Genomic DNA, 56352 nt, shown 5'->3' with positions numbered 1-56352 from the left:
ATCTTGAACTGGGCTGCGTTATCGATGTGCTCCTTCATTTCATCCACTGTGTAGAAGGAACGGGCCACATCAATGCCCACACCGCGGTGTTCGTAGCGAGGGTAGTCACTGATGACCACGCTGTCCACGGTCCAGGGGGTGTTGACCGCGGTGCCGGATTCAATCCATTGCGGGAAGAGCTGGCGCAGTGTTTGCACACCATTCAACGCACCGGCTGAAGTGTTCGCAGCGATCTTCACCCCGTTGCTGTCAGCCTGCAGCGTGTAGCTTTCCGGTTTAGCATCGGAGAGGTCGGCTCCCACCGTGAACTGAACATCACTGGCCGAAGCAATACCACTGACCACGGGCAAGGCGAAGCCGGTGCTCTTGCGTGCCTTTTCTGCGAAGTAGTTGGCAGCATCTACGGCGTCACCTGAGGCCACAATACGGCTTCCTGGCAGCAGCTGGAACGTGCCATCAGCGGTAGCAGCAGAGGCCACCGGCATCGGCACAAGAGCCAAGCTGTCCGGGAGAACCGGCTGGGGTTTGGCATAGATCTCGAACTCCGAGATCGAGTATCCGTACGTGGACCAGCGTTTAACGCCCTGCATGCGCAGGAACTTCGTGTTCGGCACGCCCAGGGTGACCTCGTCGGTGCGGGTCGGCCCGGTAGTGGAGGTCATGGTCTTCACATCTGCCCAAGACGTGCCATCAAGAGAAGTTTGCAGCTTGTAGTCACGGGCTGCGGCATTGGGCCAGACGATCTTCACATGATCAACGGGACCGGCCTGTTCCAACTCCACCTGGATCCAGGAGTTATCTTCGTAGGCTGAGGACCATCGGGTGCCTGTGTTCCCGTCGTTGATGAGGTTAGCTGTGAACCCCGCCCCAGCCCCCGGCTCCACACTTGAGGCCGTAACCGTTCCGGTTAGTGCCAGGTTGGACGGGTACTCCACCGGGACGCTGGGAGGCACCACAATCGGAGCCGCTTGGGCCGGGGGAGCGGTAAAAGCTGTGGGTAGCACCGCAGCAAACAAACCGAGGGCGGCAGCGCAGGCGAGCCCGGCCGTCGTCGTTCTTTTCAATGCTTTCAATCCATATACTCGCTTTACTTCTCTTGGACCGCAAGAGGCATCCGTTAGTGGGTGAGACTACACAGTGATGAATCGTTCGACGGCGGTGGCCGGGCGCACACGTTCATGGGCCGGGATATCGCCTGCAAAAGCTAGCCACTGGGCAAATTTGTCGCCGCGCTCAACGAGTTGGCGGTACATTGCCCGGCGCATGGTGCTAACCCGATCTTTGTAGATCGGGACGTTGATGACATTGGTGAGCTCGTCAGGGTCGGCGATCATGTCGTAAAACTCGTCGATGCCTTCAGGGTTAGCAATATATTTCACTTCCTTGTTGCGGATCATGCGCTGGGCGTAGGGGAAGTGGTGGCCGTGGAATTCGCACAGGATATTCTCGCGCCAGCCCTCCACATCTTCTCCGTGAGCCAGTGGCAGCAGGCTCCGTCCACGGACACCGGAGGCATCCGCCCCGGCAATGTCATGGAAGGTGGCAGTGAAGTCCAGCAAACTGATGAAGCGGTCTTCCCGCCGCTCCTGCTCGCCAGGAAGGGACAGGATGGCCGGTATGCGGTAAATGTCCTCATACATGGCAGGGCCCTTGTCATTGAGCCTGTGAGCACCTGTGAATTCACCGTGGTCAGCGGTGAACATGACGGCCGTGTTGTCCGTCAAGCCCAGCTCGTCAAGGACGTCCAGGATCCGCCCAATTTCATGGTCGATCATGGCAACGTAGCCCCAGTACACAGCGGTGAGCTTCTTCCACTCATCCACGGTGAAGCAGTCCGTGGACCAGTATTCGGCGTAGGCCTGCTGCACCATCGGTTTGCCGTGGAACGTTTCGGCAAAGGAACCGGGCAGCTCAATGGTGGAGGGGTCAACCATGTCATACCACTGTTGCGGAATCAGGTAGGGCAGGTGCGGTCCAAAGATATGGCAGGACAAGAAGAACGGTGTGCCGTCCTCTGCACCTGACTCTTCCTGCAAGGCACCTGCAGCAAATTCACGCAGCTTAGCGATGGTCTGATCCGCCAGGAACGCCTCAAAGGTGGCTTCCGTGGGCTGATCCGTCACGCCGGCGATCAAGTGACCTTGGCTGCCGTCCGCCCGGGTGGTGTAGACAGGGTTGGAGATGTGGAAATCCGGATATCCGTTGGCTTTAAGCCAGCCTTCGTATCCCGGATCGTCAAAGACGTTCAGAGCACCCGGCAGGTGAATTCCTTCAAAACCGTAGTAATCGGGTCCACGATCCTTGCCAACATGCCATTTGCCCACGTGACCGAGCCGGTATCCCTGCTCAGTCAACGCCGCAGAGAAAGTAGGCAGCCCGTCAGGGAGCTCCTCCCTGTGGCCTGAATTCCACTCGTAGTTGGCCAACAATCCGTGTTCGAACGGTTGCAGGCCTGTGAGCAGGCTGGCACGCGCAGGGGTGCAAATGGCCGTAGGCGTGTAGGCCCGGTCAAAAGTTGTTCCGCGCGCAGCTAGCCTGTCCAGGTTGGGAGTGTGCTGTGAGGTGTTGCCGTAGCATCCCAGGGTGTCGATGCGTTGCTGATCCGTCATGAGGAACAGCATGTTTTGGCGCTTAGTGGTGTTCACAGAAGTCACTGAGGCTTAGACCGCTGGGGTGCTGACGAACAGTTCAGAGTTGTAGAAGGACTTGGGATCGGAGATTTCGGTGATCTTCTCATCCTTCTTGAACTGCTGCTGGAGACCATCCAACCAGGTGTAGATGGTGCCGTCCGAGGACAACTTGTCCAGTTCCTGGGAGGTGAACAGCTTGGCCACACTGGCCTGGGCTGCCATGTCTTCCTCCTTAAGCTTGAGGAACTTAGCTGTCAGGGCAATGGTGTTTTCCTGGTTGCTGTGCCGGTAGTCGTTGGCGCTCTTGACAACGGAGATGAACCCGGTGGCAAGGTCCTTATCCTTTGCTGCGCGGCCCGGAGCGGCTACGAACGTGGAGGGGAACGTGAGCGTGTCGATGAAGTCCTCGTTAGAGAACAGCTCAACCATGTCCGGCTGACCCTTCTTGGCACTGTCAATGAGCGGGTACCACAAGGCGGCACCGTCAACCTGGCCGGCAGCGAATGCTGCAACAATGGCCGGCGGTTCCATGGCCGTGACCTTGAAGTCTTCGCGGCTCAGGCCTTCCTTGGCCAAGGCCAGGCTGAACAGCTGGTCACCGGAAGTACCGGTAGGCACTGCAACCTTCTTGCCCTTGAGCTCAGCCAGAGTCTTGATCCCGGGCTGTGCAATGATGCGGTCCGCGTTGGAGACAGAGTTAACGGACCAGATTTCAGCCTTTCCTGATGCGGGCAGCCACAGTGCGCCGGAGCCAATGTAGACCACGTCCACGTTGTTGGTGCCCAGTGCCTGGATGGCCAGCGGGCCGTTGGTGAACGGCAAGTACTTGGGCTTCAGGCCAGCCTTGGCCCAGTAACCTTCCTGATCGGCAACTGCCATCAGTGCTGCACCGTTGTAGTCGGCAATGTAGCCAACCTTGATCTCCACGGGCTCCTTGGCTGCATTCGAAGAACTGGCATCATCGGCCTTAGCGCCGCAGGCTGCTAGTAGGGAGATTGCTGCGGCACCCAGAGAGAGTTGCAGGACATTGCGGCGTGTGACGTGGTTGTTCATGGTTTCTCCTGAAGAGTTTTGCCCAAGTCTGGGCAGGGGGTATGAGGGGATCTAGGCGGGAAGCGAGTTTTTATTGGTGGGCTTCTGCCACACCGGGCTGGTGGTAGACAGCTTCCCAAACCTGGGTGCGTAGGCGAGCGAACTCGTCTGAGAGGCGCATTTCCTCGGTCCGCGGGTAGGGAAGGTCAATCTTGATTTCCTTGAAGATGCGACCCGGCCGGGCAGCCATGACGATCACTCGCGATGCTAGGAAAACTGATTCGTCAACATCATGCGTAACGAACATGACTGTGCGGCGTTCTTGGGTCCAGGTCTTGAGTAGCTGTTCTTGCATGTGCACACGGGTCAAGGCATCCAACGCACCGAAGGGCTCATCCATCAAGAGGATCTCTGGGTTCACGGCATAGGCGCGTGCAATGGCGCACCGCTGTTTCATACCACCGGAGAGCTCCTTCGGCAGTGCTTCAGCGAAGCGGGTCAAACCCACGAGTTCAAGGTAGTGATCCACTATGACGCGGCGTTCCTTGGCGGGAACCTTCTTGAGCTCCAGCCCGAACTCAACGTTTTTGCGTACGGTTAGCCACGGGAAAAGCGCGTATTGCTGGAAGATGACACCGGTTCGGGTGCTCGGTCCGTCAACTTCTCTGTCATCAACCATGACCCGGCCACTGGTGGGGTCAAGGAGTCCTGCTGCGGCATTGAGCATGGTGGATTTTCCGCAACCGGACGGGCCCACTACGGTGACAAATTCGCCGTCGGCGATGTCTAGGCTCACGCCGTCAAGAGCGGTGAAGGTGTTGCCGGTGAGTGTGAATTCCTGGCGTAGATCCTCGAAGCGGATCATGGCTTTTGATGTGGTGGTTGTCATGGTTATTCCTTAGCGACGTTCTTGCCAGCGGGTCAGGTGGGCCTCGATCATCAAGAGCAAGCGGTCCATGAGTAGACCGAGAATGCCGATGACAATTACGTTCACGAGAATTGTGGGCATGTCGTAAAACTGCTGGGCCTGCTGCATGCGCATACCCAAACCGTTGGGGGCGGCGATCAGTTCAGCGGCCACAACGGTGGCCCAGCCTGCTCCGAGGCCAATACGCATACCTACCAGGATGAACGGTGAGGATGCGGGAACTACCACTCGGCGGAAGATGATCATTGAGTCAGCGCCCAGAACCCGGGCGGCATTGATGAGTGTCTTATCTACGCTGACCACGCCTTGGTAGGTGGAGATCACGCAGGAGAGGAATGCGGCCAAGAAGATGACGAAGATCTTCGGTGTTTCACCGATACCCATGGTGACCATAACAAGGGGAAGTAGGGCCAGTGGAGGAATGGTTCTAAAGAACTGTACCCAGGGTTCAATGATGGCTCGGCCTACCTGGTACCAACCCATCAAGAAGCCAACAGGAACGGCAAGCAGACTGCCAAGGAGGAAGCCGCTGAGAACGCGGGCAAGGGATGCTCCGGTATCTTCAGCGAGAGTACCGTCAGCGAATACCTCTCCGGCCCGGATCAGCACTTCTACGGGGCCAGGCAGGCCAACAACTCCTGCGGCTGACAGAGCAGTCCATGCTCCGAGCCCGGCTGCTACAGAGCCAAAGTTGATAGCCAGCAATGCCTTGCGGCCAAGTTTGCGCCCGCTTGTTGCAGGGCTCTTCCTGGATGCTGGTTTGGGTTTTTGCTGCGAGTTTTCAGGTGCTGGACTGCCGCTAGCGAGGGGTGGTGTTTCAACCGCGATGTAGGTATCTTTTGCTGCCATGGATCAAACTTATGGCATGGATCACATGATGTCAACACTCCTTACATAACTATCAGTTATGCGGTGGTGTGCGGCTGAACGGGTTCGAAACTTAGCTTTTGGTATTCAGTGAAACGGCGCTACTAAGCGCCCTGCGCATCGCTAATTGAGGATGGCCTGGGTCCAGTGCAAAAGGGCCATTTGAGCTGCACCGTCGCTTCCTGCGCTGGGCGCAAACGGTGCTGTGCTGATCTCTGTGCTCTGCGGTCCGAGGTCAAGGTTTTGCTCACTGAAGGCGCGCCGTGCGGGCTCAAGAAGGAGTTCACCAAATTGCGAAAGCTCACCTGCAATGACAACGCGGCTGGGATCGAGCAAAACACACGCGCTCATCAGGGCGCGAGCCAGAAGCTCACCAGCCCACGAGGCCACATTGATGGCGATTCCATTGCCTTGTGCAGCGGCCAATGCCATAGCTTCGATGGTTGAAAAGGCTTGCCCCCGGTGTGCGGCCTCCAGCAGAACGTTTGCTTCGTTAATATAGCTCTCCAGGCAGCCATGACGGCCACACCAACAGGGAGGTCCAGCGAAGTCAACGCTGATATGGCCTAGCTCTCCGGCGATGCCGTTGCCTCCACGCATCAGCGATCCATTGGAGATGACGGCGGAGCTAAGGCCCGCTGAGAGGACCACATAGAGCAGGTCCTGACTGTTATTGCGGTAAGCCATGGCCGCCAGCCTAATATTGTTGTCCCACAGGAGGGGGGCGGGGAGTAGCTCTCGCAGAGGGGCCAGCGAAGCGCCTTGCGGGTCGCTTTGCAATTCAAGATCGTCAGAAAGTGACGCGGGATTTGGGTGGCGGCTAGCAATGCCAACGGCTGTGCCAATATTGGTTTCGGCGTTGATGCGGCCTGCGCTAATGAGTTCTTGCAACATATCCGCAGCCGCTAAGACTTTGCCTTCGAGCGGCAGGAGCGAGGAAATGTCCTTACGGACGCGTGCGGTGGTGGACCCGTCAAACCCCATGACCGAGATACTGATGCGCCGCCGGCCCAGCTCGATGCCAACGGCAGCGCCCGCATTAGGGTTCAGAGTGAGGGCTTTGGTGGGCCGCCCGCTGCGGCCAGGCCCATGGAACTCCTGATCACTTTCGGTGATGACTCCTCTGGCGCGCAACTCGCCCACAATGGCCGAAAGCGTTGTTCGGGAGAGCTTTGTGTCAGTCTCAAGTTCGCGCCGTGTGCGGTTGCCGTGTGTGGCAAGCGATTCCAAGACGCGCAACTCATGGCGGCGCCGGACTGCCTGCAGGGCGCTGTCGTCAGGTGTAAGCACGTCCCCTCTTTCCCATTCATCTCAACGGGGCAAGATGCAATCCGTGCCCCTTAATCATCATTATGCACCAGGGCGAGCTATTTATGTAAAGTCTATTGTCTTTATTCCTCAGGTAATCCTTGGGTCACCCCTGAGGCAGCTGCTGTTGTAATTTCTAAGCGTGCCGCAGTGATGAAGTCACGGATTAGTTGGATGCTCTTAACGCCCCGGCTCGATTCCACCCCGCTAGAGACATCCACTCCAGAGGGCTGCATGGCCTTGGCAGCCGCAGCAACATTGTGTGGATTGAGACCGCCAGCCAATAGCCAGAACCCTTGTGGCGTTCCTGCTGACAACACGGCTGCATCAAAAGTGACGCCGGCACCCGGTTCAACTGCGTCCAGCAAGAGACGTTCACCATCCCACGCGATCTTTTCATCAGGGCTAAGGCTGTTGTACAAAGGCGCGGAGAATGCCCGCAGGGATTGGAATCCGGCGTTGTGGATCCTGTCCATGTCTTGGAGCGTCTCTTCGCCATGTAACTGGATGGTGCCTACTTGGGCCGTAGTCGCAATTTTTATAACCTGGTCAATGGGCTGGTTCCGGAACACGCCAACGATCTCAATGCCCGCCGGTACTTCGCGGCCCAGCTTTGCTGCCAATTCTGCGTTCACGGTCCGTGGACTACCCGGAGCAAAGACAACACCAATGGCGTCGGCACCGGCATCTACAGCCGCAGCAATGGTTTCAGCCGTTTGCAGACCACAAATCTTGACATACATCCGTGCACGCTTCCTTCTTCGTTGATGCTGACTTCGTTGATGGTGCCCGGACCTATTCATAGCGACGCTGGCTCAGCTGCCATGTTAACAGTGTTAAGTTCCACCGACTATCTTGAAGGTGCATATTCTCGGTGTGCTGAGGTTGCGGATGTGGCCGTAGCGTAGCCTATGCCTTCACGCTTAGGAGAATACTTAGGAGAATACGGTGGCGGCGATACTCCAAAGAACATAGGCGCTGATGGGGATCAGGAGCAGCCATTCCCGAACGGAACCGGCGTTACCTAAAAGCGGGATCGCAATATTGCCGTTGGGCCGCCAAATGTTCTTCACTAACGGGACCTTGCGCAGGAATCGCGGCGGCTTGATCCGCAGCGGCCAAATAAGATTGCACCCTCCTGTGGTCAGCATGTCGCCCAGGATGTGGATGATGACGCCCAAGCCCATAGCCAGCGGAAACCAATAGGCGTGTTGCGGCGCAAAGAGGGTAGCGAAGATTCCGACGCCGATCCCCACCACCCAGGGAAACTTGCGCATGGTGTCGGGAATGAATTTCAGGGCCTTCGCGGCAAAGGAGGCTAGTAGAACAGCCAGCAGACCGGCCCCCGGATAGATGATGCCGTGGCCCGGCAGCTCCATGGTCCACATGCCAGCCAGTGCAGCAATGGCAACGAAGACGGCCAGGCCCAGGAGGGAGTGTGTGCCGTGCCGGTGGCCACCGGAGAACTTTCCCACCTGGATACACAAGATGTTAGACAGCGGTGGAAGGGAGTGGGCTATGGTTGCGTGCCGGTGGTCAGCATCTGGCACCAGGGCCGCACCGGCGGTCACCAGGGCCCCGGCAATGACAGAGGCTGGAGTCAAATCCATCATGCCCATGCCAATGGTGACTGTCTCCGGTAATGCCGGAACCACCTGTCCCAGGCGCCCTAGTCCTACCTCGAACGAGGTGGTCAGGGCCAGCCAGGCGGCAGCTCCACTGGCGGCGTGGTGGGCTCCCATCATGAGGGCACGTCCTTGCATTTTCGGGTCTTCGTTCTGAACCCGCATTACGTGGACAAAACCTGCTGCACCAAGGGTATGTGTAGGGGCTGACATTCACACTCAGTGCGCCTGCAGAAAACATGCGGTGCCGCTCACATGCGTTTCTCAAGGCTTTATCCCAGTCTCATCGCAGTAGTATTCCCCCATGAGAAGCGCACTGTTTGAATCGATCACCCTGCGCGGTGTGTCCGTCCGCAACCGGCTCTGGGTTACCCCCATGTGCCAGTACTCGGCGGAACAACAGGACGGGATGGCTGGGGATTGGCATCTGGTGCATTTGGGATCCTTCGCAAAAGGCGGTGCCGGTGCCGTGTTTACCGAGGCCACGGCCGTGCTTCCTGAAGGACGCATCTCTCCGCAAGACTTGGGCCTGTGGAATGACGCCCAACGTGACGCCTTCGCCAGGATCGTGGCCTTCATCCGCAGCCAGGGCGCGGTGGCGGGCATCCAGTTGGCACATGCCGGACGCAAAGCGTCCACCTTCCGCACGTGGGATGAGCGTCAAGGGACCGTCCACGAAGACGACGGCGGATGGGTCACCCTAGCGCCCAGTGCACTCGCCTTTCCCGGCTATGACACACCAACCGCCCTCACCGCGGAAGGTATTGCCCAGATAGTCGCAGCCTTTGGTGCCGCTGCCGCACGGGCTGTTGAGGCCGGGTTTGAACTGATCGAAATTCATGCCGCCCACGGCTACCTTCTGCACCAATTCCTCTCACCTTTGACCAACATGCGCAGCGATGACTATGGTGGCTCGCTGCGTAACCGAGCCCGTGCCTTACTGGAAACCATCGACGCCGTCCGGGCCGCCGTCGGCCCCTCCATACCCGTGTTGGTGCGCTTCTCGGCGACTGACTGGGTGGACGGTGGTTGGAGGCTTCAGGACACCTCGAGAGTTGCGCGCTGGGCTGCCGAGCACGGTGCGGACCTCGCGGACATTTCCTCAGGCGGAAACGTTCCCGCACGCATCCCTGTGGGCCCCGGCTACCAGGTGCCCTTGGCCACGGCTATCCGAACAGCAGCGCAAATACCGGTGGCCGCCGTGGGGCTCATTACAAGTGCCCAGCAGGCAGAGCAGATCGTGGCCACAGAGCTGGCCGATGTAGTCATGGTGGGGCGTGAATTGTTGCGTGATCCCAACTTTCCGCTGCGGGCGGCTGCCGCGCTGGGCGTGGAGGTTCACTATCAGCCGGCACCGTATCACCGCGCACCCATCAAATGAGGGCCGCGCACTCATCAAGAGAGGGGCGCGAACACCTCACACAGCGTCATTCCCTGAATCCGCCCGGCGCTCCCCAGCCCGGCACCGTACAAGAGGCCCGGCCTCTACCAGCCATGACTTGCCCGGTGTTGGGGCCCGCTCTCACTTCCGCGTTCAGGCTAGGTTCGGAACTCATTGGCCGGCGCAGAGTGGAATAATGGATAGCGGTGGCCACATAGCGGCAGCCTGACAAATTTAGGGGAGAGAATGTCCACGCTGAAGCAGCAACTCAAGAATGACGTGATCACGCACATGAAAGCCGGCAACAAGATTGCCCTGACTACTGTCCGGAACGTTTTGGGTGAGATTGAAACGCGTGAAAAGGGTGGCAAGACCCCCATCGAGTTTGATGACGCCCAGGTCATCACCTTGTTGCAGAAGGAAGCAGCCAAACGTCACGATACGGCCAAGATTTATACTGAGGCCGGGGAATCTGACCGGGCCGCAGCCGAGCTGGCTGAAGCCGGCGTCATCGAGGCTTATCTGCCCCAGGTTCTCAGCGCTGGCGAAGCACAGGAAATCGTGGACCGGATAATCAGCGGTCTTGAAGCTGAACAGGGCGAGCTGTCCATGCGTCAAATGGGTGTGGCCATGAAGCCCATTACGGCCGAAATCGCGGGCCGCTTTGACGGCAAGGCCATCTCGGATATGGTGCGCACGCGCCTCCAGTAGTTCGCGCCAGCAGTAGTGCAAGCCAGCAGGATCTGCCCACAGCGCCCGCAACAAACGAAACAAAAGCAACAAACACCACACTCGCCACGCCCTCGCAGCCCATGGAACGGAACTCCTTGATTCAGCTCACACAAGACACCGACGGATATGTACGGATGAGCAGGCACTTTCCTGCGCAGACCATGATTTCCATCAGCTTCACCGACGGCACCACAGGGGAATACTCGGGCCGGCGAATGAATGAAATCTATGATCAGGCGCTTGCCGATTTCCGCTTGGCTAACAACATGGATGTCAAGGGTTTCAACCGCAACGCCAAGAACATCCACCGGCGCAACGCAGTAGAGCACGTGCCCGTGGCGGCCGGTATGAAATAGCAATACGGGGGCATGTTACTCCACTAAGTGGAGAAATCCTCTGGTGTCCGTAGGATTGGAGGAACCAGGCGGGACGTCAGTGTCTTAGCAGCGCCCGCCGCGAGATTTGAAAGGTGTCATGTCCTCAGTATTGACGCTCATTCCATTGTTCATTGGGCTCGGCGTTCTGGTGGTGCTCGCTATTATTGCAGCCATCATTTCGCGGATGGCCCTGCATATTGCCAGCCCGGACCAGGCCCTGGTTATTTCTTCCAAGGATAATAAGGCCCAGCCGGATCCGAACAGCCAACGTGTGGTTTTTGGCCGGATCTTCATCAACCCCTTCACCCAGCGCGCCTACCCGTTGTCCTTGGCCTCCCGGCAGGTTTCGTTGAAGATCGAGGCTATTTCCAAGAACGGCATCAAGCTGCATCTGACGGGTGTGGCCCAGGTGAAGGTCGGTGGCGACGCAGATTCCGTGCGCAAAGCTGCCCAGCGGTTCCTGAATCAGCAGGATGCCATTGACCACTACACCCAAGAGACCCTCTCGGGTTCGCTGCGTTCCATTGTGGGCACCTTGACGGTGGAATCCATCATCAAGGACCGTGCCACCTTCGCCAAGAGCGTGAAGGAAGAGGCGGAGCATTCCATGCACAACCAGGGCCTGGAGATTGATACCTTCCAGATCCAGTCGGTAGATGACGAGACCGGCTACCTGCGCAATCTGGGCCGCCCCGAGGCGGCCCTGGCCGAGAAGAATGCCAAGATCGCAGAGGCCCAGTTCCTCCAAGAAGCCGAGCAGGCCAAGGCCATTGCTGATGAACAAGTGGCCCTGGCACAGCAGCAGCTGATCATCAAGCGTGCCGAACTCAAGGAAGTTGCAGATGCCCGCCAGGCACGAGCCGACGCCGCCGGTCCGCTAGCTGCAGCCGAGCAGCAGGAGCAGGTTATCATTCGGGACCAGCAGGTTGCCCTGCGCCGTGCCGAGTTGCGCGAGAGGGAGCTGGACACTGAGGTGCGCAAGCCCGCAGATGCCGAGAAGTACCGTCTGATCCAACAAGCTGATGCCAAGTTGGAGGAACGGCGCCGCGCCTCTGAAGCCGCTGAAATTGAGGCCACGGTTGAACTTGCCAAGCGTAAACTGACCGCTGAGGGTGACAGGGTGGCTGCCGAGGCTGACGCTGCAGCCAACACGGCGCGAGGCAACGCTGACGCAGCTGTCATCGAGGCTCGCGGACGCGCAGATGCCGCCGTCATCAAATCCAGGGGACAGGCTGAGGCCGAGTCCACCGAGGCCAAGGGTGTGGCAGAGGCCGCCGGCATCGCCGCGCAGGCTGAAGCTTACGAGAAGTTCAACGAGGCAGCCATTCTCAGTAAGGTTCTGGAAGTGCTCCCGGCCATGGCCCGCGAGGTGGCAGCTCCCATGGCTGCCATCAAGGACATGACAGTTATTTCCAACGACGGCGCGAGCCAGCTGAGCAAGAATGTCTCCAGCGGTGTCCAAGAAACCACCCAGCTGATCAAGGACTCCACGGGTCTGGACATCATTGGGCTCATTCAGGGCATGGTTGGCAAGAACGCTCAGAACGGCAAGAGTCATGAGGGCGGCGGCATTGCCACGGACCTGAACTCGGAACGGAACTAGCCGCCGCGCACGTTCCACTGCGCCGCGGTCTACAGCCCTGCAGGATCGGTGTTTGCACCGCACAGTATGACAGCAACACGTTCGTCACTGCGCGGTACATAGGCTCCGGTTTGCAGGGCAGCGTAGGCCGCGGCGGCACCATTTTCAAGCACTATGCGGTAGTCTTCCCACAGGAAAATGCGTGCCGCAGCGATCTGCTCATTACTGACCAGAACACTTTTAACGCCGGTGCGCACGGCAACAAGGACAGTGTCCACGCCGTCGAGCTGTTCTTCAAGTTCCAAACCAATGGTTCCGGCACCAGCGGCAATCTCAGGCTGATCGTAGGCGTGGCAATAGAGTGCACCGCTGGCGGCCACAAAGTCCATGGCCCGCTGGTAGGTGTCCACATACTCTGTGCCTTCCTGTACGACGGCGGCACCCACCTTGCCCAGCGCGGCCACCTTCACTGCCGGAGCAGTGAGCGGGACAAAGACAGTTGATGGCACGCCCAGGGCTGCTGCAGCACTGGCATTGGCAAGGCCCGCGTTTCCGCCCCAGGTAGGACTCCACCACAGGTTAGGTCCAGTGAGTGCATGGCGTCGAGTTGGCCCAGCGTGCAACCGCAACCGCGGATGCCCGGCTAAGCTGGTGCGCATGACTGAAGCTGCCTCTATTCTTTACGATCTGCCGTCCCACACAGTGCGCCGCACCGTGGTGTCCGGGATGGCCAACAACGTCTACCTGATTACGGCAAAGGCAACGGGTGCACAAATTCTCATTGACGCCGCGGATGACCTCCCCGCCATCAATAGTCTTATTGCGGACGCTGCACACGATTCCCCGGGCGGGGTAGTGCCACACCTGGCCATGATCGCCACCACGCACCAGCACTGGGATCATGTCCGGGCGCTGGGGGCGCTCGTGTCCCAAACAGGGGTGCCAACGGCAGCTGGATTTGAAGATGTTGAGGGAATCGCCGCAGAATGCGGGGTTTCTACCGATCGCCCCCTGCACCATGGTGACATCCTTTCCGTGGACGGCATCACCCTGGAAGCAGTTCATCTGCGCGGCCATACACCGGGTTCTATAGCCTTTGTCCTGACGGCCGAGAAGGGCGGTGCCCCCATCATCTTTAGCGGTGATTCCTTGTTCCCTGGCGGCGTAGGGAATACGGGAGCGGATCCGGTGCGCTTCACACAATTGCTTGACGACGTCAAGGACCGCCTCTTCGCCCCCTATCCTGACTCCGCACAGGTGCTTCCCGGACACAGGGATGGCACCACTCTGGGTGCCGAACGGTCTTCCTTGCCGCAGTGGCGAGAGCGCGGCTGGTGAACAGAACGTAGCCAGCTAGCTCGCAACGGGGCTACAACGCCAGCAAGGGGCAGGGTGTGGCTCCGGCACTGGCCTAGACTTGTCAACATGTACTTCATTGTTGTGAAATTTCAAGTCAAGCCCGAGTCCGCCGCCACGTTCATGGAGCGTGTGGCCCCCTTCACAGAGGCAACCCGCGCCGAACCGGGCAATCTCTGGTTTGACTGGACACGCAGCGTTGCTGACCCCCATGAGTTCATCCTGATTGAGGCGTTCCTGGACGACGACGCCGCCGGAGCCCACGTCAACAGCGACCACTTCAAGGCAGGGCTAGAGACCATGCGCCCGGCACTAATCTCTACCCCAAAGATTGTTTCGCGCAAGGTTGAGGGGGATTCCTGGGGCGAGATGGGCGAACTTCAGATCAGTTGAGTTCCCTGTCTACGCCCGCTGTGGGGCATCTCCCGCAGGGGCCCTTCAACCTTACTGCGATTGGGCAGGGGCTGGTCTTTGCCCAATCACTGCCCGAGCTGGCCACCGTCCTCGCCTCCGCCGCAGACGGGGGTGCTTCTGCCGTGGTTCAGGCACCTCCGGGCACGGGTAAAACCACCCTGGTGCCGCCCCTGGCAGCCAACGTTTTCGCTGCGAGTTCTTCACAGCGGATCCTGGTGACCCAGCCTCGCCGGGTAGCCGTCCGCTCCGCCGCCCGCCGCTTGGCGAGCCTGGATGGGAGCGCTCTCGGAAGCAAGGTTGGCTACACGGTGCGTGGGGAAAGCCGGGTGAGCGCCGAGACCATCATTGAATTCCTCACCCCTGGGATCCTGCTACGCCGCCTGCTGCACAACCCGGGGCTGGAAGGCGTCAGCACTGTGGTCCTTGACGAAGTCCACGAGCGCGGTCTGGACACCGATCTCCTGCTGGGCCTGCTGGGCGAAGTCCGGCAACTACGCGGCGATCTGAGCCTTGTGGCCATGTCAGCCACGCTGGATGCGGCCCGTTTTGCCCGGCTCTTGGGCCCGGACGACGCCGGGTCCCCGGCTCCCGTGGTTGACTGCCCCTCGGCGCTGTTCCCCCTCGAGGTTAAATGGGCGCCTCCTGCCCAGCCCCGTCTTGACCAGCGCGGCATCACCCGCGCTTTCCTTGACCATGTTGCTGACACTGCCGCCGCCTTCCATGCACGCGCCCTCGCCGAGAACCACGAGATTGACGCGCTCGTGTTCGCTCCCGGCGCCTGGGAAGTCTTCCACATAGCCTCCCGCCTGCGCTCATCCGCTCACGGAACCGAGGTGCTGGAGTTGCACGGCCAGGTCTCGGCCCGGGAGCAGGACCGTGCCGTTTCGGCACGGGAACCTGGCGGAGCCCCGCGCATCATTGTTTCCACCTCCTTGGCGGAGTCCTCGCTGACGGTACCGGGGGTGCGCCTGGTGATTGATTCCGGTCTCTCACGCGAGCCCCGCCGTGACGCGGTGCGGGGGATGACGGGGCTCGTTACGGTTTCCACCTCACGAGCCTCGGCCGAACAGCGTGCGGGCCGCGCAGCCCGGCTGGGCCCTGGCACCGTGGTGCGCTGCTACGACCAAAAGACTTTTGCCGCGGCACCGGCCCACCCCATGCCTGAGATTGCTGTTGCCGATCTCAGTGCCGCAGCCCTGCTGTTGGCATGCTGGGGTGCCCCCGGGGGAGTGGGCCTGCGGCTGCCCGATGCCCCCAGCGCTCAGTCCATGGCTACGGCCGTGGACACCCTGACGGGCCTGGGTGCCCTTGATACCACAGGGCACGCCACGGCGCTTGGCAAGACACTCGCGGAGATTCCCGCAGATCCCCGCCTGGCCCGTGCGCTACTCAACGGAGCCTCCGTGGTAGGCGCCACGGCGGCCGCCGAAATTGTGGCTCTGGTATCCGGTGACGGGAGGGCTCCCGGCGCCGATCTGCAGGCACTACTTTCCACCATGCGCTCCGGCCTGCGTTCATCAGGGGACCCCGCTGCACGCCGCTGGAACCAGGAAGTGCGCCGGCTCGAACAACTCGTGCACAAGGACGCCCGCAAGCCGGAGAAGGACACGGCCGCAGGCACAAGTACTGCTGGTTCCATCCCCGCCGATCCAGTCCTCCCTGGCTCCATGCCCGCTGGGCCTCTTTCCACCGGTTCAATTCCACCGGTGGGGCGGGCTGATGTGGTGGGGTTCGTCGTCGGGCTGGCCTTTCCAGATAAGGTGGCGCGGCTGGTCCCCAACGCCGCCGGTGCGCAATATTTGCTTTCCTCCGGCACCCGGGCCGGCCTGCCTGCGGGCAGTGCACTGACGGGGCACGAGTGGTTGGCTGTGGCTGATGTTGCCCGTGCGCAGGGCCGTGATGCTGCTGGCACGGGCGCCATCATCCGTTCTGCGGCGCCGCTGGATCAGGGGCTCGTGGAAATCGTGGCAGCACATCTGCTCCAGGACTCCGTGGTGGCAACGTTTAACAGCGGTAGGGTCTCGGCCCGGCGGGAGCGCCGGCTTGGGGCGATCATCCTCGCTTCTACCCCCGTGAAGGCGACCGCCGCGCAAGGACGTGAGGCGGTGGCGGCAGCGCTGGCCAAGGAGGGCCTAGGCTTGCTGAACTGGCGGGGCAGCGCGGATATGTTGCGCCGCCGCATGGCGCTGCTGCACCGTGTGGTGGGATCCCCGTGGCCGGACGTTGGCGATAAGGCGCTACTGGCCCGCCTGCCGGACTGGCTCGGGCCGGAACTTGAGGCTGTTGCCGGGGGACGTGCGTTGTCCGCGCTTTCACTGACAGATCCGCTGCGCAGGCTCTTACCGTGGCCCGAGGCATCGCGTCTGGCCGAGCTGGCCCCTGAATCGCTGGCCGTGCCGAGCGGTTCCCAGATCCGGATCGACTACCCCGCAGTATCCGAGGAGGGCCCTCCCGTGGTGGCCGTTAAGCTACAGGAATGCTTTGGGCTGGCAGAGACTCCCCATCTGGTCAACGGCAGGGTGCGGGTGCTGTTCCATCTGCTCTCACCCGCGCGCAGGCCGCTGGCCGTGACGGGTGATTTAGCCTCTTTCTGGAGTGGTCCTTACGCACAGGTCCGGGCCGAGATGCGTGGGCGCTATCCCAAACATCCCTGGCCCGAAGATCCATGGAGCGCTCCGGCAACCGCCAAGGTCAAGAAGCGCATGTCCTGAATCAGCCTGTTCCGGTTCGCACTGTTTAGATTCACACTGTTCTGATTCATTCCTCGGAAGCTTGGCTGGTGCCACTTCTTGTGGCCTCCCGCCAATCGTTGTTGGTCAAGTGCGAGCTGGCTTGGGCGCCCACTTCGGCCATGCCGCCGTCTACCTCCCAGCTGGCCCCCGTGACGTAACTTGCCGCGGGGGAGGCCAAGAAGGTGATGACGGCAGCCACCTCCTCGGCTGTACCGCCATAGCCCAAAGGGATTCCCGGGCGCGGGATCTCATGCGGATGCCGGCTCTCAGTCACAGGCAAGTGCGTGGCAATCTCACCCGGTGCCACGGCGTTGACGTTGATGCCATGGCCGGAAAGTTCCAAGGCGAGCGTCTTGGTCAAGCCGTCCAGACCGTATTTAGAGGCGCAATACGCACCAAAGCCAAACCGTGGCTGATGGCCATGAATGCTTGTGACCACCACCATTCGGCCCCCTTTTTCGCCGGCGACTAGTATCTTCGCGGCTGCCTGCATACACAAGAAAGCGCCGTTGAGGTTGGTGTCCAGAATCCGTTGCCACTCCTGGAGTTCAGTGTCTATGACGGACTTGTTCAAACCAATGCCCACATTGTTCACGAACACGCCCAACGAGCCCAGCGCAGTAGCCAGATCCGTGATCACGGGGGCACAGCTTGCGAAGTTCCTCGTGTCCAACCACGCGGCATGAGAACGCTGACCCAGGGCTTCAATGCTCCTGGCGGTATCGGCGGCTCCGGCCTCGTCGTCATGCCAAGTAAACCCAACATCATGCCCCGCACCGGCCAAGGCAATGGCCGTGGCCTTGCCTATGCCAGAGTCGGCGCCCGTAACAATGGCGGTGCGTGGATAATCGGTACGGGCACCTGCGGCAGTGTGTTGAATCGGCACTATTTTGGCGCCTTGGCCGCCGCCGAACGTTCGGTCTTGCTCCCGGCACTGGCGAGGTCCCCGTCGTCGTCCTCCAAGTGTGCGCGCATGAACCACTGGAACAACTCCAATTGTGCGCACTGCTGGATGAGCATATCCTCGGTGATCGGATCCAGGGCGCCCACCTTCGCCAGAGTCTCGCGGTGGCTCTTGAGGAAGCCGGTGTACACCAGATCCAGTGCGGCAAGGTGGGCTGAGGTGTGCGCCCTCCCAATCGAGTAGTCGTCCCAGGACCGTGCGGACACGAGAGCGCCGGGCAGGCCGTTGGGGGAGACACCCAAGGTGGCAATCCGTTCTGCCGTCTGATCCACCATGGCCCGCACCAGATCAATCTGGGGGTCAAGCATCTCGTGGACGCTGATGAAGTCCCTGCCCACCACATTCCAATGCGCATGCTTGAGCGTTAACTGCAGATCGTTCAGGGCGTGGAGACGGGGCTGAAGCAAGGTGGCCATCTTATGGCCGTCTTGCAACGTAAGGCCCGGAACCGTGTATCCCGCATGGGCTGTTCTCTTGGTGACCATGGCAACTCCCTTGTTCTTTGATGCTCGTGTGGACTCTTTGAGGCCGGAGCAGCATTCATTCCAACCACTCCCACGCTAACCACAACGGAGCCGAAGATCTAGAGCCACGCAATAGCGGGCTCCAATGTGTCAGCCCTGTCTCAGCAGTCTGGGCAGCGCGGTGTTGATCAGCACCTGGGGATCTGGGCGGCGCGGGAAGAACCGTGCACTCACCAGCACCGCCGGAATAGGGTCTAGTTGCCCACGTCACAATTGCACCTTCCTGATCGCAAGACCGTAGTTTTACTATGAATGTTTCATATCTGATCATCTAGTGCCACATTTTTAGTCGTTGGCTTTCAGGAGTTGCCCGCATGCCCTCATTGAATCGAAAGCTGGCCATCATGGCCGCAGCATCTGTCCTGGCCTGCTCGAGCATTCCGGTGGGACTGGCATTTGCTGCGGAGCAGACCCTGCCCGCTCCGGCGGCGCTGGTTCCCAATGTGCAGACCTTTGAACCCGGCGTCACGGCGTGGAGCCCGCTGCCTGGCACACGGATTGTGGTGGACCCGGCCTTCGCCACAGAGCTTGGCCAAGAAGCCACCACGCTGGCTCATGAGTTGGCTTCTGAGGGACACCTGGGTGCACCTGCCCAGACAGTACTGGGCGGGCCCGTCGATGCGGATGACATCCACCTCACCCTGGCGAAAGTCCACAACAACACGGCGGAAGCCTATGAGATCACCGTCAATGACGGTCTCCAGATCCGCGCAAGTGATGCCGCCGGGGCCTTTTACGCGAGCAGGACGCTGCTGCAGGTGCTCCGAACTGAGGATAATTACTCGGGCACCGTCACCGACTGGCCGGCCTATGTTCAGCGCGGTGTCATGGTGGACATGGCCCGCAAGTATTACTCACCGGAGTGGGCTGAGCAGCTCATGCGCAGCATGTCCTACCGCAAGCTGAACACCTTGCAGTTCCACATGAACGACGGCGTGGGGTTCCGGATTGAATCCAAAACTCACCCTGAGATTGTCTCCCCTGAACATTGGAGCCAGGACGATGTGCGGGACCTGCTGGCAACGGCTGCCAGGTACCACATCGAGGTGGTACCGGACATTGACTCGCCAGCCCATTTGGATCACGTTTTGAAGGTGCACCCCGAGTGGCGGCTGACGTTGAGGAACGGCCAGACCCTGAATAGCCACCTTGACTACTCCATCCCTGAAGCCCGGGCTTTTATGAAGGAATTGGTGGGCGAAATGGCTGATCTTTTCCCCGGTAAGTACTTCCATCTAGGGGGCGACGAATTCTTCCCCGCACCCTGGCAGGGCAATGGCCCTGACACCGTGACGGCAAGTTCCGCGCCACAGCTGCTCAGTTTCGCTGCCGAAAAGGTGGGTCCTGGCGCTACTATTCTTGATGGTTATGAGTGGTACATGAATGATCTGATCGCCCTGCTCAAGACTAAGAACAAGACCGCCAAGGTCTGGAATGATGATGTTTATCCCGGTGAAGGAATCCTAGACTTGGATAAGTTAGCTGAGGTTGAGGGCTGGATTCGTTGGAACAACTCCAAACCAAACGCAGGCCAGATCTCCGATGCCGGCTATGACATGGTCAACGCCAATGGCGACTACCTGTACTTCATCCTGACGGGCGACGGCGTGGGCACAGGCCCCAATAAGAACCCCGAAGGTATTTACGAGCGCTGGAATCCGCGGCGTTTCATGGGAGTTGCCGGCAATGGTGGAGACTATGACCTCCCTGCGGACAAGCCGCTGATGGGTGCCCACCTCTCCATCTGGTCGGACAACCCTGCCGCGCTGACAGAACAGCAAGTTGAAACGGCGTTCCTTGCCTGGCAGGATTCCTTCGCGCAGCAAATGTGGGGCTCACCAAAATTGGTGGCCAGCTATGCTGCGTTTGAACCACTTGCTAGGAGCCTGGGGGCTGCCCCTGCAGCAGTGAACGCGGAGGTATCCCTCGTTGACCCGGCGCCGGAGACGGCGGCACCAACAACTGCAGCGCCCACAGCTGGAGCACCGACTACGGCTGCACCGACAACTGCAGCGCCCACAACTGGAGCACCGACAACTGCAGCACCGACAACTGCAGCACCGACAACTGCAGCGCCCATGGTGCCTGCCAACAGTCCAACGGCCAGGACGGGCCTGGCCATGACAGGTAGCTCCAGCAACATGCTCCTCGGCACCGCGGCGCTATTCATGCTCGGTGGGGCCGCTTTCTTCGGGCTGACGCGCAGGAATCGACGCTCAGGGGCACGCGCTCACTAAGATGCTGCCTGCAATACCCGGCTGAGAACCAGGGTTAATCGCACAAGGTAAGAGCCGCCGTCGGACGTTCTTGAGGGAACACGACGGCGGCCCTTGCCTTTGTGCCAGCAAGGCACGCTGGCCTAAACGCCCTGCCTGAGGAACATCCAGCTGAGAGACCTCCTATTCGAAGCGGCTGGGGTCCCCCATGCCGCGGCGGACTACTTCGGCATATCCGCTGGAGAAATCCACCACGGTGGTGGGTTCGGCGCCAACGTCACCCGAATCGATGACAGCGTCTACCACGTGGTCCAGCGCTTCCTTGATTTCCCAGCCCTGCGTCAACGGTTCTTCCTCGTCAGGCAGCAGCAGGGTGCTTGAAAGCATGGGTTCGCCAAGTTCTTCGAGGATGTCGTGGATCAGGCGGCTATCCGGAATGCGGACCCCGACAGTTTTCTTCTTCGGGTGTGCCAGCCGCTTCGGGACTTCCTTAGTGGCCGGCAGGATGAAGGTATAGGGACCGGGAGTCACAGCCTTAATGGTCCGGAAAATATCGTTGTCAACCATGACGAACTGGCCCAGTTGTGCGAAATCTTTACAGACCAGCGTGAAGTGGTGCTTGCTGTCGAGGCGGCGGATGGTGCGGATGCGTTCCAATGCCTCACGGTTGCCCAGCTGTGCACCCAGTGCATAGCAAGAATCAGTGGGGTAGGCAATGAGACCGCCAGATTGCAAGATGGCCACAATCTGGCTGACAGAACGCGCCTGCGGATCGTGGGGGTGGATATCGAAAAATTTAGCCATGCCCCGAGCATACGACCCCGCGGCTCGCACCGCCGCCATTACCCACATTCCAAGAGCGTTTTTCCTGCCCATCGGGGCACCGTCACTACGTTTGCCGCCAGAAGCCCCCAGGCGGGCTCGAATCTCCTCCCGAAGGTGGTGTGAGCCGAGGAGAAGGACCATTGCTGTCTGCAGGACGCATTTCTGTAAGTGAAGGATGGCCCTATTCCAGTTCTGCCCAGACCCCAGCTTTTGGCTATTGCGGTTTAGGGCCTGGCCCAGGATGCGGGCGCCTTGTGCATAGGCCCCGGGATTTGGTCCTGAGTAGTTGAGGCGAACGAAGGGGCCGGCGGGCTCGGCGGGGAACCACTCGTCGCCGGGCGCACTAATGACTCCGGCTCTCTCACAATCGCTGGCAAGCCGTTCGAGGCTGTTTCCGTCTGGCAGGCGTAGCCATAGGTGTAGCCCACTGGACGCGTTGTGCCAACGTGGAACTATTCAACCGTTCACCTACACAGCAACCTTGTGATCTACGAGGATCCAGTCTGGCTTGGCAACCACATCCGCGCACTGACCGCCGTCAATGAAGCCGAATCAGAGCATCCTTGGAACGTTGAGGATGCGCCCAAGAAATTCATCACAGCTCAGCTGCGAGCCATTGTTGGCATCGAGTTGATTATCACTAGGGTCGATGCGAAGAAGAAGCTCAGCCAAAACCGCGCCGAGGCGGACATTCCCGGAGTCATAGCCGGGCTTAAAGGCTGCGGTCACGCCCACATGGCCACCCAAATTGGGCAATCCAGGGCTCGAATAACGAAATAGCCGGACTGCCCCAAATTATGGCCATAAGCCTGTTTCTCGGGAGTGCCAGGTATTTGCGGACAGGGGGCTTTCAGCTAATTCCCATTTTTAAGGTGCACTCTGAAAAGTGCCTATGCCGTCGGTTGCCAACCATGGTCCGGCAGAGGAAACGGCACGAGCCACCGCAGCTAACGAGGGGAAAGCCCATGGCCCAGGACGCACAATCGAAACCAGGCCCCGCTAGGAAACCATCCGGAGTGCCCTCCGGGCAGCTGGGTGCCGGGAGGTCCTTGGCCCAGTTGGGGCGTTTCTTCGCCATCTGCGCTCTAGCAGGAACATTGGTCGCGGTTATGTTCGTACCGGGCGCAGCCATTGCCACAACGGCCATGCGCGGGGCAGAGGATTTCATTACAAATGCTCCAGCAGCACTGGATATGGCGGCCCCGCCCCAAGCAACCACCATTCTTGCTTCCGACGGCTCAACCATCGCCACGTTGTATGCACAAGATCGCCAGATCGTTGATTTGAAGGCCATGTCACCCTTTATCAGAGACGGCATTGTCTCTATCGAGGATGCCCGATTCTACGAACATGGCGGAGTGGACCCCACGGGCATCCTGCGTGCGCTTGTAGCCACTGTCAACGGCGGCCGTCAGGGTGCTTCCACCATCACCCAGCAGTACGTGAATAACATGCTGATTGAACAGCTCGTGGCTGATGGTAAAACCGACGAAGCCAAGTTCGGTCTGGAAAAGACGATGGCCGACAAGGTCAATGAAATGCGTCTGGCAATCAGCTTGGAAAAGACCATGTCAAAAGACCAGATCCTTGCCGGCTACCTGAATATCATTTATTTTGGCAATGGGGCCTACGGCATTGAAGCCGCCGCCAAGCTGTACTTCAATTCCACAGCGGCTAACCTGACTCTTCCCCAAGCTGCTGCACTCGCGGGAGTTGTGAACAACCCCAGCTATTACGATCCCATCACCGAGCCGGAGCATCTGGTTGACCGCCGTAACGATGTGCTGGGAAAGATGCTCGTGCAGGGAAAAATCAGCCAAAAAGACCACGATGCGGCTGTCAAGACTCCATTGACCCTGCACGTAACACGATCTGCCCAAGGCTGTACAGCCGCTACCATGGCACCCTACTTCTGTGACTATGTGCAACAGCTCATCCTCAATGACAAGACGTTTGGTGCCACGGAAGAGGCTCGCACCAAGCTTCTCTATCAAGGCGGTTTGAGCATCAAGACCACGCTGGAACCGGCACTGCAAAAGGTGGCGCAGGAACAAGTTAACAACACCATCTCCGCAGCCGATCCGTTGCAGCGCGGTGCCGCCGTAGTCAGTGTTCAGCCAGGCACCGGCAAGGTGCTCACCATGGCCCAAAACACCGTCTACAACCCGGCCGCCGCTCCGGGTAACTACATGGGCAATTTTGCCTTACCCGTCAATGACGCCAGTGGCCAACCGCTCCACGGTGCCGGTGGCTTCGCCATTGGTTCCACGTTCAAGCCCTTTGTGTTTGCTGAGTGGCTCAACAGCGGCCATTCCATGATGACCTCCATCAACGGTGCCGTGCAGGAATACCCTGTGGGCTATCCGTGGAAGAACTCCTGCGGCACCACCACGGGTTCTTACGATCCTTCCGTGCCTGGTCAGAGCCTGCTCCCTAATGACGGGCCCAACGATTACCATTCGATGACGGCGTACCTTGGGCTGGCCATTTCCATCAACACGGTCACCTTCCAGACCGCCACGGCCCTAGACTTTTGCAACATTCAGAAAATAGCCACGGCCGCAGGGGTTAAGGACGGGCACACCAACAAGCCGTACGACCTCTCCGAGATCTCGGCACTGATTGGCACCCACGATGTGGCCCCCATTGACATGGCGACGGCGTTTGCCACCTTTGCCAACGACGGCGTGCGCTGCAGTCCTGTCGCACTGGTCTCGGTCACAGATGCGGCCGGCACAAAGTATCCGGTTCCGGGCGCCGACTGCAAGCGAGCCATGACCTCGGAGGTGGCAGCCGGTGTCACACACGCATTGAACTATATGCTCACCAACGGTTCCGGCTACGCCATCCCGCTCAACAACAAGGACTCCTCTTTCGCCAAGACGGGCACAACGGATGGCAATATCCAGACGTGGACCGTGGGCGGGAACTCCGGAGTTTCCACAGCGGCCTGGTTTGGCAGCTACCAGGGCAATGACGATAAGTACATCAACCAGAACATCACCATCAACGGCATCTACTACCCCAACATTGACGGCAATCAACTCGCTGGCAGTAACTGGGCCGCCGTCATGAATGCCGCGGCTGCTACGCAAGGCTATGGGCCAAAGCCTCTCACCCCGCCTCCCTTCAGCATGATTGCACCTACTGCGCCCTACGTTGCAGGGGTCAACGACCCCAAGCCAGGGGATGTGCAGTTGCCTGTTCCTGGCACCGAGCAGGCTCCACTACAACCTGCCAATCCTCTGCAAGGGTCCGTCCCGAGCGAACCAACGACGCCGGAGAAACCCACAGTCCCAGCAGCGCCTTCTTCCCCGGCAGCGCCGGCTGAACCCAGCAAACCGGCTGCACAGCCTTGATCCACCCTGCACAGCTGGGAGGGACAAGTCTGTTCCTTCTCGAGATTCTTGACGATGGGGCGCTGCCGCAGAAGAAGGGAGAACTACGCTGAGGTCGGCTACCACGCTGCAATGGCCTGCATCTGCCCATGCCGTTCCTGGCGGCGTTGACCTGTGGGCGCGTCTTTGGCTGATGAGTCCAAAAGTGGATTCGTTGAATGATGGGGCATGGGCGCTCCTCTCCAGAACTAAGGAACTGGAGAACCAGGGGGAGTGAGGCCTGATGTCATAGACTCCTTCCGGCCCAATCACCGCCGGATCAGCGTGTGCGGCGGCGCCACCCCCAGCAGAGCTGGAAACTGTCTACCCTGATCACCATCAGAGTCATGCACCCGTCAGGCTAACCGTTTGAGTAACTTTCCGGACGCGCCGGGGCGGTACACACGGCAACGAGCGAGGGAATTGTGCACAGTCACAACCAAGTGACCGCTGATAGGGCCGAGGATCAGATCCTTGGTGATGGGTAGAAATCCCACAATCAGGATCTCAAACGATCGTCTTAGCAAAGGACTGCTGCTGCCCAAAAAGCGTTCCTGTCCCTGACCCGCGGGAGGTTCTTCAGGTGGCCGCCGTATTGCCGCTACTCCTCGTGGCCCTCTTACTCATGCTCTGGGACGAGCACCAGGGCCAATGCGGGATCAATGAAGGACGCCAGGAAAAGCGGCAGAAACCTCTTGCCCGTGCACCGGTAAGCGACCGTATCGCCCGCAACTGCGGCGAAGGCCACGGGGCGACTCGAGTCACGCCCACTGTGAATGCGCACAGTGTGATCGCCAGCTGCGATCGGTATCTCGATCGACTCATTCATCGCGACCGCCCCGGCTGCGTCGCCGTCGAGTTCGACCTCATATGGCGCGCGCCGAACCTCGACCCCGATTGCCTTGTGCGTCAACCTCAGTGTTGCCATGATCGCTGGTCCTTAGCCACCCAATACTTCTGGTATCCAGTCTACGCGCCCGGCCCTTAGCTGCGATATGCACTCTTTACCCTTCGCTGGTTGCTTGGCGGCTTAAGAAATAACCCTTGAGTTCCAGGGTTCCCCGCCGGAATCTAGAGTGTGTTCCGCCCGGGACTGTCATGGGCGACTCTTCAGCTCCAGCCCGCCGATGAATCCGCAGGTCAGTCTCGGACCGGCTTGCGGGACACTCCGAAATGCCTATCCGGATGGACCCTTGCGGGTGTTTGCGAGGATAGTGCGGTGGGGGATCGCTGCCTGTTGCCCAGCTCTGAGCAACCAGTCACCCTTGCGTAAGCGCCGCCATTACCCGCGTTTGTGCACTGTCTCGATCCACACCCGCAGCTACCCGCGCCCGATCCAGGCGGTCGCTATGGACACTTAGCACCCCGAACAATAGGTGCTTGGTCCCGACGTGATCGGAGTGAAGCTCCCGCGCGGTGCGCTGCGCGGTCTTGAGTGCCTCCAGAGACTTGCGGGTGAACGGCAACTCTTCTGAGGTGTCCTCCGGACCAGGGGAGGCGAAACTCACTATCGCATCGCGCATCTCGTCCGGCCAGACGCCCAGCGCCGTCTGCACCGTGTTTGGATAAGCGTGCAAAAGCCCCAATAGTAGATGCTCAGGACCGATGTACGAGTCATGCATCATCCATCTTGACTCTTCCTGAGCCATGAACACCGCCCGCCGGGCACCGTCGGTGTAGTTCTGAGACATCTTCGAACCGGTCATGCCCCAAAGCGTAGTCTTCGCGGCGCACCGGCACCATGGGCGCACCTCCCCGGAGGAGGATGACCTGTGACCCGGCCGCTAATCGAGCTGCGGCCGTGTCAGGCGTTCCCGCTGAGGGTTCCGCCTCCGGGCAGCGTCGCGGACACTCAGTAGAGGTGTCGTTTGGGAAATGTGAAATTGTACAGAAGTATCTTTCGTCAGCAGCATTGCTCGGGTAGGCAAGAGCAGGAGCACTGTTAGTCAATGTAAACATCGTTTACAATGTTTATATGAGCACTGTATCGCCTCTTGGCCGGCCCATCTCGGTACGGCTTCCTGAAGATCTGCGTGAGCGTCTTGAAGCGCTCGCCAAAGCAACTCGGCGCAGCCTAGGCGACGTTGTACGCGAGGTATTGGAGCGAGACCTTTCGGAATTGGAATGGGAACAGCGCATCATTGCTCGTTCTGCGGATCTTCGATCGGGCCGTGTCCAATCTGTGCCTCTTGCCGTGATAGAGGGCGAGCTTGGGCTAAAAGATGCCTTGGTTGATGCCAGCATTTTGGATGAGATCCAGTGAGCTGGGAGGTCGAGCTAGCGCCCGACGCAGCGAAGTGGTTTCGGAAAGCTGACCTCCAGAATGCCCGGCGTATTCGTGCCGCGCTCCGAGCGATCACCACGCTCGAAAACCCCCGGGACCGAGGCAAGGCCCTCACTGGAGGGATGTCCGGCCTGTGGAGGTATCGCGTCGGCGATTCTCGAATTGTCTGCGATCTGCAAGATGCACGCCTGGTCATTTTGGTGATTGATGTTGATCATCGCAGCAGTATCTATGGATGAACACGGGATTCCCGATTTACGGGGCGCTCAGTAGCCAAAGTTGGGCTGAATTGGCGGGGATCGAAGCTGCTGCAGATGCCCGGCACTATCTTGTCCCGCTCAAGGTTCCCCTCCTGACAGGCGAGGGCTGTGCTGAGGGGTATTGAGAATGACAGCAATATTAGACTCAGTTCATGCCAATTGATAAAAATGCCAGCGGGACGCAGCTTCGTGAATTTCTGAACGATGCCCGCGAAGCGATCTTGTGGAAATGTGAGGGCTTGAGTGATGCCCAAGCACGTACTGCCTTGACTCCAACCGGCACCCATGTCATGGGCCTGCTGCTCCATCTGGCCGTCACCGAATCCGAATATTTCATTGCATGTCTTGGACGGGAAATTGAGGACCCCGTTATCCGGGGCGTCATCGAAGCCGAGGACGCTCAGGCAGACTTCCTCCCTCCGCCTAATATGACGCTTGTCGATGTGGTTAAGATCTATCGGGAGACAACCACCGCAGCCGATGCAGTACTCGACGAATTGGAACTGGATTCCCCGGCCGTTGTGCCGTGGTGGATGAAGCATCGGCACACTACGGTGGAACGCCTCCTGGTGCACATGATCGCCGAGTCTCACCGTCATGCCGGACATTTGGATATCGTGCGCGAGCAGTTAGACGGCTTCATCGGATTGCGCCCATCCGCGCCGAACATTCCAGACCTCACGCCCGATCAGTGGAAAGAGCAGCGTCTGCGGATGAAAGAGCTAGCCGACAGAGCATAGCCAAAGCATCAGCCATCCCGGTGAAGGGTCCCGTTACGAGCGTGGCATGTTCACATCAAGGATGATCCGACCCGGACATAACCCACTTAGCGTGAATTTCCGTACCACTCATCCTCAGACCCCGATTATTCACCGGTGGGGCAGGGAACTCGGCCGGTCATGGGATCGCAGCGCTGGCTGGGAAAAATCCACAGGTATTGTCTGGGTACGGTGGAATTCTCGCTGGTGACCTGAGTACAGTGACAGTTCCAGCTGGAACCAAGATTCGTTTTTATGGACCTCATAATGAGTCAATTTTTGATTCTCTTGGAAATAAAATCGAATTATCTCCTCGCTGGCCGTTTACACAACGCGCCGCAGAAGTTGCCCGGCCCGGCGATATCGTCCCTGACTACCTGCTGTATCCGCCAGCAGGGCTGAAAATCGTGGGTAGCCCGGTAACAGTTGAGACTCCAACACGCCTATCCGAGCTCGTTAAAAATGGTAGAAGTTCCGGCTGGGCTCCTTGTCGAAATGTTGCAAGCCCAAGCCCATAGCAACTGATGAATGGAGTAGTTTTGCCCTATATCGCTGATGGAACAACGGTAGGTGAGCCGCAAGTTAAAGGGAGGTTGGGGCGTGTGAAGCGTCCTAGTAAACATCAAGAACTTGTTGGACTCTCCGGTATTCCAGCCACCTTTGGTCAATGGATCGCCTTTGGCTGGCTTGAACCAGGATCTGAATACACGGCCGGGCTCTTTCCAGAAACCTTTGTCCAGGCTCTTGAAGTGGCTGCAATGGATCCTGTCTTCGTCACGAGGGGCTTTCATATGTGCCAGTATTGTTCAGCTTCTTCAGGCAGTTTTGGTCCCATATCCTACCGGACGTTCCACGGCGGCCAGCTTCAGCTGGGTTCAGCTTGCTTGAAAGTTACCGATCGTCAGCAACGAGTGTGGCTGGCCCCCACTCTTGTTTTGCATTACATCAGCGAACATAACTACCGTCCACCAACTGATCTCTTGGAATCTTTTCCCGTGTAAATGCGAGCGTTGCATGAAACGCTCCAAGGAAACGAGCGAAGAGCCGGGTCAGCCTCAGCGATCCTCGCCGCGCTGGTTGCGCTCGTTCTGGCGGTGACTATCGGATTACGCAAAATTAGGGAATTGGCTATCCATGTAACTGCCGTGATTATGCGGCCTGTGGGGTTCGCCAGGATCTTTCGAGCGGTGTTCCGGCGAGTGTGCACGGTAGTGGATGGGGCGCCGGTGGCAGGATGCGGACATCCTTCGGCTTTCGGTGGATGACGGCCACGCTTGTGTAGGGGGCGGCTAAGCCGGCAACTGCTGATTCGAGTAGTCGGAAGAACAGCTAGCCCCTCGTGTGGAAGTTGCGTCGGTTGAAACGGAACACGAACTCGTCCAAGTACGCCTGGAGATGCTCGGGCTGCACGCTGCCTTGATAGGTGCCCTCAAGGACCGGCTTACGGACACACGAGGTCAGTGTCACTGGTTTGATAACGTTCTCGGATGGAATGTGTGGAGCTCGAGACGGCGCGTCAAATACTTCGATGCCCGACAGAGGCGGACATCAATCGCATCTTCACTATCTGCCAAGACGCAGACATCGCCTCCCTCACCACCGTTCCACACCCCTATCGTCTCGAGAGTGCCACCCAGTTCGTCAGCAGTGTCATTCCCGCCGGCTGGTCCACCGGTAGTTCTCTGGTTTGGGGCATTTACTTGAAGGACCCCCGCAGCTACTCGGCGTGGTTTCGCTTTCCAACGTCCAGGACGGCGCCGCAGAACTCGGGTACTGGATCGACCCGCTCGTTCGGGCGCAGGGAGTCATGACGGAAGCGGCCGCGCGCGTTGTCGCGGTCGGCTTCGCTGCTTCCCCCCGACGGTCTCGGCCTCAGCCGTATAGTGTGGGAATCCATCTCGATCAATGGATCTTCCGCGCGTGTTGCGCAGAAAGTCGGTTTTAGTTGGGAGGGGCACAGGCGGGGCGCCGTTGTTCGTCTGGGCACCATCTACGACCTAGCATTAGCGGGTGTGTTAAGCACCGATGATCGATCGAAGCCCACTCCATGGCCCGGCGCGATCGAGTAGAACATCCCGCGCCACGGGCAAGCAGAAGAAGCGCTAGTAGACGATCCACGATCGACGGAATCGATTCCAAATCATTGCTCACCTGAAAGCGTCCCGTAAACCGTTCCTCCGGCGGACAACGCCACCGATCTTGCTGCCGCTGTTGATGGTTCGAAGCTGTCCAACGAAGGTTTCTCGGGAATCAAAACCGCTTCTTTGATTCGAACGCAACGATCTAAGCTCTCCTGACCCTGCAGTTAGGGACGATTGATCATTGGGCAAGCTCAGCGAAACACTCGATTCTGCTAATCTCTCGAAAGTACAGCTGGGTGCGTTGGAGGCGCAGTTAGTAGAGCGACTCTCACACACCCGTGTGGCAGTCCGGACTTTTGCCGCTATGGTACTTGTTCGGGTTGTCCTCAACGGTGACTGGGAACCTGATTGGTTTACTCGATTCGCCGCCTGGTATTCAACGCAAGACGAAGTGACCGAAAATAGCCCGGTACGAGGATGCAAAACCCCGCACCTGGCATCTGGCGCGACCAAGAGGACAATAGGGTCGGGTTTGCCATTGCGATCACTCATTTTAATCCGCGTTGAACCGTTGAAATTCATTACTCCGCCGCCGCAGAGCGACACCTTCGGGACCTTCTTCATATCGGGTCCGCGAGGATGTGGAGTCTGGAACCATAGGGCCACGCACCCGCAAGCGAAGGCCGACGAAACGCGAACGGGAATCAACAACTTGAGACAAAAGCACGACTCAACTAAAAAACACCTAGGTGTCCCGCAGGTGGACGAACCGCGTGCCGCGGACAGGACATCGTTGGCGCAGGTTTGCTGATCAGCCGTACTCAGTGCCAGCATCCGCCGTGAACGGCCGATCAAGCGCCTGATGAGAGTTCCGGTGGTGCTCGTTGAGACCGCAACAAGCTGAGCTGCCAGCTCCAGCAGGGCAGTACGCGCTCGGTCTGCACTACCTGAGATGAGCACCAGAGATTCACTGTCACTCCGGGTGACCTCCACAGGATGATCTACTGCAGCCGCGACGACTCCCGGGAAAGAGCGGCTCAATTTTCACTTAGCGTAGGATTTATCCGATTTCTGCGGCGAGCCCAAAAACAGGCCAACTACGTCATTATGGCTTTCTACGGGAGAATAGGAATATCGGGAATCGCCCGCAACCGTAAGGAGCAGTTCGTGTCTGAAGCTACGCCAGAGGTCCGTATTGTTGTTGGTGTTGACGGTTCGCCAGCCTCCGTCCGCGCACTCAAAGAAGGTGCTCGGTTGGCAGCAGAGCTAGGTGGCGCAGTGGACGCTGTAGCGGTCTGGGAAATGCCCACCAAACACGCCAGCTACGCGGCATTGGGCATTGGGAATTTTGAGGAAGGTGCGCAAAAGGTTCTGCGCGACGCGCTCTTCCAGGCCTTTGGTGAGAACGTACCCGACTCTGTCTCAGCCCGACTCATCAAGGGACCGGCGGCCAGTGGGCTCGCCGCCGTTGCAGAAGGTGCGCGCATGCTCGTTGTGGGAAGGCGTGGCCATGGCGGCATCATGGGCTTGCTGCTAGGTTCCGTCAGCGCTGCAGTGGTCAACCAATCGCCCGTTCCCGTACTTGTGGTTCAGTAATGCTCCAGGTTCAGTAGGAACTGTGCTGCGCCGCAGCTTCGGCCCTCTCCAAGGCAGCCGCAAGCTGGGCCACGGCTTGCTGGTATGGCCCTATCTGCTGCTCCGTCAGAGGCTCACTACTCGGTGCGGGAGAGAGCCGTCCCGCAACAGCCACTGCTCTGATGAGGGCGGCTGTTTCGGGAACGCCAACATCGCTCATATCCGGAAAATCAATGGCAGCCGCCGGGTCCCATTCGTAACGGCTCCATTGGACGAGCAGTGACTCATGCCAGGCCGAGGTCTCATTAAGAGCTGAAATAAGTGCGAAGTCTCGCTTGTTGGCGGCCGTGTGACGTGCGTGCCGACGGGCATAAAAATGTGTTCCAACGGCCGTGGCAGCCGCCACCAGAACCAAGGCACCAGATAGTGCAGGCGTCTTCATCGCCGGGATCAAGATCATGGGCATCACCATGCACAGGCCCGTGAACGTGTACCAAAACGTTGCGTCGGGATCATCTTTGCGGCGGATTGCTGAGCCTGCCATCCATACGGTGGCTGCAGTGGTTGCCACTACTAGAACTGCAAGAACAAGGAACACCATTTTGTCTCGACCTCCCGGCACCTTGGCCGGACTGCCCCGTCCGGACGCACGCACAGGGCCAAATTAAATAAGCCCTTACCTCAATTGGAAGCCGATTTTTACTCACGGTCAAGGCCCGGCCCCGGTCTAGGACTCATCGGGGGAGAGTTTTTGCTCAGGGCAGGCGCGGGCCAACTGTGAGTAGCGCCGAAATAGCGAACATCATGATCAGTGAGTAGCGGAACATGAGTCGTGCCCAGCGATCGTTATCCGTGGTGCGAAGCCCGCGAACGGCCAGGACGAGCCACCCGGCTCCGAGGACTGCCATCAGGGCTGTGTAAAACCAGCCGGTATAGCCAAAGAGCTGGGGGAGAAGTGAAACAGCCACGAAAACGGCTGTGTACACCAGGATCTGAACCTTGGTGTTGGCAATACCTCGAACAACTGAAATGACAGGCACCTTGGCTCGGGCATATTCCTGCTGCCGGTAAATGGAGATCGAATAGAACGCTGGCAGCTGCCAGAAAAATAGTATGAGGAAGACTAATGCTGCGCCGGCGTCGAGCTCGTTGCTGGCTCCAACATAGCCGCCCAGAATGGGTGCGGCCCCGGATACGCTGCCCACCAAGGTGCCGTGGATGGACAGGCGTTTGGAAAGCATGCCGTAGAGCACCACATAAGCTAAAAAGCCGGCCAATCCCACGAACACAACTAATGTGTTGGTCCACGCCACTAGTACGGCCATGCCGCCTAGACCGAGAAGGGCGGAGTAAATGAGAGCATTGCGTGCCCCCACACCTCCCGTGACAGTGGCCCGCTTTTTAGTCCTGGCCATCAACGTATCAATATCGCGGTCAAGAACATTGTTCAGAACGCAGGCGGAGCCAATGACCAAGGTGGTGCCGATGCAGACTGCCAAGAACAGGAACCAGTCCAGCGCGCCAGGACTGGCAAAGAGGAACCCGGCGGCCGCCGTGAGTACATTTCCATACAGCACCCGCGGTTTGGTCAGCGAATAATAACGCAGTACCGAAGCACGCCATGATGATCCTGTGGCACGGGCAGCCAATGCGCTGTCTTTACCATCCAGGTGCGTCGTACCGTCAAAAATGGTGCTTACGTCTAGATGGTCCGGCTGACCCGGATCGGAAAAACTGCGCACGGCCATGGGTCAACTCCAAGAGTGAACGGTGATTCTCACCAGCGTATCGCGGCTCGTCACAAACCATCAGCTATGGAGACCTAGGTAACGATTATCTGCTCTGGAACGCAGGCTGTAACAGTTGGGAGTTCTTTCTGCCCGGACTGCTGCGAGGAGCGCCACAAAGATCTACCGTGAAATAACTCATATATGAGCTAAATATTGTCACTTCCGGAAAGGGTGTTTCCCATGAAATACATCAAAGCCTGGCTAGCAGTTGTGGGGTTGCTGGCCGCATTTATCCTTATAGCACCCGCGCCCGCACAAGCGGCGCCCTACTGTGGCATTACGTGGGGCTCTCTCGCCAAGACGGCAGGGAGCGCTTCTAACGCCACAGCAGCCAACGTTCGCGCAGGTCAGCACGCGTGCTTTGACCGCTTGGTGGTGGATCTCCAGGGCCAAGCCAATGGCTACACCGTTGAATATGTGACTGAAGTGGTGCGGCCAGGCAGCGGCGTGGCAGTTCCCGTGCGGGGCGCGGCCGATCTAAAAATAACCGTCAAAGCTCCCGCTTACACCAGTAGTGGCGCGGCTAGTTACACTCCCGCCAACCGTAACGAGCTGGTCAATACAGCCGGGTATGCCACCTTCCGTCAGGTAGCCCTAGCAGGCAGCTTTGAAGGTACCACCACCTTGGCCTTAGGAGTCCGGGCCAGGCTCCCCTTCACGGCGTTTGTTCTGAACGGACCAGGCAATACCTCCCGCATCATTATTGACGTGGCGCACCGCTGGTAGGCACCTGCCGCCGCTGTTGGAAGTCTCGAGTGCCGCTGTTGTACTTCTTCAAGTACGACGGCGGCACTCACCTTTTTCCTGACCGCCGGCTCGGTCTTCGGGGCGGCTTTGCCTATCGAGATAATCGTAATTATATACGTATAGATTCAGGTATCCATTGATCTAGCCATATCTATATATTATAATTGTGGTATGGGTAATTCGAGGGAAGTCCCGGCGGATCGGGACGCGTCATCCACCCCACTCAGTGCGGCGGACCTCATTGACGGGCTCGCTCTTCCCACCCTTGAACCGCTGTCGTGGTTCATTTCCTCCATGCAGGGATTACCGCCGCTGCCCATTCCCGGAACCAACAGTGCGCAGCCTGATGAGGGCCCATCGGAAATTGCTGCGCCCCAATCGCAGCTTGAGAGTGTCCGGGCGCTGATAGACGGCTGTGGCGAAGCACTTTCAGCTCTGCGGAGGCATCAGAACCAATGTGCAGCTCTGGTAGCACTCATGGTGGACCGCCTGGAATCTGCAGCCATGCTGGAAGGCGGGCTCTTGACGCTCGATTGGTGGCAGAAAGGCTGCGCCTTGGACCAGATTAGCGCCGAGTTGGCCAATATTTTGCATGTCCCTGAGAGTGTCGCTGGAGTGTTGATCGAGAAGTCAATGATGTTAGTGCGGAAACTTCCCACCTCCATGGAACTGCTCTCAGCAGGGGAATTGGGCTGGGATTTTGCGCTCATCATTGCGGAGGAAACCAGCCTTTTACACCAAGCCGAGATCCCGCAGGAAGCCATCGATTCTTTCGAGAAGCGTCTGTTGGAGCATGCCGGCAATAAAACTCTGCCAAGCTTTCGCTCTACCGCCCGCAGATTGCGAGAGCGCAGCTATCCCGAGACCATCGTGGCGCGGACCAGGCGTGCTTATGCTGACCGGAATGTGCGTGTCCACCGTGGATTTGACGGTATGTCCTGGTTTAGCCTTTACGGTCCAGCCCCTACTATCGAGGGGATCTGGGACCAGTGCACTTATACGGCACAAGCCGCCCGGGGCGATCATGAAGCCCGGACGCTCTCGCAATTGCGCGCAGACGTGGCGGCCGCCTTGCTGCTGAGGCAGAGTATGGACGAGAACGGCATCCATTTACCAGCCTCATCACAGGCCGGAACCACAAACGCGGTGCCTGCAAACCCCGTAGTGACAAACACTGAGAGTACCCGTGGCCATTGGGGACAAATGGACGGCTCGGCTTCTGGCGGTGATTCCGGCGCTAGTCTCGATCTGCTTCCATGGCAGCTGCGGCCGGAGCCAGATGCATGTGGGGAGGGGCTTTTCCCCGACCCTGATCGCGGTGGGGCCCTGCTCCACCCGTGGCAAGTTCCAGTCTTTGAAGATGCCAACTACTACGACCCCTTGTTTCACGAGCCGGATCCTCGCAACCGCCCGGAATGGCTTTGCAATTCCCAGCTGCCAGAGTTGAGTATTGCAAGCACCGTCAGTGGTGAAGTATGGCCACCGCTGCCACAAGTCACTCCTGTCCTACTAGTTCCGGCGCTATCCTTACTCGGCGTGACCAATGAGCCGGCATGGATGGAGGGAACCGGACCTATAAGTATGGAAGTCGCCAAACGCTTGGCCGTAGAGGCCGGCAGCTTCCTCAGAGTCCTCGTTGATCCCCTAACTAATAGACCCATCGATCGGTATCCGGACCGTTATCGGATCGACCGCGCCATGCGGACCATGCTGCTGATTAGAGATGTTTACTGCCAGTTCCCCGGCTGCATGGCCAAAGCTATTAATTGCGATGTAGACCATGTTAAGAGCTTCGAAAGCGGTGGCAGGTCCATCTATAACAACTTAGAGCACCTGTGCGGTCACCACCATCGGGTTAAGCACTTCAAAGATGACAAAGACAGGCATGGTAGGCGGCGCTGCATTGCAGAACCCGAGCGTCAGAGCCTTCGGCTCCGTGGCTGGTCGCCCCGCGTGGAAGAAAACGGAACCATCTCGTGGACATCGCCTTCAGGCCGTTACTGCCCGCCAGATCCCCCGGAACAGCAACCGCCGGTCTATCCGAAATGGTTGAAAAAGATTATCCAGGGCTCGCTAGGGCAGCACCCCAGTGGTGGGCAAATTGGCCAGCGAATCTTAGCTGGCGAGCCGTTAGCTGCCGCAGCGAGGCAGGAGAGAAGCAACGATTCCTGGGACGGTGTTGTAGGGGACAGCGAGAGCTGGGACGGTGTTGGTTTGACCGAGGATTGCTGGGGTGGCGATACTCTGCCCGATCCTCCGGCGGCCACGCCGTACGACGAGGAAGACGACGCCATTCTGACTCGTTTGGCGATCCTACGGGCTCAAGATCAGCAGCTTCTGGGCCTCGCTGACGCAGCGTAGAGCTCCTTTAGTACCGTTCTGGCTCAGTGCCTAGGGCGAACCGGAATCCCCGGACACTTTGGGGGAGAATCTCCACGAAGGTGTATTTCAAGGTTTGTAGCCAGGGAGTAAGAGGCAGTTCGCTGGCTGCGTCAATCTCTGTTTGCGATTCCAGTACCCGGGCAGTGCCCTTGAGTACCACACTCCAGGCTTCACTTTCGGTAAGTCCGTCTATCTCAAAAGCCACGGAATCATTGATGGTTAGCTCCGCCAACTTCGTCCCGGGATTGGTACGCATCAACAGTTTCCCATCATGGGCCAGATAGTTGATTGGAAAAATGTCTGGCATGTTTCCCACGCTCAGTGCCAACCTCCCAAAGCGTGTGTGTTCGAGGAAGCGCCAGGCTTCCTCTTCGCCCATAACCTGACCCGGATGCTCTTCACTGTTCATACTGTGATTATGCACCATTCGCCGAGCTGGCGGTGGTGCCAGCACTTTCCCGCAGCACTACCGTCCCTGTGACTGTCGATCCGGTCTGCGTTTCCGCCTCTAGCGCCAGGGTTGCCGCCAGCCGCCCTATTTCTTCAAGGGGCAGCCGGTAGGTGCTCAGTCCTGGGAAGTGGTCCCGCAGGGTGGGAATGTCATCAAATCCTGCAACCTGTACATCTTCGGGAATCCTTAGTCCCCTGGACCGCAGCGCAGTCATTGCTCCGAGAGCCATGACATCGTTGGCGGCAAGGATGCAAAGGGGTGAGTCCAGGGAGGTACCTGCGGCAACGATCTCCAAGGTATCGAGGCATTCCAGGGTGGCGTTAAACCCACCGCGGCTCGAGAATTCGCCTTCCACAACGGCCAGGGGAGTTAATTCACGCTCAGTCAAGGCCTGGTGAAAACCTGACACGCGTGATCGCGCAGTGTTCCTGTCATGGGGTCCGGACAGAATGGCAAAGCGCACCAGTCCCCGGTCCACCAGCGCAGCAACCAGATCACGGGCACCTTCAAAGTTGCCAATGGAAATCACTTTGGCATGAGGGATGGATGTGGCTCCCAAGGTGACAACCCGGCCGCCATTTTTGATGTACCGCTCCAGATTCCGGCTCAGCAGAGGGTCCTCTTCGAGGAAGCGTGACGTGGCAAGAATGATGGCATCTGTGCGGTAAGAGATGAATGCATTCACGGCCGCTAGTTCGGCGCTGTGAGTGGCGCTGTGAGTGGAACCGTCAGTGGCCCCGTCACCGCCGCCAAAATCTGTCCCCGCCAGCAGCACCTGGCGCCGCGACTTCAGCGCAACCTCCTGAACGCCGTGCGCAATCGCGGAAAAGTAAGGATCGGCGATGTCGTGCACCACCAGTCCCACCAGGCCCGTGGTTGAGCGGGCCAGCGCCTGAGCCTGCGCATTGGCTACGTACCCCAACTCTTCGGCGGCAACCCTGACCCGCTCGGTGATGTCGGCGGCCGGGTTTCGCGAGGAACCATTCAAGACGCGTGATGCAGTGGCTAGCGAGACGCCTGCAAGGCGGGCAACCTCAGTGAGTTTGACGGGCACAGCATTTTCCTTGTCATGAAGGACGCGGTTTGGTCTTGTGAACGGGTTGCCCCAATGATATGTTGAACAGCAGATGGAAAGCGCTTTCCAAGTATCAGGCCACGCCGGGCAGTCCGGCTCTCCAACAACACCATCCGGGAGATTCACATGACTCTGACAGCATCCACCGAGCAGGCAACTGCACAGTCCACATCTGTTGGCAACGAAGCCAGCAACGTCGCCGGCGGCAAGCCGCGCGTCATTCGCATTGCCATGAACGGCATCACCGGGCGCATGGGCTACCGCCAACACCTGCTGCGTTCCATCCTGCCCCTGCGTGAAACCGGGCTGACGCTAGAAGATGGCACCAAAGTTGGCATTGAGCCCATCTTGGTAGGCCGCAACGCCGAGAAGGTCCGCGAACTGGCGGAACTGCACCACGTTGAGCACTGGACCACCGATCTGGATGCGATCATCGCCGATCCCACGGTCGACGTCGTCTTCGACGCCTCCATGACCAGCCTGCGCGCCGCCACCTTGAAGAAGGCCATGGCCAATGGCAAACACATCTTCACCGAGAAGCCCACAGCGGAGACCCTCGAAGAGGCCATCGAGCTGGCCCGCATCGGCAAGGACGCCGGCATCACAGCAGGCGTTGTGCATGACAAGCTGTACCTACCGGGTCTGGTCAAGCTGCGCCGTCTTGTTGACGAGGGATTCTTCGGCCGCATCCTCTCGATCCGCGGAGAGTTTGGCTACTGGGTGTTCGAAGGTGACCACCAGGCCGCACAGCGCCCCTCCTGGAACTACCGCAAGGAAGATGGCGGCGGCATGACCACTGACATGTTCTGCCACTGGAACTACGTCCTTGAGGGCATCATCGGCAAGGTCAAGAGTGTCAACGCCAAGACTGCAACCCACATCCCGGCTCGCTGGGACGAGGCAGGCAAAGAATACAAGGCAACGGCGGACGACGCCGCCTACGGCATCTTCGAGCTCGAAACCCCGGAAGGTGACGCCGTCATTGGCCAGATCAACTCCTCCTGGGCCGTACGCGTTTACCGCGATGAGCTTGTTGAATTCCAGATCGACGGCACCCACGGCTCCGCCGTCGCCGGCCTTAACAAGTGCGTCTCCCAGCAGCGCGCCAACACACCCAAGCCCGTCTGGAACCCGGATTTGCCCGTGACCGAATCCTTCCGCAGCCAGTGGCAGGAAGTCCCCGCGAACGCAGACCTGGACAATGGCTTCAAGCTGCAGTGGGAAGAGTTCCTGCGCGATGTTGTGGCCGGCCGCGAACACCGCTTCGGTCTGCTCTCCGCTGCCCGCGGCGTGCAGCTGGCCGAACTGGGCCTGGCCTCTTCCGCCGAGCGCCGCACCCTGGACATCCCGGAAATCGAGCTCTAACAATGACACTCTCAATTACCCTTCCGCTGCCCCGCGGCGAGTTAGAAAACCTGACGCTGAACGCCACTGGTCCTTGGCGCAAACCCACCGAGCTGATCACTTCCCGCAAGGTTTACGCCGCCGCGCACGTCACCCCGAAGGTGCTGGGCAACAACGTCCCCGGCGCCCCGGCTGACATTGACTGGGACGCCACTTTGGCATTCCGCCGTGAGCTGTGGAGCTGGGGCGTGGGCATTGCCGACGCCATGGACACCGCACAGCGCGGCATGGGACTGGACTGGGCCGCCACGCAGGAGCTCATCAACCGCTCCGCCGCCGAGGCCGCGCTCATTGCCACCCCGGAACGCACCGTGCGTGACCTTTTGGCCTGCGGTGCCGGCACCGACCAGCTGGATCCCGCCACGGTGGAGCCGGGCGAGGCCGGGCTAGCCGCAGTGCTAGCTGCCTACCGAGAGCAGATCGCCGTGGTCGAGGCATCAGGGGCCAAGGTCATCATTATGGCTTCCCGCGCCTTGGCCAAGGTTGCCTCCGGTCCCGATGATTACCTGAGCCTCTATGGCACCCTACTGACCGAGGTCAAGGAACCCGTGGTCTTGCACTGGCTGGGCACCATGTTTGACCCGGCTCTGGCCGGCTACTGGGGGAGCGACGACGTCGCCGCAGCCACCGCAACATTCCAGAAGCTGATTGAGGCCCACGCTTCCAAGGTTGACGGGGTGAAGGTTTCCCTGCTCGACGCCGGACATGAAGTTGCGCTGCGTGCCAGCCTTCCTGAGGGCGTGCGTCTGTACACGGGCGACGATTTCAATTACCCGGAACTGATCGACGGGGACGGCGAACACTACTCGGACGCCCTCTTGGGCATCTTCGCCGCCATTGCCCCTGCCGCATCCACTGCGTTGCAGGAGTACGATGCCGGCCGCTCGGCAGAAGCACGCGCCATCCTGGACTCCACCCGGGATCTTGGCCTGCACATCTTCGAGGCACCCACGCACTACTACAAAACGGGTATTGCCTTCCTTGCCTGGCTCAACGGCTACCAGGCTGGGTTCCAAATGGTCGGCGGCCTGCACTCAGGCCGGGACCTGAACCACTTGGTCAAGCTGTTCCGCTTGGCCAACACAGCCGGGCTGCTGCTCAACCCCGAACAGGCAGCCACCCGCATGGCAGGCTTCTTGAACGCGGCCGGGGTCGCCTCAGTGGCCAAGGGCGCCGAGTCCACCGTCCTGGAAGGAGCACAAGCATGAGCACCTTTGAGAAGCTGTCCATCAACACCGCCACCATTAAGAAGGCCTCACTGGCCGAGGCCCTTGAGCTAAGCGTGGCTGCGGGCCTGAAACACATTGGGCTCTGGCGCGACAAGGTAGCCGAAGTTGGCCTAGAGACGGCCGTCGAGCTGGTCAAGGCCTCCGGTCTGCAGGTTTCCAGCCTGTGCCGTGGCGGCTTCCTGACCGCAGCCGATGGCGCTGGTCAGGCCGCAGCGCTGGCCGATAACAAGGCCGCCATCCTCGAGGCCAAGGCCCTGGGCACCACCGAAATCATCATGGTGGTGGGTGGGCTGCCGGACTTCAGCGTCTCACCCGGCGCCGTTGACGGGGGCGGTGAAGCTACCGCCGTGGCTGGTGGCAAGGACATCGTCTTGGCCCGCCAGCGCGTGGCAGACCGTCTGGCCGAACTGGTGCCGTTCGCACTGGAACACGGTGTCCGCCTGGTGCTGGAACCGCTGCACCCCATGTATGCAGCCGACCGTGCCGTGCTCTCGACCCTAGGCCAAGCCCTGGATCTGGCCGCGCCTCACCCGGTCGAGGCTGTTGGCGTTGTGGTGGATACCTTCCACGTCTGGTGGGACCCGTCCCTGCGCGAGCAGATCGCCCGAGCCGGCGCAGCGGGCCGCATTGCGTCTTACCAGGTCTGCGACTTCAACCTGCCTATCGCCGCCGATGCGCTGCTGTCCCGCGGTTTCATGGGTGACGGCGTGATTGACTTCGCCTCCATCGGCCAGTGGGTTGCCGAGGCAGGCTACAACGGCGTTGTTGAGGTGGAAATCTTCAACGAGGACATCTGGAACCTGCCCTACGCGCAGGTCGTTGACACGGTCAAGGCCCGCTACGCCGAACTGGTGGAACCACATTTGGTGCGCGAACTAGCTGGCTAAATGTACTTCAGGAAGCGTTCCGGCGCATCCATGAAGGAGCGCCAGTTCCGCACGAGTTCAAGCTCCTCCCAGCTGTTGGGACGCAACCCCCACGGCCCCACCTCGTAAATGTCGGCTCCCGGCAGGGATGCCAACAGCGGGGAGTGGGTCGAGAGGATGACTTGGGAGTCGCCGTCGTCCATCAACGCGGTGAGCACGCTGAGCAGGGACAGGCAGCCGGAGAAGGATAGTGCGGATTCGGGCTCGTCTAGGATCCACAGTCCGCCGCCCCGGAAACGGTTCACGATCAGCTCTAAGAACGATTCGCCGTGGGACATCTCGTGATAGTTACTGTCAGGGATGCCGGTGGAGGGGTTGTCCTCGAGGTAGCTGAAGAAGCCGTGCATGGTTTCGGCGCGCAGAAAGTAGCCGTATTTGCTGCTGCCAATGTTGCGATCCACTTTGAGGTAGGAGTGGAGATCGGATTCGGTGGGGCGGCTGTGGTGCATGGCGCCGGTGGAGCCGCCCTCCGGGTTCACCCCGTAGGCCATGGCGATGGCCTCGACAAGTGTTGACTTCCCGGAGCCGTTCTCGCCCACGAACACCGTGGCGCGGCCCAGATCCAGGCCCTCGCGCAGTATGTGCTGCACGGGGGCCAAGGTTGCGGGCCAGATGTCTGGATTGGGCTGGTTGAAGTCGTTGATGCCCACATGGTGAAGGGGTGTTTGCCCAAAGATCATGGGGTTCCTAGGTGTAGAAGGGCTGGGGTTGGGCCGGATCGGCAGGGATAACATCAAGGCGTTCATCCTCGCAGAGGGCCTCGATGGCTTCCGCTCCTGCCCCAATTCCGGTCCAGTGCGGGTCAACATCGTTGGAAATGCACCATGACCGGTCTGCCGGCCAGATGTAGGCAGGCTCTGGCAGCCACGGCTGTCCGGGAGCCTGATCCTCTGTGGCAATGTCCCAGCTTCCGTTCTCCGAAACGCTCCCGTGATAGAGGAAGAATTCCCGGTGCGGGGTTTCGAAGCGGGCGCCGGGCATGGGGAATCCGTAACCGTCCCAAAATGCGAAGAAGAGTTCCTGAGGTGTTGTGGTGTAGCTAAGCAAAGTGGACACCACAATGTTTAGCTGTTCCGTTTCGGAAAGCCCTCCGGTAGCAACAGCGCCGTCAGTTTCGTCTTGTCCGGCCCGGGTGGGATCCGGGATGAAGCGCAGCCGGGCATGGCTGTCAAACGCCGCCGGGCCAAAAGTGAGAACTCGCTGCCACGGCAGCTCAGAGTTGATGATCCAGCTGGCGGCGGCGCAATCGGGGCTCGGGCGAGGGCTCATGCACTCACTCTATCGAGGACTGGATTGAGCGGAAGCAATACTGGAGCGAGCCTTACGCCAAGCGGGCTTCACAGTCTTCCCAGCAACCTTTCAGGTCCCCACAGCTCACACAGGACTAGCATTGATAGTTAGCAGAGGCAATGAATTCCCCTGCCCCAAATTCTGATGAGGGGCGCAGCATTGTGGAACAAGCGAGAGTGCGTGGTGGCGGCAAAGCTGCAAGCTGGCGGGTCAGGGACTTAGCCAATCCGCACTACAAGTGGATAGTTCTTTCCAACACCACTCTTGGCGTCCTCATGGCCTCCATCAACGCCTCCATTTTGCTGATCGCCTTGCCCGATATTTTCCGCGGTGTGGGCATCAACCCCCTGGCCCCCGGAAACACCAGCCTGCTGCTGTGGTCGATCATGGGCTACATGGTGGTCACAGCCGTGCTGGTTGTCAGCTTTGGCCGGTTGGTGTTCTTAGTGTCCGTCCCTGTAGGGCTCTTCGGCACAGTCTGAGCGTACCTGCGGCTGCACGATACCGGAGCGCGGACGCCCGCACGTCTGGATTGGTGGGGGAACGTGAGCTTCGCGGTGGGCTTGATTGCCGTGTTGGTGGGCATCACCTACGGCATTCAGCCCTACGGTGTTCACACCATGGGGTGGAGTAACCCGTGGGTTCTGGCTGCGGTGATAGGGGGAGCCCTGGTGCTGGTGCTCTCCGCCATTGGCCGTGGCGGGCTGATGTTCATCCTCATCATTTGGTTGCAGGGTATTTGGTTGCCGCGCCATGGCTACAGTTTTGTGGATACGCCACTGTGGGCCGGGATTTACATGCTGCCACTCACCGCCGGTTTCCTGGTGGCTGGGCCCATCTCGGGCGCTATTTCCGATAAGCACGGAGCCCGACTACTGGCCACCGGCGGCATGGTGGTGGCGGCTCTGAGCTTTGGTTGGCTGCTGCTGTTGCCGGTGAACTTTGCGTATTGGACTTTTGCCCTGGCACTGCTGCTGAACGGGATTGGCATGGGCCTGTTCGCCGCCCCCAACCGGGCCGGCATCATGAACGCGCTGCCGCCCAACCGCCGTGGCGTGGGTGCTGGCATGAGCACCACCTTCCAGAACTCGGCCATGGTGCTCTCCATCGGCTTCTTCTTCCTCATGGTCACGGGACTGGCCCGGACCCTGCCAGCCACCCTAAATACCGGTTTGATGGCCCATGGGGTGAGCGCGGCCGACGCTGCTTTCCTCACCGGACGCGGGTTCTTCCCGACTCTGATCTCCGGCCCGTTTGCCGACGGGCTGGCCGTGGCCTTTGGCTTCGCCATCGTGGCCTGTCTGGTGGCAGCAGTGGCCTCCGCCTTGCGGGGCGGCAAGTACGCCTATGGTGACGGCGACGAACTGGTGGCTAGCGCAGGGCGCGGAAGTACCTCCACCGCACGAGTTTCTGCACCATTAGCAATACCGGAAACAGCCCGTGCCACGGTTGTTGCGGGGCGGCACGCGTTAGGGAGCGGATACTCAGGTGCACCGCGTCACCGTCACGGTGCACAATGAAGGCTTCCTCTCCGCTGACGGGATGTCCCGGCAGGGTGCTGTAGGCGAAGCCTGAGCGGTCAGGGGTGTCCACCACGGCAACCACCTGCACGGGTTCCACAACCTTCACACCCAGCAAGGATGCGGTGACATTGACGTTCTGGCCCTCCACCACGGGGCCCGGTGTGTCCACGCTGAAGCCGCTGCGGGTTTTAACCTTCCACGTCAGCACGTCCTTCGATGCCCGCTGCCACAGTTCCTCACCGTGGCCCAGGACAGTGGTCACCTCGGAGACCCGGTAGCCCTGCACGTTATAGATCCACTGGCCGCGTTCCGGTGCCGTCCGGCAGCGGGGCCGGTCACCTTGGGGCGCCCAGGAGAGACCGTCCGGATCCTGACGCCACGTCTGCCGCGATGGCGCATCCGCCGGAACCTCGCAGAGCCAGTAGGTTGCGTCGGGATCCCAGCCAGCCAATACGGACGAGTATTTTTCATCGATGGTGATCTCGCGCCCGGCCGTTGTCAGGTACCCACCCATGGTGAGGTGGACGGCGTCGTACTTCTCTTTCAGCATGGACCAATCCGGCATGAGCCACTTCCCGTTGCGCCCCGTGGTCCGGTACCAATCCTGACGCTTGGAGGCCGTCACCTCCAGTGAGTGCTCGCGGCACAGCCTGGCCCAGTCTTCGGGGGAGTCGATCTCGTAAATCCGGGCTTTGGCAGGCGGAATGAGCGCTTCGAGGACGGCCTCATCCTCGCCGAAGCCGTCCTCTACGAGCCACAGGCCAACGGGGCCCAACCGAACGGGACCCAACTCCGTCCCATGCATCATGCGGGTGCTGGTGGGCAGTGCCCAGGGCGGGCGGGACCACCAATCCCCGCTCCAGTTCGAGGTGGGGTCGCTGGGGCGTTCACGGACGGCGTTGGCCTCGTCCTGAGGAGTTTCCAGCCGCCACTGTGTGAGCGTCTCGGCGGTGTTTCCCTTTGGCGCGGGCGGACGTGGCGGGTCCGCAACGAAGGCAGCGTTCCACTGGGCTGCAGGCTCCAGGGGAGACGTCCACCAGTGCGTCAGCGGCGAATCCGCTAACTGCTGGGCAAAGCGATGTAAGGCGCGGCGCATTGCGGGGGTGGCGGCCAGGACGTCGTCACCGTCCGGCTCCTGCCAGTAACGGGCCGAGTTGACTGTAGAACTGAGCGCTTCCAGAAGAAGGGACTCCGTGAGCGTGGGCAGCGGCACCGCCTCCAGTAGAGCGGCCACGTCCTGGGCCGTGGGGTTCGGAACCGGCTGCTCGGCGCCGGGTCCGAAGAGAACAGTTGACGTGCCGCGATCCGGGTCGCGGTTGTAGGCGGCGTAGAATCTGGCCGACCCAAAGCCGCCACTATCCTGCCCTGTGCCGCAAGATTCCGTGGCTACCGCATCGGCGGCCAAGCCCGCAAGCTCCAAACAAAGCCGCCGGCCACGGGGCCCGGCGAGCAGAGCGGCAGGTTCCAGAACACGGCGATTTTGTGGCATGGCCCTAGCCTACCGGCACCGTCAGTCCAGCTGGATGCGGACGCTCTTGCCTGTCAGTTCGCCATGAAGTGTGAATTCGAGGGAAAGGTGCTTGACCCCGGGCGGTGGTTCGGGCACAAAGTCCCACGAAGCGGACCATTCGGTTCCGGTTCCTGCAACTCGTCCGCCCACCCGGCGGTATTCAGTCTCGTGATTGTCCGTAATGACAGCCTGGACCGGGGTAAGTACCGTTTCTCCTGGCATGATGGGCCGCGGTCCGGCCTCCTCCTTGCCGTGGGCCGTGCGTTCCTTCGCCCACGCCTCCAACGCAGTGACATAGGCGCTGTCACGTTCCATGGTGGCTTGGCCTCTGGCTCCGGCTAGGTGCACCCTGATACCGCGTCCATTGGCAACGGGCCCCATGAGCTCGAGGATCTCTGAAGTAACTTCAACCCCTGCAAAGCGCACGGCAACGCCCTGGTTCGAGGCAATGATGAGGTCTGCGGGTGCCCAAACGATGCTTGTCATGGTTTCAGGCTAATCCACGTGCGGCGGCAGTGACAGGCCCACACTAGCGATGTCTTTACGGCTTGCGGGCAGCCCAACCGGTACGGTGTCCACGCACCTGCAAGTCTCCACGGCGTTCCAAGGACTCCGGTCCGTCACCCAGCAGCAACTCGAGAGATGCCATGTCTGCGGAGGAGGCCGCGTCGGTAGGGGAGTAAGCGCCAGTTGGGGAGGCGGTGTCAGCGAGCGTCTGGTGGATGCGTGCCAGGAAGTGACGGGCATAGCGGGCGGCAAGTTCCGGCGTCGAGCTTCCCACGGTGGGGAACGGGCGGCGCTGGACTGTGAATCCCACGCTTGCCAGGACGGGCTGCCAGTCCGGGAAGTGGTTCCAGCCCATGCCGGCCAGGATTTCATGGAGGCGCGGCTCCAGGCCCGGTGCCAGCGGCGAGCCTGCCGGCAGAGTTTCGGGGAGGAAGCTGGGCAGCCCGTCCATTTCAAGGACTAGCAGCAGACCGCCTGGATTCAGTGCGGCGAACATGTCCGTCAGAACGCGGTAGGGATCGGCCACCTCGTGCAGGGAGGAGGACGCCCACAACAGATCCGCTGTTATTTCCGACGGCCAGGCTTCATCAAGATCGGTTTGGATCCCACGCACGCGAGCCCCGACCCCATTCTCGGCTGCCGCCGCACGGGTCATGGTCAGCATCTGCGCCGACTTATCTAGGGCGGTGACTGCTGCATGCGGGAATTGCTGTGCCAACGCAACCGTGCCCACACCGGATCCGGCACCCACATCAATCATTGTCTCCGGCTCCTTCGCAGCAAGGGATGCTGCCCAGGCGGTGGCCTCTGTCAGGTAGGAGCCGAGGATGCGGGCGTCTAGGTTGAGTGTCTGCGCTAGTTCGGCGTCGTTCGTGTGAGGGTGTGCGTGGCCTTGGGCGTGTTTTTCGTGTTCGTGGTTGCTCATATTTCCACGGTAGCTTTCCAGTGCTGATAACGCATACACTTTTGCGTATGACGCAAGAATCTGATGTTGATGCCCTGATCCGCCAACGGATCCGCAGCCTCCGACTGGCGCGCGGCTGGTCGCTGGAGAACCTCGCTTCCCGGTGCGAGCTCAGCCAGTCCACCCTCAGCCGCCTTGAAACCGGGCATCGGCGCATAGCGTTGGACCAGCTGGTACCCATCGCCCGCGCTTTTGGCACCACTCTGGATGCTCTAGTGGAGACAGCGGACGATCAGGATGTGGTCATCCGCCCTCAGCCCGGCCACTCACAAGGCCTTACCACGTGGGTACTTTCCACGGGAGACGGCCTGAACGGCAAGACCGTCGCCAAAATGCGCATCACCCCGGACCGGCCCCACCAGCTCGGAGTGCACCCCGGTCGGGACTGGTTTACCGTTCTAGCCGGGATTGCGCGGCTGGAACTGGGGGAGCGAACCATCCTGGTACACCCGGGCGAGGTGGCCGAATTCTCCACCATGGTCCCGCACGCCATTTGCGCCCACGAGGGTCCTGTGGAGATCCTCTCCATTTTCAACCACGACGGCGAACGAGCCCACCTTCACGACGCTCCCCACGCGGCGGGGTAGTGGGAGAACTAGTCCGAGGCCGTGCGCTGGCTCCCACTGCCAGCCAGCCGTGCTGTCGGTATTGCCTCAATTCATTGTAATGATACATTGAGACAAAGAAATCAGAACTAAGGGGAGTCATGTCAACTGATGTAGGAGTTTCCTGGGTACTGCTAGGAATGTTCGCACTGCTCGCGGCAAGCGTGGCAGCGGCTTCGCAGTTCCGCCGATTCAGGCAGAGCCAAATGCAGAGGTTTTGGGATCGAGTGGGCCTTCCCATGGGAACGGATGAGATCAATACCTCCGTTGCCCGCAGGCTTCACCGCAGCGACACGGCACAGTGGCTTGGTGGCCTTGCCGGGACCTTGGTTGCCGCTACCGTGCTGCTGTTGACACCCACGCCTGGGCCCATCTTTGGTTTCTCGTGGCTCGTGGTACTTCCCGCGTTCATCATCGGCATGTCCACCTTTGACGTTGCCCTGGCGCTGCGGGACTCCCTCTTTACCAAGCGTGAGGACTCCCCACGCATGGCCAGGGCGGCGGCTGTCGATGCTGCCGACTACATGAGCCCTTGGCGGCGAGCAACAGCACCACTTCTCCTTGCGCTGGCAGTTGCCCTGGACGTCACCGTCCTCGCCATGGGAGCGGCCGGAAAGGTCAACGGAGGCGCCTTCTTGCAAAGTATGGCATTGCCCTTCCTGGTTCTCGCCCTAGTGGTAGCAACAGGATCCAAACTGGTTTCCCAAAGGATGCTGCAACAGCCCCAACCTGTTAGCGATCCCCTGGAATTGGCGTGGGATGACGCCCTGCGGGCGGACACATTCCGGAAGTTGGGCCAATTGAGTGCTGGGTTGGCGTGGCTGGCACTGGCCGCCGCCGGACTCGGTTTAGCCGAGGCAATCGACCCATCCCACACTTCATCACTCTGGTCCCCCTATGGGGAACTGGCCATTTCGTGGGGATTCATCGCCATCGTCATGTTCTTCGGCTACGGCGGAGCCTACAACTACTTCCGCCACCGGCTGTGGACCAACACTGCTTTCGCTGCCACTACACAGGGCCCTGCCCCGAGCACCCCGTACCAACCATGATGCTCACCGTTGACCCTCGTTCAGCTCTGCCACCCTTCGAGCAACTTCGCGCACAAATCTTGCGTCTCATCAATGAGGGATCGCTGGCACCAGAAACACGGCTACCTACGGTAAGGAAACTCGCCGCCGATTTGGCCTTGGCACCCAACACCGTGGCCCGCGCTTACCGGGAACTTGAACTAAATGGCGTCATTGAGACCCGCGGGCGCCACGGTACCTTTGTCTGCTCTCATGAGGATCCCATCGTGCACCAGGCCCAAAAAGCGGCCGCAGACTACGTCCATCAAATCCGGTCCTTGGGGCTTGGTGATGAGGCCGCACGCAGCCTTCTTGAAAGCGCATTGGAAGTGAGGTCAACAGACCTGGGTATGCCTTAATATGGACAGAATGGTGCCCACCGCGCGTAGACCACGCCCCTTTTCCCTGAGCTGGCCAGAGCTTGCCCTGCTGTTCATCACGATTCTGTGGGGTGGGACCTATCTGGTGATTCATTTGGCCATGAAATACAGCGGACCCATGTTCTTCGTGGGTGTCCGCTTCGGTGTTGCCGCACTTGTTGCCAGCCTTATTTTCCATCGCACCCTGCGCGGCATGACCCTGGCTGATGCGGGCGCCGGTGCCGCCATTGGCATCACGATTTTCTTTGGCTATGGTCTGCAAACCGTGGGCCTGCAGACCATCAGCAGCAGTACCTCCGCGTTTCTGACGGCGCTGTTTGTGCCCATGGTGCCCTTTCTCCAGTGGGCGGTGTTCCGAAAACGCCCGCATCTCATGGCCTTTGCCGGAGCAGCGCTGGCCTTCGCTGGGCTAGTTCTCCTTGCAGGGCCCGAAGCCTTCTCGGGGGGTCTGGGTAAGGGGGAGGTCGTGACACTGATTAGTACCGTGGCGATTGCCTCTGAGATTGTTCTGATCAGCCTTTTTGCCACCCGGGTCCACTTGGGCCGCGTGACTGTTGTGCAGCTCCTTGTCTGCAGTCTTTTAGCTTTCGCGTCTATGCCGGTTGTGGGTGAGGCTGTTCCGGAGTTCTCTTGGATATGGCTTAGCGCTGGGGCCGGGCTTGGCCTGGCTAGCTGCGTCATCCAGCTGACTATGAACTGGGCGCAAAAATCTGTGGACCCCACCCGGGCAACCATCATTTACACCGGGGAGCCTCTCTGGGCGGGCGTTTTCGGCCGTATCGCGGGGGACCGGTTGCCTGGCCTTGCGCTAGTGGGTGCTGCGCTGATTGTCCTGAGCGTGCTGGTCAGCGAACTCAAGCCGCAGGGACGCAAGGTTGCCGGGAACCCGTCCACCGCCGTGGTGCTTCCCGAGAGCGGGCCGCGCGGCTGAGCCCTGATGGGCAGAAAGTTGCTCCGGTAAGGATTATCCGGGATGCCCCTTGGCGTGGCGGCAGACGCTCCAGCGGGGGATACGCCGCCGAACTTTCCCTATCTAGGACGCCACGCACTAACGGTCCATAACTATTAGTTTGTAACTAATAGTTATGGCAGACTAGCGGGCATGGATTACGTTACTTCACCCCATGACCCCCAATTGCTGAGGGGAGTGCTGCCGATGCTGATTCTGTCGCTGCTGCACCAGCAGGAATCGTATGGCTATGACCTGGTTGAGAGGCTGCGCGCGGTGGGCCTGTCCGGGCTGGCTACGGGTGCCGTGTATCCGGTGCTGAGCCGATTTGAGCGTGATGGGTGGCTCAGTAGCTACCTGCAGCCTTCAACTTCGGGTCCGGCCCGCAAGTATTATGCGCTCACTAACTCCGGCGAACAGGCCCGTATGGGAGCAGTTCGCAAGTGGCGGGAAATTGTTGAAGTAGCCAATAGGGGACTAGCTACGGCCGGAACGCACCCTGGCCCTGAATCAGAGCGGAACATGGCATGAACATCGAAGACAAAAACTCTGACAATGCAACCCAACAGTTCTTCGGTGGCAGCGGTGCCTTGAGCAAGTCGAAGCGGCTGGGAGTCCGGCATGCGATGGGCAGGAACTGGTATCTGTTCAAAGTTGAGTGGTATCTGGAGAGTAAAGTATCAGGGCGTCGCCGAAAGAGTATTCTCGCTGATCTGCGTGAGGGTATTGGGTTGGCTTGTGAAAAAGTGAAATATCCGACGCTAAGGTTCTGTCGAGCGCCGTAGTGGTCTGCATTTGCCGGGTTTGATCTGGTTGTTGCGTGGCCAGGTGTAGTCGCCGGTGAGGTTGATGTGTTCCCATCCCAGGGGTGAGAGCATCTCCAGGGCTCAGGACTCCCGACATGGCGATTTAGCAGATGTATAGCCAAACGCAAACGGCCCACAATCTGCCGCGGCGTCCTGGACCTCCCCAGATCCTCCCTCAGCCGCGCGGCAAGGATCTGGTTCGTCTCGGTTTTCCGTGTCTCCGGGCGCCTGCGCTACCGCCCGGCAGAGCAGGCAGCACTCACGGGCCGGTAGCCACGGGTCTTCGTCGAGTTCCATCGACGTTCGCGCCAAATAGTGGTGTGGTCCCGGCCGAGATCAACACCGATCTGCCGATCCGACTTGCCAGCCAGGATGCCTACAGCGATGTCCGCCCGATCCGAAAACGACAACCCCTGCTTCCCGCCAGCAACTCCACTGCTCCGCCAACTTGTTGCTTCGAGGGTACGACACCGACCGCGCCTTGCCGCGTGAAATTGGTAATCCGTCAAAACCATTGCGGGTGTATCTTAGTTGTGCATGGCTGCTATATGGCGGGAAATCAACAATCTAGGCGAATGGTGGACAGGCCCACGGGGAGATTCGTGGCTATTGTGCACGATAAACAATCAGAGATACCGGAACTTGAAATTAAGTAAAAGAAATTTCCAAGAAATATCTCACTCAATTCCGACAAGCCTGCTGTGAGTTGTTATAGTCAAGGTGAACTGACGGCAAATCTCAAGAGGTAGGTCTTCGATCGTCCGAGTTTTGAGCCAGGTCTGTGACTCTGCCTACTTCTATCCGCGCCAGCTCTTTACTACTCAAGTTACTACTCAAGCGATGTTCCCAAGGGGGAGAAATGTCCTTTAAGAAGAAATTTGCACTTCTTGGTCTCACGGCGGCCTTGTCGGCTGGTGCTCTTGCGCCCGCCATGGCGGCATCCATGAACGTTGGAGGGGGTGTGTTGGAGTATGGAACCAACGGTTCAGTGGCTTATTCTAACTACTTCCATGCACGAATGAACCACTACTCGACCGTTCAGGCCAACGGGGCGAACTATAGTTCAGGCTGCACTGTGGCCAATGCTTGGTCGTTCAAGTCCGTTACCCAAATCCCGGGCGTCAGCTACCAGTACTTCTACAATTTCTGCTAAATAACTCTAAAATAGCCCTCGCCCCCCCGTAGCCGCGCTGACATCGGGTGGCAAGGGCTATTTTTGTTGTCATCGTATATTTTGCGTAGATTCCTCTTCCGAACGATAGAAGCATTGATGGTTCACAAGATTATTGGGTTTGTTCACTTTGTAATTGCAGTCTTTTCAGTATTACTTGCCTTAGGTTTCATGTCGGCTTCGGACGAGATCGTGCTCCAAGGTGCGGATATGAATCTCACCGTTGGGGGTGACGTCCAGAATGTTGATATGCGCGCTGCCTCGGCATTCATCCAGTCCGCAGCATTGGAACATCAGGGAAATATTGCCAGGCTTGTTCCTGATCTGCGCAACCCCACCTCTCACCGCAATCTATATCTGGCTGTGGGAGCTAGTTCGGCCAGTTCTGCTTCATGGATTGAGAAAGGATATCCGGATTTTACGCGATCTATGACCACAACGGTGCAGCCCTTCGCGAAGATCTCATCCTTGGATGTCCGCGGTCAATATGTTGTTTTTGGATCTAGTTCCTTGGAACAAGCAGTAATCACCGGGCTTCAGGGCATGGGACTGGAAGTTAGTACAGCGTCCGTTAGTCCATTGGAGACTTTCAAATGGTTCCTATCCACATCGGGGCTCGGAAACAGTTACATGGTCCTGGCCCTAATAGTCATTGTTAGCGCCGGAGCCGGGGTGATCCTCAATGCTAGAAGCTACGCTATTCAGCGGCTCCAGGGTGGCTCGTACTGGACATCCCTCGGTCGGGATCTAATTGCTTTGGCACGGTTCACAACACCGATTTACGCTGGACTCGCTGTGATCACATTAGTCGCACTGTACTTCTATAACTCACTCCATCAGGTTGCTGGATTCGCTTGGTTCGCTGCCCTGGTGGCTGCCAGCTTGTCGACAGCAGCCCTATTGACTCATGGTGGGGTGTTGCTGCTTGCTTGGAGGGTTCCCCTCATAGCTGCCGTAAAGGGACAAATCCCTGCGAAGAGCACCCTCGGCGCCGTCTACGTAGTCAAGATCGTCGCTTCCTTCCTTGCCTTTGGTATCGTTTCGGCGACTCTGGTCTTGGGCGGACAGGTCCTGGGGCAGCAAGAAAGCAAGGCTGTTTGGGCCGCCAACAGCGACCTCTCCATGCTTCAGTTCAAAACCAACCTGTCGCAGGAAGAATTCATGCAGCACGGTCAGCTCTTTGGTCAAGCTGCAAGGAAGGCCGACCGAGACGGGACCGTGGTTTTCGCCCAAATGTTCCCCTTTGAGGCGCTCCAGTCCTATGACCCGAATGGGACGGTCGCCCCCGTGTCGGGACCGCCGGTGGTGTATGTCAATTCGACCTATCTCAAACGCGAAACTGTGCTTGACGCTCAGGGCCAACGAATCCTTCCATCAGACACTGTCCGGCTTTTGGTACCGAATTCATTGAAACCAGAGCTGGAAAAGATCTCCGAAACGGTTTCGTTCTCGATTGGCGTGGATCGCCCCGTAAAAGAGACCGTCCTCATTGCAGACGACCAGCGCATCAATGCCTTCTCCTCTTTCGACGGCATTCAAGCGGACACATCTTTTCCCAATGCAGTCGTCCTTGCGGTGCCCTCCGGCGGTACATGGATGCCCGATGGCGACTACTACGCGTACGCAACCAGTGGAGGGCTCCTGTTCACTGATCCGGAAGACATGATCGCCAGAACCGATCAGGCGGGAGCCTCAGGGTTTGTCACAGGATTCCGCCCAGCAGCTCTAGACGCAAGTGCCACTTTCCAAAAGGATGCGGCAGCCTTCCGCAACCACCTCTTCAGCATCGGCGCAGCACTCTTGGTCTTGCTGGTCACCTCCCTGGGCGCCGCTCTCGTCTACACCCGCAAGAACGCCCAAAGAATCTTTGTTAGCTTCATCCACGGTTGGCAGTCTTGGCAAGTCAACGCGTGGCTGCTAGCCGTAGAGTCCGCCGCAGCAATTGCACTGATCGGTTATGGGATCGCTCTGGCAGCAAAGGACGCAGCAGCGACAGCCGCCGGATCTACGGGAGCCACCTCACCTATCCTTCGAGAATCACAACCACTCGTACAATGGGCGCCTACCATCGCCCTAGCCATTGCACTCCTCAGCGTCACATTCACCCTACTCGCGCTGCGGGGCTATAAAACTTCACTGATCCGTTCACACTCGGCGGACGCATAGAAAGGAAGGATTCGATGATTTCTGCACACGGACTCACAAAGACGATCGGCCAACGCACTCTCTGGGAAGAACTCGATGTCACCGTCAATAGCGGTGAAATGATGGCCGTCCGCGGACCCAGTGGGTCGGGTAAATCCACGTTACTAAACTGCCTTGGTCTCCTCGAGCCCCTCACCGCTGGCCACGTGCTGATACAAGGTGCCAATACCACCTCTTACAACCAGCGTCAACAGCGCATCTTTCGCCGCGATACCCTCGGCTACCTATTCCAAAATTACGCCTTAATTGAAAACACGAGCATTCACGACAACCTCACCGTGGCCGGCGGAGAGAATCGCAAACTAAGCCGCACTGAGAAGCACAAGGTCTACGAAGAAGCGCTGGAACATGTTGGACTCACTGGACGTTCCAGGGACCTAGTTTACGAACTCAGTGGTGGCGAGCAACAGCGAGTGGCCCTCGCTCGGTTGCTCGTAAAAAAGCCCGTATTTATCCTGGCCGATGAACCCACCGGAGCCCTCGATGACGACAACGCAGACATGGTCATAAGTACCCTTCGCTATCTGGCCGAAAAGGGAGCAAGCATCCTCATCGCCACCCATAACGATCACGTCGAATCACGATGCGACACCAGTCTTGTCCTTGAATCCCGCGCACTAGTCCCATAGACCCAGCCAGCGAGGAATTGGCAGCAAAGAACGATGGTGGTGACAACTGACGAGATCTCGACTGTCCAAACGGGGGGTTCTCGTCTCCTAACAGGACAACTTAGGTGTTGACCGTCCCGTTGTTTCACGATGGTGCCGTGACGGCTTTTGACGAAGGTTGGTCAGTGAAATGCCCCGCCGGGCTGGTCCCGGCGGGGCATTTGTTGGGGTCGCCTACTGGTAGCGACTCCGAGTAGGGCTGGGAGCCGGCTTGGATGTGCATGGCCACGTCCCCGGAAGTTCGGGTCTCGCGTGACAGGAAAAACAGCAGACTGAGCAGGAAGAACCAGATAGACAAAGTAGCCATCACAAGCGCACTGCCGGGCGTACATGTTGTGGTTGGGGTGGCTTGTGAATTCGTCGAGTATCCGGGCCAAGCCAAGCCTCCACGATGTCCGGTAACGAACGTTCGCGAGACATTCTGTCTTCGGTTTCGTGGCCCGCGGATTGCCGCAGCCGATTTTGTAACGTTTGCCGTGTACGCGTCAATGTAACGCTCAACCGGGTTGGTGATACATTTTGGTGATGCGAATCGGATATGGGCGTGTCTCAACACGCGATCAGCACCCCGAGGCCCAACACGACGCCCTGCGCGCGGCGAGCTGCGAGCAGGTGTTCCTCGACACCGCCTCGGGAAAACTCGCCCGCAGGCCCGAACTCGACAAGGCGCTGCTCTCGGCCAACCGGTCCGGCGACCAGCTTGTTGTCACCAAGCTGGACCGTCTTGGGCGGTCGTTGGAAAACCTCATAGACCTGTCCAATACGCTGCAGGAGCGCGGCGTGGACCTGGTGGTCCTGGACCAGGGCATCGACACGTCATCACCCGCCGGACGTATGTTTTTCCAGATCCTCGGCTCAATAGCCGAGTTCGA

General features: G+C 59.5%; 58 protein-coding genes and 3 pseudogenes (2 of these 61 running past the window's edge). 35 read left to right on the top strand and 26 right to left on the bottom strand.

The window, feature by feature from the left end; genetic code table 11:
* From CVS29_RS13435 to CVS29_RS13400, 8 genes are all read right to left on the bottom strand, one after another.
* Positions 1-1064 carry the beginning of a family 20 glycosylhydrolase gene (locus tag CVS29_RS13435; protein WP_170120982.1) on the bottom strand. 1780 nt of this gene lie to the left of the window's left edge, so 1064 of the gene's 2844 nt are visible here — the first part of the coding sequence; its start codon is at positions 1062-1064; its stop codon lies beyond the left edge, outside the window.
* A 66-nt stretch (positions 1065-1130) separates the two neighbouring features.
* A complete protein-coding gene (locus CVS29_RS13430; protein ID WP_245932243.1) occupies positions 1131-2645 on the bottom strand; it encodes a sulfatase family protein in 1515 nt (504 codons plus the stop codon).
* A gap of 15 nt (positions 2646-2660) precedes the next feature.
* Positions 2661-3683 carry an aliphatic sulfonate ABC transporter substrate-binding protein gene (locus CVS29_RS13425; protein WP_110106831.1) on the bottom strand — a complete coding sequence of 341 codons (1023 nt, stop codon included), beginning with the start codon at positions 3681-3683 and terminating at the stop codon, positions 2661-2663.
* A 70-nt stretch (positions 3684-3753) separates the two neighbouring features.
* A complete protein-coding gene (locus CVS29_RS13420) occupies positions 3754-4551 on the bottom strand; it encodes an ABC transporter ATP-binding protein (RefSeq protein ID WP_110106830.1) in 798 nt (265 codons plus the stop codon).
* Between the two features lie 9 nt (positions 4552-4560).
* Positions 4561-5439: an ABC transporter permease gene (locus tag CVS29_RS13415; RefSeq protein WP_110106829.1), complete on the bottom strand. Its 879-nt coding sequence runs from the start codon at positions 5437-5439 to the stop codon at positions 4561-4563.
* A 141-nt stretch (positions 5440-5580) separates the two neighbouring features.
* Entirely contained in the window at positions 5581-6747 is a 1167-nt protein-coding gene (locus CVS29_RS13410; RefSeq protein WP_110106828.1) for an ROK family transcriptional regulator, read from the bottom strand.
* Between the two features lie 101 nt (positions 6748-6848).
* Entirely contained in the window at positions 6849-7508 is a 660-nt protein-coding gene (locus CVS29_RS13405; RefSeq protein WP_110106827.1) for a phosphoribosylanthranilate isomerase, read from the bottom strand.
* Between the two features lie 192 nt (positions 7509-7700).
* Positions 7701-8603: a metal-dependent hydrolase gene (locus tag CVS29_RS13400; RefSeq protein WP_245932242.1), complete on the bottom strand. Its 903-nt coding sequence runs from the start codon at positions 8601-8603 to the stop codon at positions 7701-7703.
* A 91-nt stretch (positions 8604-8694) separates the two neighbouring features.
* Between CVS29_RS13400 and CVS29_RS13395 the strand changes: the two genes are divergently transcribed.
* From CVS29_RS13395 to CVS29_RS13380, 4 genes are all read left to right on the top strand, one after another.
* The gene (locus CVS29_RS13395; RefSeq protein ID WP_110106825.1) at positions 8695-9771 is read left to right on the top strand and encodes an NADH:flavin oxidoreductase/NADH oxidase; all 1077 of its coding nucleotides are present in this window, start codon (positions 8695-8697) and stop codon (positions 9769-9771) included.
* 246 nt (positions 9772-10017) lie between these two features.
* Positions 10018-10482 (top strand): GatB/YqeY domain-containing protein, encoded by a 465-nt coding sequence (locus CVS29_RS13390; protein ID WP_110106824.1) that lies wholly within the window; start codon positions 10018-10020, stop codon positions 10480-10482.
* Between the two features lie 116 nt (positions 10483-10598).
* Positions 10599-10859, top strand: a complete 261-nt coding sequence (locus CVS29_RS13385) for a hypothetical protein (RefSeq protein WP_110106885.1) — start codon at positions 10599-10601, stop codon at positions 10857-10859.
* Positions 10860-10977: 118 nt separating this feature from the next.
* Positions 10978-12483 (top strand): flotillin family protein, encoded by a 1506-nt coding sequence (locus CVS29_RS13380; RefSeq protein WP_110106823.1) that lies wholly within the window; start codon positions 10978-10980, stop codon positions 12481-12483.
* A gap of 29 nt (positions 12484-12512) precedes the next feature.
* Here the strand turns inward: CVS29_RS13380 and CVS29_RS13375 are convergent, their stop codons facing one another.
* The gene (locus CVS29_RS13375) at positions 12513-13121 is read right to left on the bottom strand and encodes a pyridoxal-phosphate dependent enzyme (RefSeq protein WP_110106822.1); all 609 of its coding nucleotides are present in this window, start codon (positions 13119-13121) and stop codon (positions 12513-12515) included.
* Here CVS29_RS13375 and CVS29_RS13370 point away from each other — a divergent pair.
* The 3 genes from CVS29_RS13370 to hrpB all read left to right on the top strand — a co-directional run bounded on the left by CVS29_RS13370 (position 13120) and on the right by hrpB (position 16943).
* Complete coding sequence (locus tag CVS29_RS13370; protein ID WP_110106821.1) at positions 13120-13800, top strand: MBL fold metallo-hydrolase; 681 nt, start codon at positions 13120-13122, stop codon at positions 13798-13800. The genes CVS29_RS13375 and CVS29_RS13370 overlap by 2 nt on opposite strands.
* Positions 13801-13887: 87 nt before the next feature.
* Positions 13888-14211: a putative quinol monooxygenase gene (locus CVS29_RS13365; RefSeq protein WP_110106820.1), complete on the top strand. Its 324-nt coding sequence runs from the start codon at positions 13888-13890 to the stop codon at positions 14209-14211.
* Positions 14208-16943 carry an ATP-dependent helicase HrpB gene (gene hrpB / locus CVS29_RS13360; RefSeq protein ID WP_373366679.1) on the top strand — a complete coding sequence of 912 codons (2736 nt, stop codon included), beginning with the start codon at positions 14208-14210 and terminating at the stop codon, positions 16941-16943. Before CVS29_RS13365 ends, hrpB begins: the two co-directional genes overlap by 4 nt.
* Before the next feature lie 46 nt (positions 16944-16989).
* On the opposite strand, the gene CVS29_RS13355 is transcribed toward hrpB, so the two are convergent.
* A complete protein-coding gene (locus CVS29_RS13355) occupies positions 16990-17850 on the bottom strand; it encodes an SDR family oxidoreductase (RefSeq protein ID WP_308467726.1) in 861 nt (286 codons plus the stop codon).
* The gene (locus CVS29_RS13350; protein WP_110106818.1) at positions 17850-18413 is read right to left on the bottom strand and encodes a Dps family protein; all 564 of its coding nucleotides are present in this window, start codon (positions 18411-18413) and stop codon (positions 17850-17852) included. The genes CVS29_RS13355 and CVS29_RS13350 overlap by 1 nt, the downstream gene beginning before the upstream one ends.
* Before the next feature lie 353 nt (positions 18414-18766).
* Here CVS29_RS13350 and CVS29_RS13345 point away from each other — a divergent pair, with 353 nt between their 5' ends.
* Positions 18767-20689, top strand: a complete 1923-nt coding sequence (locus CVS29_RS13345) for a family 20 glycosylhydrolase (RefSeq protein ID WP_110106817.1) — start codon at positions 18767-18769, stop codon at positions 20687-20689.
* 162 nt (positions 20690-20851) lie between these two features.
* On the opposite strand, the gene CVS29_RS13340 is transcribed toward CVS29_RS13345, so the two are convergent.
* Both CVS29_RS13340 and CVS29_RS18945 read right to left on the bottom strand, forming a co-directional pair.
* The gene (locus CVS29_RS13340) at positions 20852-21472 is read right to left on the bottom strand and encodes an L-threonylcarbamoyladenylate synthase (RefSeq protein WP_110106883.1); all 621 of its coding nucleotides are present in this window, start codon (positions 21470-21472) and stop codon (positions 20852-20854) included.
* Positions 21473-21712: 240 nt separating this feature from the next.
* Positions 21713-21919, bottom strand: a pseudogene (locus CVS29_RS18945) (PLP-dependent aminotransferase family protein); the annotation flags it as partial.
* Between the two features lie 12 nt (positions 21920-21931).
* Between CVS29_RS18945 and CVS29_RS13335 the strand changes: the two are divergent.
* Both CVS29_RS13335 and CVS29_RS13330 read left to right on the top strand, forming a co-directional pair.
* Positions 21932-22273: an FMN-binding negative transcriptional regulator gene (locus CVS29_RS13335; RefSeq protein ID WP_110106816.1), complete on the top strand. Its 342-nt coding sequence runs from the start codon at positions 21932-21934 to the stop codon at positions 22271-22273.
* 185 nt (positions 22274-22458) lie between these two features.
* Positions 22459-24852 carry a transglycosylase domain-containing protein gene (locus CVS29_RS13330; RefSeq protein WP_110106815.1) on the top strand — a complete coding sequence of 798 codons (2394 nt, stop codon included), beginning with the start codon at positions 22459-22461 and terminating at the stop codon, positions 24850-24852.
* Between the two features lie 637 nt (positions 24853-25489).
* Here CVS29_RS13330 and CVS29_RS13325 read toward each other — a convergent pair.
* A complete protein-coding gene (locus CVS29_RS13325; protein ID WP_110106814.1) occupies positions 25490-25798 on the bottom strand; it encodes a hypothetical protein in 309 nt (102 codons plus the stop codon).
* A gap of 331 nt (positions 25799-26129) precedes the next feature.
* Positions 26130-26576: a Clp protease N-terminal domain-containing protein gene (locus CVS29_RS13320; RefSeq protein ID WP_110106813.1), complete on the bottom strand. Its 447-nt coding sequence runs from the start codon at positions 26574-26576 to the stop codon at positions 26130-26132.
* Positions 26577-26845: 269 nt separating this feature from the next.
* Here CVS29_RS13320 and relB point away from each other — a divergent pair, with 269 nt between their 5' ends.
* The 6 genes from relB to CVS29_RS13300 all read left to right on the top strand — a co-directional run bounded on the left by relB (position 26846) and on the right by CVS29_RS13300 (position 29173).
* Positions 26846-27133, top strand: coding sequence for a type II toxin-antitoxin system RelB family antitoxin (relB, locus tag CVS29_RS13315; protein WP_110106812.1), 288 nt, complete (start codon positions 26846-26848; stop codon positions 27131-27133).
* Positions 27130-27393 carry a type II toxin-antitoxin system RelE family toxin gene (locus tag CVS29_RS13310; protein ID WP_110106811.1) on the top strand — a complete coding sequence of 88 codons (264 nt, stop codon included), beginning with the start codon at positions 27130-27132 and terminating at the stop codon, positions 27391-27393. Before relB ends, CVS29_RS13310 begins: the two co-directional genes overlap by 4 nt.
* A complete protein-coding gene (locus tag CVS29_RS18490) occupies positions 27390-27539 on the top strand; it encodes a hypothetical protein (RefSeq protein WP_170120980.1) in 150 nt (49 codons plus the stop codon). The genes CVS29_RS13310 and CVS29_RS18490 overlap by 4 nt, the downstream gene beginning before the upstream one ends.
* Positions 27540-27566: 27 nt before the next feature.
* Positions 27567-28154, top strand: coding sequence for a DinB family protein (locus CVS29_RS13305; protein ID WP_110106810.1), 588 nt, complete (start codon positions 27567-27569; stop codon positions 28152-28154).
* A 197-nt stretch (positions 28155-28351) separates the two neighbouring features.
* A complete protein-coding gene (locus tag CVS29_RS19275; RefSeq protein WP_373366680.1) occupies positions 28352-28690 on the top strand; it encodes a putative adhesin in 339 nt (112 codons plus the stop codon).
* A 21-nt stretch (positions 28691-28711) separates the two neighbouring features.
* A complete protein-coding gene (locus tag CVS29_RS13300) occupies positions 28712-29173 on the top strand; it encodes a DUF7919 family protein (protein ID WP_146213055.1) in 462 nt (153 codons plus the stop codon).
* 268 nt (positions 29174-29441) lie between these two features.
* Here CVS29_RS13300 and CVS29_RS13295 read toward each other — a convergent pair.
* Positions 29442-29633, bottom strand: a pseudogene (locus CVS29_RS13295) (IS1595 family transposase); the annotation flags it as partial.
* Between the two features lie 265 nt (positions 29634-29898).
* On the opposite strand from CVS29_RS13295, the gene CVS29_RS19270 reads away from it, so the two are divergent.
* Both CVS29_RS19270 and CVS29_RS13285 read left to right on the top strand, forming a co-directional pair.
* Complete coding sequence (locus tag CVS29_RS19270; protein ID WP_170120979.1) at positions 29899-30117, top strand: GNAT family N-acetyltransferase; 219 nt, start codon at positions 29899-29901, stop codon at positions 30115-30117.
* Between the two features lie 1303 nt (positions 30118-31420).
* On the top strand, positions 31421-31849 hold the full coding sequence (locus CVS29_RS13285) for a universal stress protein (RefSeq protein WP_245932241.1): 429 nt from the start codon (positions 31421-31423) through the stop codon (positions 31847-31849).
* A gap of 10 nt (positions 31850-31859) precedes the next feature.
* On the opposite strand, the gene CVS29_RS13280 is transcribed toward CVS29_RS13285, so the two are convergent.
* Entirely contained in the window at positions 31860-32399 is a 540-nt protein-coding gene (locus CVS29_RS13280; RefSeq protein WP_146213054.1) for a hypothetical protein, read from the bottom strand.
* Between the two features lie 184 nt (positions 32400-32583).
* Entirely contained in the window at positions 32584-33576 is a 993-nt protein-coding gene (gene cyoE / locus CVS29_RS13275) for a heme o synthase (protein WP_110106805.1), read from the bottom strand.
* Between the two features lie 222 nt (positions 33577-33798).
* Here cyoE and CVS29_RS13270 point away from each other — a divergent pair, with 222 nt between their 5' ends.
* Together CVS29_RS13270 and CVS29_RS13265 are read left to right on the top strand one after the other, a co-directional pair.
* Positions 33799-34344, top strand: coding sequence for an AMIN-like domain-containing (lipo)protein (locus tag CVS29_RS13270; RefSeq protein ID WP_110106804.1), 546 nt, complete (start codon positions 33799-33801; stop codon positions 34342-34344).
* 192 nt (positions 34345-34536) lie between these two features.
* Entirely contained in the window at positions 34537-36726 is a 2190-nt protein-coding gene (locus CVS29_RS13265; RefSeq protein ID WP_110106803.1) for an HNH endonuclease signature motif containing protein, read from the top strand.
* A gap of 7 nt (positions 36727-36733) precedes the next feature.
* Here the strand turns inward: CVS29_RS13265 and CVS29_RS13260 are convergent, their stop codons facing one another.
* Both CVS29_RS13260 and CVS29_RS13255 read right to left on the bottom strand, forming a co-directional pair.
* Positions 36734-37156 carry a pyridoxamine 5'-phosphate oxidase family protein gene (locus CVS29_RS13260; RefSeq protein WP_110106802.1) on the bottom strand — a complete coding sequence of 141 codons (423 nt, stop codon included), beginning with the start codon at positions 37154-37156 and terminating at the stop codon, positions 36734-36736.
* A gap of 7 nt (positions 37157-37163) precedes the next feature.
* Positions 37164-38252 carry a LacI family DNA-binding transcriptional regulator gene (locus CVS29_RS13255; protein WP_110106801.1) on the bottom strand — a complete coding sequence of 363 codons (1089 nt, stop codon included), beginning with the start codon at positions 38250-38252 and terminating at the stop codon, positions 37164-37166.
* Between the two features lie 252 nt (positions 38253-38504).
* Between CVS29_RS13255 and CVS29_RS13250 the strand changes: the two genes are divergently transcribed.
* The 3 genes from CVS29_RS13250 to CVS29_RS13240 are packed head-to-tail and all read left to right on the top strand — an operon-like array spanning position 38505 to position 41793.
* The gene (locus CVS29_RS13250) at positions 38505-39638 is read left to right on the top strand and encodes a Gfo/Idh/MocA family protein (RefSeq protein WP_110106882.1); all 1134 of its coding nucleotides are present in this window, start codon (positions 38505-38507) and stop codon (positions 39636-39638) included.
* Between the two features lie 2 nt (positions 39639-39640).
* Positions 39641-40885, top strand: coding sequence for a dihydrodipicolinate synthase family protein (locus tag CVS29_RS13245; RefSeq protein ID WP_110106800.1), 1245 nt, complete (start codon positions 39641-39643; stop codon positions 40883-40885).
* Complete coding sequence (locus tag CVS29_RS13240) at positions 40882-41793, top strand: sugar phosphate isomerase/epimerase family protein (RefSeq protein ID WP_110106799.1); 912 nt, start codon at positions 40882-40884, stop codon at positions 41791-41793. The genes CVS29_RS13245 and CVS29_RS13240 overlap by 4 nt, the downstream gene beginning before the upstream one ends.
* On the opposite strand, the gene CVS29_RS13235 is transcribed toward CVS29_RS13240, so the two are convergent.
* Both CVS29_RS13235 and CVS29_RS18940 read right to left on the bottom strand, forming a co-directional pair.
* Positions 41790-42512, bottom strand: coding sequence for an AAA family ATPase (locus CVS29_RS13235; protein ID WP_110106798.1), 723 nt, complete (start codon positions 42510-42512; stop codon positions 41790-41792). The genes CVS29_RS13240 and CVS29_RS13235 overlap by 4 nt on opposite strands.
* A gap of 7 nt (positions 42513-42519) precedes the next feature.
* The gene (locus CVS29_RS18940; RefSeq protein ID WP_245932240.1) at positions 42520-43101 is read right to left on the bottom strand and encodes a hypothetical protein; all 582 of its coding nucleotides are present in this window, start codon (positions 43099-43101) and stop codon (positions 42520-42522) included.
* Positions 43102-43241: 140 nt separating this feature from the next.
* On the opposite strand from CVS29_RS18940, the gene CVS29_RS18935 reads away from it, so the two are divergent.
* Positions 43242-43604 carry a hypothetical protein gene (locus CVS29_RS18935; protein ID WP_245932239.1) on the top strand — a complete coding sequence of 121 codons (363 nt, stop codon included), beginning with the start codon at positions 43242-43244 and terminating at the stop codon, positions 43602-43604.
* 138 nt (positions 43605-43742) lie between these two features.
* Positions 43743-44216 (top strand): annotated as a pseudogene (locus CVS29_RS18930) (MFS transporter); the annotation flags it as partial.
* Positions 44217-44493: 277 nt separating this feature from the next.
* On the opposite strand, the gene CVS29_RS18925 reads toward CVS29_RS18930, so the two are convergent.
* The 3 genes from CVS29_RS18925 to CVS29_RS13210 are packed head-to-tail and all read right to left on the bottom strand — an operon-like array spanning position 44494 to position 47587.
* Positions 44494-46134, bottom strand: coding sequence for a DUF1990 family protein (locus tag CVS29_RS18925; RefSeq protein WP_110106797.1), 1641 nt, complete (start codon positions 46132-46134; stop codon positions 44494-44496).
* Positions 46135-46155: 21 nt separating this feature from the next.
* Entirely contained in the window at positions 46156-46641 is a 486-nt protein-coding gene (locus tag CVS29_RS13215; RefSeq protein WP_110106796.1) for a hypothetical protein, read from the bottom strand.
* 55 nt (positions 46642-46696) lie between these two features.
* On the bottom strand, positions 46697-47587 hold the full coding sequence (locus tag CVS29_RS13210) for a class I SAM-dependent methyltransferase (protein ID WP_110106795.1): 891 nt from the start codon (positions 47585-47587) through the stop codon (positions 46697-46699).
* Between the two features lie 47 nt (positions 47588-47634).
* Between CVS29_RS13210 and CVS29_RS13205 the strand changes: the two genes are divergently transcribed.
* From CVS29_RS13205 to CVS29_RS13180, 6 genes are all read left to right on the top strand, one after another.
* Positions 47635-48213, top strand: a complete 579-nt coding sequence (locus CVS29_RS13205) for a helix-turn-helix domain-containing protein (protein ID WP_110106794.1) — start codon at positions 47635-47637, stop codon at positions 48211-48213.
* A 119-nt stretch (positions 48214-48332) separates the two neighbouring features.
* Positions 48333-49283 (top strand): hypothetical protein, encoded by a 951-nt coding sequence (locus CVS29_RS13200; protein ID WP_146213053.1) that lies wholly within the window; start codon positions 48333-48335, stop codon positions 49281-49283.
* Positions 49280-49660: a GntR family transcriptional regulator gene (locus CVS29_RS13195; protein ID WP_306457003.1), complete on the top strand. Its 381-nt coding sequence runs from the start codon at positions 49280-49282 to the stop codon at positions 49658-49660. Before CVS29_RS13200 ends, CVS29_RS13195 begins: the two co-directional genes overlap by 4 nt.
* 10 nt (positions 49661-49670) lie before the next feature.
* Entirely contained in the window at positions 49671-50612 is a 942-nt protein-coding gene (locus CVS29_RS13190; RefSeq protein WP_211315134.1) for a DMT family transporter, read from the top strand.
* Between the two features lie 171 nt (positions 50613-50783).
* The gene (locus CVS29_RS13185) at positions 50784-51161 is read left to right on the top strand and encodes a PadR family transcriptional regulator (protein ID WP_110106791.1); all 378 of its coding nucleotides are present in this window, start codon (positions 50784-50786) and stop codon (positions 51159-51161) included.
* On the top strand, positions 51158-51415 hold the full coding sequence (locus CVS29_RS13180; protein WP_110106790.1) for a hypothetical protein: 258 nt from the start codon (positions 51158-51160) through the stop codon (positions 51413-51415). Before CVS29_RS13185 ends, CVS29_RS13180 begins: the two co-directional genes overlap by 4 nt.
* A gap of 254 nt (positions 51416-51669) precedes the next feature.
* Here the strand turns inward: CVS29_RS13180 and CVS29_RS18485 are convergent, their stop codons facing one another.
* Positions 51670-51846: a helix-turn-helix domain-containing protein gene (locus tag CVS29_RS18485; protein WP_170120978.1), complete on the bottom strand. Its 177-nt coding sequence runs from the start codon at positions 51844-51846 to the stop codon at positions 51670-51672.
* Positions 51847-52295: 449 nt separating this feature from the next.
* Here CVS29_RS18485 and CVS29_RS13170 point away from each other — a divergent pair, with 449 nt between their 5' ends.
* The 4 genes from CVS29_RS13170 to CVS29_RS13155 form a co-directional block, all read left to right on the top strand.
* Complete coding sequence (locus tag CVS29_RS13170) at positions 52296-52589, top strand: lactococcin 972 family bacteriocin (protein WP_110106788.1); 294 nt, start codon at positions 52296-52298, stop codon at positions 52587-52589.
* Positions 52590-52817: 228 nt separating this feature from the next.
* Positions 52818-54773 carry a hypothetical protein gene (locus CVS29_RS13165; RefSeq protein WP_146213052.1) on the top strand — a complete coding sequence of 652 codons (1956 nt, stop codon included), beginning with the start codon at positions 52818-52820 and terminating at the stop codon, positions 54771-54773.
* 14 nt (positions 54774-54787) lie between these two features.
* Entirely contained in the window at positions 54788-55441 is a 654-nt protein-coding gene (locus CVS29_RS13160; protein ID WP_110106786.1) for an ABC transporter ATP-binding protein, read from the top strand.
* Positions 55442-56005: 564 nt separating this feature from the next.
* Positions 56006-56352, top strand: the 5' portion of a protein-coding gene (locus tag CVS29_RS13155) for a recombinase family protein (protein WP_110106785.1). The gene runs 226 nt beyond the window's last position; the window shows 347 of its 573 coding nt (coding positions 1-347); it begins with the start codon at positions 56006-56008; its stop codon lies beyond the right edge, outside the window.

The sequence above is a fragment of the Arthrobacter psychrochitiniphilus genome (assembly GCF_003185915.1).
GTDB classification, from domain to species: domain Bacteria; phylum Actinomycetota; class Actinomycetes; order Actinomycetales; family Micrococcaceae; genus Specibacter; species Specibacter psychrochitiniphilus.
The sequence above is the reverse complement of the archived record's forward strand: the minus strand, read 5'-3'. Positions and strand labels throughout refer to the sequence as shown.

Coding starts and splice junctions, on each gene's coding strand:
- CVS29_RS13425 (WP_110106831.1), bottom strand. CDS start 3,683: ATGAACAACCACGTCACACGCCGCAATGTCCTGCAACTCTCTCTGGGT.
- CVS29_RS13420 (WP_110106830.1), bottom strand. CDS start 4,551: ATGACAACCACCACATCAAAAGCCATGATCCGCTTCGAGGATCTACGC.
- CVS29_RS13415 (WP_110106829.1), bottom strand. CDS start 5,439: ATGGCAGCAAAAGATACCTACATCGCGGTTGAAACACCACCCCTCGCT.
- CVS29_RS13405 (WP_110106827.1), bottom strand. CDS start 7,508: ATGTATGTCAAGATTTGTGGTCTGCAAACGGCTGAAACCATTGCTGCG.
- CVS29_RS13400 (WP_245932242.1), bottom strand. CDS start 8,603: ATGTCAGCCCCTACACATACCCTTGGTGCAGCAGGTTTTGTCCACGTA.
- CVS29_RS13395 (WP_110106825.1), top strand. CDS start 8,695: ATGAGAAGCGCACTGTTTGAATCGATCACCCTGCGCGGTGTGTCCGTC.
- CVS29_RS13390 (WP_110106824.1), top strand. CDS start 10,018: ATGTCCACGCTGAAGCAGCAACTCAAGAATGACGTGATCACGCACATG.
- CVS29_RS13380 (WP_110106823.1), top strand. CDS start 10,978: ATGTCCTCAGTATTGACGCTCATTCCATTGTTCATTGGGCTCGGCGTT.
- CVS29_RS13370 (WP_110106821.1), top strand. CDS start 13,120: ATGACTGAAGCTGCCTCTATTCTTTACGATCTGCCGTCCCACACAGTG.
- CVS29_RS13375 (WP_110106822.1), bottom strand. CDS start 13,121: ATGCGCACCAGCTTAGCCGGGCATCCGCGGTTGCGGTTGCACGCTGGG.
- CVS29_RS13365 (WP_110106820.1), top strand. CDS start 13,888: ATGTACTTCATTGTTGTGAAATTTCAAGTCAAGCCCGAGTCCGCCGCC.
- CVS29_RS13350 (WP_110106818.1), bottom strand. CDS start 18,413: ATGGTCACCAAGAGAACAGCCCATGCGGGATACACGGTTCCGGGCCTT.
- CVS29_RS13345 (WP_110106817.1), top strand. CDS start 18,767: ATGCCCTCATTGAATCGAAAGCTGGCCATCATGGCCGCAGCATCTGTC.
- CVS29_RS13340 (WP_110106883.1), bottom strand. CDS start 21,472: ATGGCTAAATTTTTCGATATCCACCCCCACGATCCGCAGGCGCGTTCT.
- CVS29_RS13330 (WP_110106815.1), top strand. CDS start 22,459: ATGGCCCAGGACGCACAATCGAAACCAGGCCCCGCTAGGAAACCATCC.
- CVS29_RS13325 (WP_110106814.1), bottom strand. CDS start 25,798: ATGGCAACACTGAGGTTGACGCACAAGGCAATCGGGGTCGAGGTTCGG.
- CVS29_RS13320 (WP_110106813.1), bottom strand. CDS start 26,576: ATGACCGGTTCGAAGATGTCTCAGAACTACACCGACGGTGCCCGGCGG.
- relB (WP_110106812.1), top strand. CDS start 26,846: ATGAGCACTGTATCGCCTCTTGGCCGGCCCATCTCGGTACGGCTTCCT.
- CVS29_RS18490 (WP_170120980.1), top strand. CDS start 27,390: ATGAACACGGGATTCCCGATTTACGGGGCGCTCAGTAGCCAAAGTTGG.
- CVS29_RS13305 (WP_110106810.1), top strand. CDS start 27,567: ATGCCAATTGATAAAAATGCCAGCGGGACGCAGCTTCGTGAATTTCTG.
- cyoE (WP_110106805.1), bottom strand. CDS start 33,576: ATGGCCGTGCGCAGTTTTTCCGATCCGGGTCAGCCGGACCATCTAGAC.
- CVS29_RS13270 (WP_110106804.1), top strand. CDS start 33,799: ATGAAATACATCAAAGCCTGGCTAGCAGTTGTGGGGTTGCTGGCCGCA.
- CVS29_RS13265 (WP_110106803.1), top strand. CDS start 34,537: ATGGGTAATTCGAGGGAAGTCCCGGCGGATCGGGACGCGTCATCCACC.
- CVS29_RS13260 (WP_110106802.1), bottom strand. CDS start 37,156: ATGAACAGTGAAGAGCATCCGGGTCAGGTTATGGGCGAAGAGGAAGCC.
- CVS29_RS13250 (WP_110106882.1), top strand. CDS start 38,505: ATGAACGGCATCACCGGGCGCATGGGCTACCGCCAACACCTGCTGCGT.
- CVS29_RS13245 (WP_110106800.1), top strand. CDS start 39,641: ATGACACTCTCAATTACCCTTCCGCTGCCCCGCGGCGAGTTAGAAAAC.
- CVS29_RS13240 (WP_110106799.1), top strand. CDS start 40,882: ATGAGCACCTTTGAGAAGCTGTCCATCAACACCGCCACCATTAAGAAG.
- CVS29_RS13235 (WP_110106798.1), bottom strand. CDS start 42,512: ATGATCTTTGGGCAAACACCCCTTCACCATGTGGGCATCAACGACTTC.
- CVS29_RS18940 (WP_245932240.1), bottom strand. CDS start 43,101: ATGAGCCCTCGCCCGAGCCCCGATTGCGCCGCCGCCAGCTGGATCATC.
- CVS29_RS18935 (WP_245932239.1), top strand. CDS start 43,242: ATGAATTCCCCTGCCCCAAATTCTGATGAGGGGCGCAGCATTGTGGAA.
- CVS29_RS18925 (WP_110106797.1), bottom strand. CDS start 46,134: ATGCCACAAAATCGCCGTGTTCTGGAACCTGCCGCTCTGCTCGCCGGG.
- CVS29_RS13215 (WP_110106796.1), bottom strand. CDS start 46,641: ATGACAAGCATCGTTTGGGCACCCGCAGACCTCATCATTGCCTCGAAC.
- CVS29_RS13210 (WP_110106795.1), bottom strand. CDS start 47,587: ATGAGCAACCACGAACACGAAAAACACGCCCAAGGCCACGCACACCCT.
- CVS29_RS13205 (WP_110106794.1), top strand. CDS start 47,635: ATGACGCAAGAATCTGATGTTGATGCCCTGATCCGCCAACGGATCCGC.
- CVS29_RS13200 (WP_146213053.1), top strand. CDS start 48,333: ATGTCAACTGATGTAGGAGTTTCCTGGGTACTGCTAGGAATGTTCGCA.
- CVS29_RS13195 (WP_306457003.1), top strand. CDS start 49,280: ATGATGCTCACCGTTGACCCTCGTTCAGCTCTGCCACCCTTCGAGCAA.
- CVS29_RS13190 (WP_211315134.1), top strand. CDS start 49,671: ATGGTGCCCACCGCGCGTAGACCACGCCCCTTTTCCCTGAGCTGGCCA.
- CVS29_RS13185 (WP_110106791.1), top strand. CDS start 50,784: ATGGATTACGTTACTTCACCCCATGACCCCCAATTGCTGAGGGGAGTG.
- CVS29_RS13180 (WP_110106790.1), top strand. CDS start 51,158: ATGAACATCGAAGACAAAAACTCTGACAATGCAACCCAACAGTTCTTC.
- CVS29_RS13170 (WP_110106788.1), top strand. CDS start 52,296: ATGTCCTTTAAGAAGAAATTTGCACTTCTTGGTCTCACGGCGGCCTTG.
- CVS29_RS13165 (WP_146213052.1), top strand. CDS start 52,818: ATGAATCTCACCGTTGGGGGTGACGTCCAGAATGTTGATATGCGCGCT.
- CVS29_RS13160 (WP_110106786.1), top strand. CDS start 54,788: ATGATTTCTGCACACGGACTCACAAAGACGATCGGCCAACGCACTCTC.